General features: G+C 46.4%; 53 protein-coding genes and 1 pseudogene (2 of these 54 cut by a window edge). 29 read left to right on the plus strand and 25 right to left on the minus strand.

The genetic code is table 11. The features are described 5' to 3' along the window. Positions 1-1,354 carry the 5' portion of a choline-sulfatase gene (betC, locus tag WH96_RS14525; RefSeq protein ID WP_047764920.1) on the minus strand. The gene continues 170 nt to the left of window position 1, outside the view, so 1,354 of the gene's 1,524 nt are visible here — the first part of the coding sequence; its start codon is at positions 1,352-1,354; its stop codon lies off the left edge, out of view. A 128-nt stretch (positions 1,355-1,482) separates the two neighbouring features. On the opposite strand from betC, the gene WH96_RS14530 reads away from it, so the two are divergent. Together WH96_RS14530 and WH96_RS14535 are read left to right on the plus strand one after the other, a co-directional pair. Beyond that, the gene (locus WH96_RS14530) at positions 1,483-2,400 is read left to right on the plus strand and encodes a LysR family transcriptional regulator (protein WP_047764921.1); all 918 of its coding nucleotides are present in this window, start codon (positions 1,483-1,485) and stop codon (positions 2,398-2,400) included. Between the two features lie 140 nt (positions 2,401-2,540). Then, positions 2,541-3,707 (plus strand): multidrug effflux MFS transporter, encoded by a 1,167-nt coding sequence (locus WH96_RS14535; RefSeq protein ID WP_218045062.1) that lies wholly within the window; start codon positions 2,541-2,543, stop codon positions 3,705-3,707. A 62-nt stretch (positions 3,708-3,769) separates the two neighbouring features. Here WH96_RS14535 and WH96_RS14540 read toward each other — a convergent pair whose 3' ends face one another. The 5 genes from WH96_RS14540 to WH96_RS14560 form a co-directional block, all read right to left on the minus strand. Continuing rightward, complete coding sequence (locus WH96_RS14540) at positions 3,770-4,171, minus strand: DoxX family protein (protein ID WP_047764923.1); 402 nt, start codon at positions 4,169-4,171, stop codon at positions 3,770-3,772. 270 nt (positions 4,172-4,441) lie between these two features. Continuing rightward, positions 4,442-4,870, minus strand: coding sequence for a universal stress protein (locus tag WH96_RS14545; protein WP_047764924.1), 429 nt, complete (start codon positions 4,868-4,870; stop codon positions 4,442-4,444). A gap of 12 nt (positions 4,871-4,882) precedes the next feature. After that, the gene (locus WH96_RS14550; RefSeq protein WP_047764925.1) at positions 4,883-7,702 is read right to left on the minus strand and encodes a TRAP transporter permease; all 2,820 of its coding nucleotides are present in this window, start codon (positions 7,700-7,702) and stop codon (positions 4,883-4,885) included. A 191-nt stretch (positions 7,703-7,893) separates the two neighbouring features. Continuing rightward, positions 7,894-8,859, minus strand: a complete 966-nt coding sequence (locus tag WH96_RS14555; protein ID WP_047764926.1) for a TAXI family TRAP transporter solute-binding subunit — start codon at positions 8,857-8,859, stop codon at positions 7,894-7,896. Positions 8,860-9,398: 539 nt separating this feature from the next. Continuing rightward, positions 9,399-10,292, minus strand: a complete 894-nt coding sequence (locus WH96_RS14560; RefSeq protein ID WP_053005958.1) for a MurR/RpiR family transcriptional regulator — start codon at positions 10,290-10,292, stop codon at positions 9,399-9,401. Between the two features lie 147 nt (positions 10,293-10,439). Here WH96_RS14560 and WH96_RS14565 point away from each other — a divergent pair, with 147 nt between their 5' ends. Both WH96_RS14565 and WH96_RS14570 read left to right on the plus strand, forming a co-directional pair. Next, on the plus strand, positions 10,440-11,774 hold the full coding sequence (locus WH96_RS14565; RefSeq protein ID WP_047764927.1) for an aspartate aminotransferase family protein: 1,335 nt from the start codon (positions 10,440-10,442) through the stop codon (positions 11,772-11,774). 4 nt (positions 11,775-11,778) lie between these two features. Next, positions 11,779-12,606, plus strand: a complete 828-nt coding sequence (locus WH96_RS14570) for a BKACE family enzyme (protein ID WP_047764928.1) — start codon at positions 11,779-11,781, stop codon at positions 12,604-12,606. Positions 12,607-12,668: 62 nt separating this feature from the next. Here the strand turns inward: WH96_RS14570 and WH96_RS14575 are convergent, their stop codons facing one another. The 6 genes from WH96_RS14575 to WH96_RS14600 form a co-directional block, all read right to left on the minus strand. Further along, entirely contained in the window at positions 12,669-14,051 is a 1,383-nt protein-coding gene (locus tag WH96_RS14575; RefSeq protein WP_047764929.1) for an aspartate aminotransferase family protein, read from the minus strand. Positions 14,052-14,135: 84 nt separating this feature from the next. Continuing rightward, complete coding sequence (locus WH96_RS14580) at positions 14,136-15,647, minus strand: NAD-dependent succinate-semialdehyde dehydrogenase (protein ID WP_047765045.1); 1,512 nt, start codon at positions 15,645-15,647, stop codon at positions 14,136-14,138. A gap of 131 nt (positions 15,648-15,778) precedes the next feature. Next, positions 15,779-16,285 (minus strand): Lrp/AsnC family transcriptional regulator, encoded by a 507-nt coding sequence (locus tag WH96_RS14585; RefSeq protein ID WP_047764930.1) that lies wholly within the window; start codon positions 16,283-16,285, stop codon positions 15,779-15,781. A 39-nt stretch (positions 16,286-16,324) separates the two neighbouring features. Further along, the gene (gene argE / locus WH96_RS14590) at positions 16,325-17,488 is read right to left on the minus strand and encodes an acetylornithine deacetylase (RefSeq protein WP_047764931.1); all 1,164 of its coding nucleotides are present in this window, start codon (positions 17,486-17,488) and stop codon (positions 16,325-16,327) included. Next, complete coding sequence (gene doeA, locus WH96_RS14595; protein ID WP_047765046.1) at positions 17,485-18,678, minus strand: ectoine hydrolase DoeA; 1,194 nt, start codon at positions 18,676-18,678, stop codon at positions 17,485-17,487. Before doeA ends, argE begins: the two co-directional genes overlap by 4 nt. Positions 18,679-18,893: 215 nt before the next feature. After that, positions 18,894-19,859 (minus strand): NADPH:quinone oxidoreductase family protein, encoded by a 966-nt coding sequence (locus WH96_RS14600; protein WP_053005960.1) that lies wholly within the window; start codon positions 19,857-19,859, stop codon positions 18,894-18,896. 268 nt (positions 19,860-20,127) lie between these two features. Between WH96_RS14600 and WH96_RS21465 the strand changes: the two genes are divergently transcribed. Together WH96_RS21465 and WH96_RS14610 are read left to right on the plus strand one after the other, a co-directional pair. Beyond that, positions 20,128-22,086 (plus strand): sensor histidine kinase, encoded by a 1,959-nt coding sequence (locus WH96_RS21465; RefSeq protein WP_053005962.1) that lies wholly within the window; start codon positions 20,128-20,130, stop codon positions 22,084-22,086. Further along, on the plus strand, positions 22,079-23,341 hold the full coding sequence (locus tag WH96_RS14610) for an ATP-binding response regulator (protein ID WP_053005965.1): 1,263 nt from the start codon (positions 22,079-22,081) through the stop codon (positions 23,339-23,341). Before WH96_RS21465 ends, WH96_RS14610 begins: the two co-directional genes overlap by 8 nt. Before the next feature lie 22 nt (positions 23,342-23,363). On the opposite strand, the gene WH96_RS14615 is transcribed toward WH96_RS14610, so the two are convergent. Further along, positions 23,364-24,170, minus strand: coding sequence for an IclR family transcriptional regulator (locus tag WH96_RS14615; protein WP_047764932.1), 807 nt, complete (start codon positions 24,168-24,170; stop codon positions 23,364-23,366). A 144-nt stretch (positions 24,171-24,314) separates the two neighbouring features. Here WH96_RS14615 and WH96_RS14620 point away from each other — a divergent pair, with 144 nt between their 5' ends. The 5 genes from WH96_RS14620 to WH96_RS14640 all read left to right on the plus strand — a co-directional run bounded on the left by WH96_RS14620 (position 24,315) and on the right by WH96_RS14640 (position 27,990). Further along, on the plus strand, positions 24,315-24,923 hold the full coding sequence (locus WH96_RS14620) for a carboxymuconolactone decarboxylase family protein (protein ID WP_047764933.1): 609 nt from the start codon (positions 24,315-24,317) through the stop codon (positions 24,921-24,923). A gap of 146 nt (positions 24,924-25,069) precedes the next feature. After that, positions 25,070-25,846 (plus strand): IclR family transcriptional regulator, encoded by a 777-nt coding sequence (locus WH96_RS14625; RefSeq protein ID WP_047764934.1) that lies wholly within the window; start codon positions 25,070-25,072, stop codon positions 25,844-25,846. A 182-nt stretch (positions 25,847-26,028) separates the two neighbouring features. Beyond that, positions 26,029-26,373 (plus strand): RidA family protein, encoded by a 345-nt coding sequence (locus WH96_RS14630; protein WP_047764935.1) that lies wholly within the window; start codon positions 26,029-26,031, stop codon positions 26,371-26,373. 42 nt (positions 26,374-26,415) lie between these two features. Next, positions 26,416-27,594 carry a hypothetical protein gene (locus tag WH96_RS14635; protein ID WP_047764936.1) on the plus strand — a complete coding sequence of 393 codons (1,179 nt, stop codon included), beginning with the start codon at positions 26,416-26,418 and terminating at the stop codon, positions 27,592-27,594. Between the two features lie 105 nt (positions 27,595-27,699). Then, positions 27,700-27,990, plus strand: a complete 291-nt coding sequence (locus WH96_RS14640) for a DUF1330 domain-containing protein (RefSeq protein ID WP_047764937.1) — start codon at positions 27,700-27,702, stop codon at positions 27,988-27,990. 122 nt (positions 27,991-28,112) lie between these two features. On the opposite strand, the gene WH96_RS14645 is transcribed toward WH96_RS14640, so the two are convergent. Continuing rightward, complete coding sequence (locus WH96_RS14645) at positions 28,113-29,267, minus strand: saccharopine dehydrogenase family protein (protein ID WP_047764938.1); 1,155 nt, start codon at positions 29,265-29,267, stop codon at positions 28,113-28,115. Positions 29,268-29,554: 287 nt separating this feature from the next. Between WH96_RS14645 and rplU the strand changes: the two are divergent. The 13 genes and pseudogenes from rplU to WH96_RS14710 all read left to right on the plus strand — a co-directional run. After that, positions 29,555-29,863: pseudogene (gene rplU / locus WH96_RS22565) on the plus strand (50S ribosomal protein L21); the annotation flags it as partial. 186 nt (positions 29,864-30,049) lie between these two features. Beyond that, a complete protein-coding gene (rpmA, locus tag WH96_RS14655; RefSeq protein ID WP_047764940.1) occupies positions 30,050-30,307 on the plus strand; it encodes a 50S ribosomal protein L27 in 258 nt (85 codons plus the stop codon). A 215-nt stretch (positions 30,308-30,522) separates the two neighbouring features. After that, entirely contained in the window at positions 30,523-31,572 is a 1,050-nt protein-coding gene (obgE, locus tag WH96_RS14660) for a GTPase ObgE (protein ID WP_047764941.1), read from the plus strand. A gap of 15 nt (positions 31,573-31,587) precedes the next feature. Next, on the plus strand, positions 31,588-32,736 hold the full coding sequence (gene proB, locus WH96_RS14665) for a glutamate 5-kinase (protein ID WP_047764942.1): 1,149 nt from the start codon (positions 31,588-31,590) through the stop codon (positions 32,734-32,736). 81 nt (positions 32,737-32,817) lie between these two features. Then, positions 32,818-34,077 (plus strand): glutamate-5-semialdehyde dehydrogenase, encoded by a 1,260-nt coding sequence (locus tag WH96_RS14670; RefSeq protein ID WP_047764943.1) that lies wholly within the window; start codon positions 32,818-32,820, stop codon positions 34,075-34,077. A gap of 24 nt (positions 34,078-34,101) precedes the next feature. Continuing rightward, entirely contained in the window at positions 34,102-34,767 is a 666-nt protein-coding gene (locus WH96_RS14675; RefSeq protein ID WP_082130505.1) for a nicotinate-nucleotide adenylyltransferase, read from the plus strand. Between the two features lie 163 nt (positions 34,768-34,930). Beyond that, positions 34,931-35,389, plus strand: a complete 459-nt coding sequence (gene rsfS, locus WH96_RS14680; RefSeq protein ID WP_342667246.1) for a ribosome silencing factor — start codon at positions 34,931-34,933, stop codon at positions 35,387-35,389. 45 nt (positions 35,390-35,434) lie between these two features. Further along, complete coding sequence (gene rlmH, locus WH96_RS14685; RefSeq protein ID WP_047764944.1) at positions 35,435-35,908, plus strand: 23S rRNA (pseudouridine(1915)-N(3))-methyltransferase RlmH; 474 nt, start codon at positions 35,435-35,437, stop codon at positions 35,906-35,908. Positions 35,909-36,152: 244 nt separating this feature from the next. Then, positions 36,153-37,697: a 2,3-bisphosphoglycerate-independent phosphoglycerate mutase gene (gene gpmI, locus WH96_RS14690; protein ID WP_047764945.1), complete on the plus strand. Its 1,545-nt coding sequence runs from the start codon at positions 36,153-36,155 to the stop codon at positions 37,695-37,697. A gap of 96 nt (positions 37,698-37,793) precedes the next feature. Then, on the plus strand, positions 37,794-39,071 hold the full coding sequence (locus WH96_RS14695) for a murein hydrolase activator EnvC family protein (RefSeq protein WP_047764946.1): 1,278 nt from the start codon (positions 37,794-37,796) through the stop codon (positions 39,069-39,071). Continuing rightward, positions 39,071-40,366 (plus strand): S41 family peptidase, encoded by a 1,296-nt coding sequence (locus tag WH96_RS14700; RefSeq protein WP_047764947.1) that lies wholly within the window; start codon positions 39,071-39,073, stop codon positions 40,364-40,366. Before WH96_RS14695 ends, WH96_RS14700 begins: the two co-directional genes overlap by 1 nt. Before the next feature lie 35 nt (positions 40,367-40,401). Next, the gene (locus WH96_RS21470) at positions 40,402-41,832 is read left to right on the plus strand and encodes a divergent polysaccharide deacetylase family protein (RefSeq protein WP_053005967.1); all 1,431 of its coding nucleotides are present in this window, start codon (positions 40,402-40,404) and stop codon (positions 41,830-41,832) included. A gap of 18 nt (positions 41,833-41,850) precedes the next feature. After that, positions 41,851-42,342, plus strand: a complete 492-nt coding sequence (locus tag WH96_RS14710) for an RNA pyrophosphohydrolase (RefSeq protein ID WP_047764948.1) — start codon at positions 41,851-41,853, stop codon at positions 42,340-42,342. Here the strand turns inward: WH96_RS14710 and WH96_RS14715 are convergent, their stop codons facing one another. After that, on the minus strand, positions 42,343-42,672 hold the full coding sequence (locus tag WH96_RS14715) for a 5-carboxymethyl-2-hydroxymuconate Delta-isomerase (protein ID WP_047764949.1): 330 nt from the start codon (positions 42,670-42,672) through the stop codon (positions 42,343-42,345). Positions 42,673-42,765: 93 nt separating this feature from the next. Next, positions 42,766-43,266 carry a GNAT family N-acetyltransferase gene (locus WH96_RS14720; RefSeq protein ID WP_047764950.1) on the minus strand — a complete coding sequence of 167 codons (501 nt, stop codon included), beginning with the start codon at positions 43,264-43,266 and terminating at the stop codon, positions 42,766-42,768. A gap of 258 nt (positions 43,267-43,524) precedes the next feature. On the opposite strand from WH96_RS14720, the gene WH96_RS14725 reads away from it, so the two are divergent. Together WH96_RS14725 and WH96_RS14730 are read left to right on the plus strand one after the other, a co-directional pair. Then, a complete protein-coding gene (locus tag WH96_RS14725; RefSeq protein WP_047764951.1) occupies positions 43,525-44,106 on the plus strand; it encodes a PhnA domain-containing protein in 582 nt (193 codons plus the stop codon). Between the two features lie 237 nt (positions 44,107-44,343). Next, entirely contained in the window at positions 44,344-44,589 is a 246-nt protein-coding gene (locus tag WH96_RS14730; protein WP_047764952.1) for a hypothetical protein, read from the plus strand. Between the two features lie 44 nt (positions 44,590-44,633). On the opposite strand, the gene WH96_RS14735 is transcribed toward WH96_RS14730, so the two are convergent. The 7 genes from WH96_RS14735 to WH96_RS14765 all read right to left on the minus strand — a co-directional run bounded on the left by WH96_RS14735 (position 44,634) and on the right by WH96_RS14765 (position 53,150). Further along, positions 44,634-45,371 (minus strand): TerC family protein, encoded by a 738-nt coding sequence (locus WH96_RS14735; protein WP_047764953.1) that lies wholly within the window; start codon positions 45,369-45,371, stop codon positions 44,634-44,636. Positions 45,372-45,523: 152 nt separating this feature from the next. Then, a complete protein-coding gene (locus WH96_RS14740) occupies positions 45,524-45,928 on the minus strand; it encodes a F0F1 ATP synthase subunit epsilon (protein ID WP_047764954.1) in 405 nt (134 codons plus the stop codon). Positions 45,929-45,976: 48 nt separating this feature from the next. After that, positions 45,977-47,401, minus strand: a complete 1,425-nt coding sequence (gene atpD / locus WH96_RS14745) for a F0F1 ATP synthase subunit beta (RefSeq protein WP_047764955.1) — start codon at positions 47,399-47,401, stop codon at positions 45,977-45,979. A gap of 44 nt (positions 47,402-47,445) precedes the next feature. Next, positions 47,446-48,330 carry a F0F1 ATP synthase subunit gamma gene (locus WH96_RS14750; protein ID WP_047764956.1) on the minus strand — a complete coding sequence of 295 codons (885 nt, stop codon included), beginning with the start codon at positions 48,328-48,330 and terminating at the stop codon, positions 47,446-47,448. Positions 48,331-48,377: 47 nt separating this feature from the next. Beyond that, entirely contained in the window at positions 48,378-49,910 is a 1,533-nt protein-coding gene (atpA, locus tag WH96_RS14755) for a F0F1 ATP synthase subunit alpha (protein ID WP_047764957.1), read from the minus strand. Next, a complete protein-coding gene (locus WH96_RS14760; protein ID WP_047765053.1) occupies positions 49,910-50,470 on the minus strand; it encodes a F0F1 ATP synthase subunit delta in 561 nt (186 codons plus the stop codon). Before WH96_RS14760 ends, atpA begins: the two co-directional genes overlap by 1 nt. A gap of 448 nt (positions 50,471-50,918) precedes the next feature. Then, a complete protein-coding gene (locus WH96_RS14765) occupies positions 50,919-53,150 on the minus strand; it encodes a primosomal protein N' (protein WP_047765054.1) in 2,232 nt (743 codons plus the stop codon). Between the two features lie 318 nt (positions 53,151-53,468). On the opposite strand from WH96_RS14765, the gene fsa reads away from it, so the two are divergent. From fsa to WH96_RS14780, 3 genes are all read left to right on the plus strand, one after another. Then, positions 53,469-54,125, plus strand: coding sequence for a fructose-6-phosphate aldolase (gene fsa, locus WH96_RS14770; RefSeq protein WP_047764958.1), 657 nt, complete (start codon positions 53,469-53,471; stop codon positions 54,123-54,125). A 20-nt stretch (positions 54,126-54,145) separates the two neighbouring features. Further along, positions 54,146-54,871 carry a DUF484 family protein gene (locus tag WH96_RS14775; protein WP_047764959.1) on the plus strand — a complete coding sequence of 242 codons (726 nt, stop codon included), beginning with the start codon at positions 54,146-54,148 and terminating at the stop codon, positions 54,869-54,871. Between the two features lie 85 nt (positions 54,872-54,956). After that, entirely contained in the window at positions 54,957-55,874 is a 918-nt protein-coding gene (locus WH96_RS14780) for a tyrosine recombinase XerC (protein ID WP_245629497.1), read from the plus strand. Here WH96_RS14780 and WH96_RS14785 read toward each other — a convergent pair. Together WH96_RS14785 and lpdA are read right to left on the minus strand one after the other, a co-directional pair. Beyond that, entirely contained in the window at positions 55,871-57,118 is a 1,248-nt protein-coding gene (locus WH96_RS14785) for an MFS transporter (protein ID WP_047764961.1), read from the minus strand. The two genes, WH96_RS14780 and WH96_RS14785, sit on opposite strands and share 4 nt — an antisense overlap. A 171-nt stretch (positions 57,119-57,289) precedes the next feature. Next, positions 57,290-57,671, minus strand: partial view of a dihydrolipoyl dehydrogenase gene (gene lpdA / locus WH96_RS14790; RefSeq protein ID WP_047764962.1) — the 3' end only. 1,019 nt of this gene lie beyond the right edge of the window; only the last 382 of its 1,401 coding nucleotides appear in the window; the start codon falls outside the window, past its right edge; its stop codon occupies positions 57,290-57,292.

Consider the following 57,671-nt stretch of genomic DNA (forward strand, 5'->3'; position numbering starts at 1 on the left):
GTGCATCAAACAAAGTCATATTCCATCTTGTTCTGACCTTCGCCATAAACATCTGAACCAAATCAGCGTTACGATCATCTTCAGCTAAGTTATTTAATTCATGAGGATCTTCTGTCAGGTCAAATAGTTGCGGCGGATCCAGTTCACAATGTGTAAATTTATATTGTCCTTCGCGAATAGAAACCAACGGTGCATAAGACCCTTCTGCCGCATATTCCATATAAACCGGGTTTGTACGTTTCCCCCCCTTCATCAGAGGAAGCAAACTTTCGCCATCAGTCCAAGGTTCAACCTGGCTCAAATCAACACCAGCAAGATCCGCTAGGGTCGGGACTACATCTAGGTTTGAAACAGGCGTTTTCACCAAACCTGCTTCACCCTGAGGAGCAGAAATCATTAAAGGAACACGCGCCGAGCCTTCAAAGAAATTCATTTTGAACCACAGCCCACGCTCACCTAACATATCGCCATGATCAGAACAGAAAACAACGATAGTATCGTCACGCATACGACACCGATCAAGAATGCTCACAAATTCACCCACCTTCTGGTCCAAATACGAAATATTTGCGAAGTACGCTTGACGAGATCGCCTCACATTCTCTGGCTTGATATCAAAATTTTCATAGTCATTGGCAAGATATATACGCTGAGAATGCGGATCCTGATCATCATATGCAATTGGCTGAACCGTCGGTTCTAAATGCTCACAATCGTTATAGAGATCCCAAAATTCACGCCGGGCAACGTAGGGGTCATGCGGATGCGTGAAGCTAACGGTTAAGCACCAGGGACGCTTTTCTTCACCTTGTTCACGGGCTAGTTGATAAAGCTTTTGCTGGGCGTGAAACGCAACTTCATCATCATATTCCATCTGATTACTTATTTCAGCCACCCCGGCTTCGGTGACTGATCCAAGATTATGATACCACCAGTCAATGCGTTCGCCGGGTTTTCTGTAATCAGGTGTCCAGCCAAAATCTGCAGGATAGATATCGGTTGTCAAACGGTCTTCAAAACCATGTAGTTGATCCGGTCCGACAAAGTGCATCTTTCCACTCAGACAAGTGTAATATCCTGCCCGTCGAAGATGATGTGCATAAGTTGGGATATCAGAAGCATATTCAGCTGCATTATCATAAACTCGTGTTCTCGAAGGCAATTGTCCCGCCATAAATGAAGCGCGCCCGGGCGCACAAAGTGGGCTTGCCGTGTAGTTGTTTTGGAAACGAACAGATTTTTGCGCCAGAGCTTTGAGGTGCGGCGCATGAAGAAATTCTGCCGGTCCATCAGGAAATAATGTTCCATTTAACTGATCAACCATGATGATCAAAATATTTGGTTGCGCACTCATTGCCGGGATCCTCTATATAAAGAATGGTCAATCATGACATCAACAATTCGATTGACCACATGACATAACAGAAATTACCATCAGGATTATATTACAAATGAATTCCAGCGTGTAGATTGAGATTTCATATGGCTGTCATAAATAATTTAGACAACAAAGTTCATACTCATCTCGCGGAACTTCATGCTTTTGACGCCGCGAGCAGATTAGGCAGTTTGACCAAAGCTGCCGAACAACTCAACATCACACAACCGGCCCTTAGCCAAAAGATCAAACGTCTGGAATCCTTTGTCGGCGAGCCTCTGTTCTTAAGACAGAATCGCGGTGTAAAACTAACGCCTACAGGCAAAGCGCTCTTCGAAGCGACACATACAAACCTTCAATCTCTTCGTGATATTTTTGAAAACATCGAAGGCAGAAAATCAACAAAGCAAGTACGCATTAGCACTGATTTTGCTTTTGCAGGCCATTGGTTGGTACCACGCCTGGCAAACTTACGAAACGATTTACAAGGCCTTGACATTCAGGTTTTTACATCCCAAACACCCAACAATCCGCTGACGTTTCAAAGTGACTTAATCATTTCGCTTAAAAGGTCTCCGCCCCCTGACACTCGGAATCACATTCTCTTTGAAGAAGAAGTCTTTGCAATTTGCAGCCCCCGCTTTTTAATGGAGTATGGCCCCTTTGAAAACGCAGATGACATCAGCGACAAACCCTTACTTGATTTAACGGCATCCCCTGACGTCGGTTGGCATAACTGGGAAAGTTGGCTTGAGCAACAAGGGGTAACGAAATGCCCCCAAACAACTGCTGTCGGTTTAAGCAACTATAGCCTCGTTATACAAGCAGCCATAAGAGATCAAGGCCTTGCCCTCGGTTGGAAGGGGCTCATTGAAGAACAGCTAGAACAAAAAGAACTTGTGATTGCCTGTCCACAATCCGTGCAAAGCGACAGAGCTTATTGCCTTCAGTTAAGAGAAGGTGCTTCCCCCCACGTCAAAAAAGTTTACAACTGGATCAAAGCAAACTCTATACAGCGTTGATAAGCAGAGAAGAGCAGCTCTACTTGCTCCGACACACAAGAACTCTTATATGATAAAGCATATCTTTATGCCTTTTCGAGAATCTAATGCCATTTACGCGCCCTACCAGTCCCCTTAGTTCTGGGGAATTCATAGCACTGATGGCTTTTTTAATGTCATTGGTGGCGCTATCCATTGATGCCGTTATGCCCGCCCTCCCCTTGTTGGGACAAGAACTGGCCGTCGCAAATCCAAATGATGTGCAACTCGTGATCGGTATCATATTTTTTGGGTTGGCAACCGGACAAATTTTCTTTGGCCCCTGGTCTGACAGTATTGGCAGAAAGCCTGTAATCTATTGCGGCTTGGTGATTTTTATCATTGGGTCCATCATTTCGGCAACAGCCACTGACTTTGACATTATGTTGCTTGGACGTTTATTACAGGGCGTCGGCGCTTCTGGCCCAAGAACAATTTCAGTTGCCTTGGTCCGCGATCAATTCGAAGGCCGCGCTATGGCACGTATTATGTCATTTATTATGGCCGTGTTTATTATTGTTCCAACCATTGCCCCTGCTCTGGGTCTTTCAATTATGATCTTTTTTGACTGGCAGGCTATTTTCTATAGCTTCTTCCTCCTTGCAAGCATTGTTCTCTTCTGGTTTGTGTGTAGACAGCCGGAAACGCTTTCAAAAGAAAACCGGATATCCCTGACCTTTGGACACTTCTGGAATGGCATAAAAACAATCCTCACCAACAAGCAGGCCTTGGCCTATACCCTAGCTGCCGGTATTATTTTTGGTGCCTTTATAGGTTACCTCACCAGCGCACAACAGATCTTTCAAGATATTTACGGTATTACAGAGCTTTTCCCGCTCTACTTTGCGATCCTGTCTCTTTCTATCGGCGCGGCTTCTCTGACCAACGCCAATCTAGTCATGAGGTTTGGCATGAGAAAGCTATCAAAAATTGCTCTGATTGCGATGACCATTTTGGCCATTCTATTCCTGATCCCGGCAACTCTGGCTTCGGGACAACCACATCTCTGGTCGTTTATGATTTACATGATGCTTAGCTTCTTCTGCATTGGCATTCTATTCGGTAACTTCAATACGCTTGCCATGGAACCCCTCGGGAAGCTTGCAGGTCTTGGCTCCGCCGTTGTCGGATCCCTTACAACATATATCTGCATGGCAATCGGCATTACCATTGGTCAAAACTACAACAACACCGTTTTACCTCTGGTCTATGCTTTTGCCACCCTCGGGCTTATCTCACTTGGAATCATGCTCTGGGTCGAAAGACAACCTGAGACGCAACTCACATAAAAATATAAAGCAGCGCATAAAACCTTTATGCGCTGCTTTCAGCTTTAGCCACTTTCGGTATCTTAATCTGGCTTGATCGCGAAGCGACCACTGCCTGTGAAAAGAAGTGCCAGAGCCGAAATCAAGAAGAAGCCCTGAAGTTCCAGTTGCCATCCCCCTCGGCTATCCAAAAGCATGAGCTGATGACTGTGAACTAACACCAATGCAAAAACCATATTGATCGCGACGAGCAAAGAACCAAGCCGTGAGTAAAATCCCGCGACAATCATAAGCGGTGCGATGACCTCACCAACAAATACACCATAGGCCATAAATTCAGGCAGCCCGAGAGAAGCTAATTTCCCCCCAATGAACTGAATAGAGCCCGGATTACCCAGCTTGTGAATACCGTGCAAGATCATCATCCCACCAAGACCAAGGCGCAGAAGAAATAATCCCAGCGACGTGTTATGAAAAATGCCCATCTATCTATCCCCCTAGCGTTTTCACGCTGTCAGATCACTTTTTATTTAAGGCAGAAAAAAGTGATTTACTTAGCAATTATATCATATCGCCTTCTCTTTTGACTTGCTCCCATCAAAATGCAAAAGCTTTCGAATATGATGGCACAACAAAAAAAGAAGATCCATCTTTTCAATAACTTCCAGAAATCACACGCTCGTCAAATACAAGACAGGCCCGACCATTTCCATGATCGAGCCTGCTCATCTATTACTGATAAAGCTTATCTGTCCTTAATCACGAACAACCAGAACAGAGCACTTAGCGTGACGGACAACCCGCGCCGCGTTTGGCCCAAGAAGATAATCTTCCATCCGTGGACGATGTGCACCCATGATAATTACATCCGTACTTATCTTCTCAGAAATACGCAGAATTTCTTCATAAGCATTTCCGTGTCCAATAATGTGCTGAACCTTGATATCATCGGGAATATTATCTTCGACAAACTTGTGCAACGCCTTGTTTGCCCCTTCCATCATCTGCTCTTCATGATCCTTCGGAAAAAAAGAGCTCACAATGCTGCTACCAAAGTTGGGAACAACCGTCATGATATGAAGTGTTGACCCAAAAGCCTTGGCATATTCAACGCTAGTCGGCAGAGCCTTACCCCAGCTATCTTTCTGATCAAGGTCGACTGCCAATAGGATATGTTCAAACATTATTTTTCTCCACTAAGCAGTTGCAGTTTGTGCAAGACGATCACGACGGCGACGTTGAAGCATCACAATCAAACCCAGTAACAATAAGGCTGGAATAAAGAACAGCTGTTTTGCAGGACGATCAACAGGCGCACCAACTGACGTGATCACCTGATCGAAATCAAAGCCTGCTTTTTCAGCCTGACTATCAAAGGTTGTGCCATCTACGATATAGTTGCCATCCTGTTCAAGAATCTCAAGCCCATACCCTTCTAGGCGTTCTTGACCTGTTTCCTCATCACCAACAGTTAAAACCATTGTCAAGGTTACCGGTTCTCCAACATCATCAACACCATCAACAATAATACGCATCTTATCGCCAACAGCAGCTTCATCCAAGGCCTGTACTAGCCCTGCACCACCACGTTCTTCGTAAGGTGGATAAACATAATCCATCCAGAAACCAGGACGGAAAAGTGTGAAGGCAATCAGGATAAGAACCGCAGATTCCCAAAGTTTAGATTTCGCTAAGAAAAAACCTTGCGAGCCAGCAGTGAAAATTAACATTGCTGCCGTCGCCACAATGAAAATAAAAACTCCCTCCAAAGGAGAAACATCAATCAACAGAAGATCGGTATTAAAGATGAAAAGGAACGGTAATAGCGCCGTACGAAGAGAATAGAAAAATGCAACAAACCCTGTACGAATGGGATCACCGCCAGAAATTGCAGCTGCCGCAAACGAGGCCAGCCCTACCGGAGGCGTCACATCTGCCATAATCCCGAAGTAAAACACAAACATATGAACAGCAATAAGCGGAACAATGAGTCCGTTTTGCTGCCCCAAAGCGACGATTACCGGGGCCAAGAGAGAAGACACCACAATATAGTTAGCCGTAGTCGGCAAACCCATGCCCAAAATTAAACTAAGAATTGCAGTCCAAAACAATATCAACATGATATGGCCGAGCGACAAAAATTCTACTAACGCAGCCAATTTACCGCCGACACCTGTTTGATCAACAGCACCAACGATAATGCCCGCAGCAGCAGTAGCGATGCCAATACCAATCATGTTCCGGCCACCAGCAATCATGCCTTCAACCAGTTCGTTCAAACCACGTTTAATGGTTCCCGTTTTTGCTTCTTTTCTGAAGAATGCGAAAAGATAACGCTGAGTGAACAAGATGAAAAGCATCAAGACAGTAGCATAATAAGCCGACAATGATGGAGAAGCCCGCTCCACCATCAAGAACCAGATCAAAACAACGACAGGTAAAAGGAAATGCAAACCAGATTTCACAGTCGGTCCGACTTCTGGTAACTTTGAAACTGGCTGGTTGGGGTCATCGACCTCTAGATCGGGATAAGACGAGCTATAGCGAGCAAGGAAGACATATACCACGAGAATTCCTGCCGCGATTATCCACCAGGAAAGCTCTTTTCCAGCAACATCTTGAACAACGTCAACTAGATAGAACAAACCAAAGGAACCAATAACCATGTTCCCAAGAATAATTGCTCCTGTTGAGATCGTTTTGGCATAAACAGCATCACTTGAACTGCCCTTAAGGACTTTTACGATCACAAACTGTGCGATCACAATTGCCAAGACAGCGCCAAGACGTGCCGTTGTGGTCTCTAGCACCTGATAGGCATCTGAAACGTAAGCAAGCCCCCCAGCCATTACCACGATGGCTGAAAGTGTAATTGCCCATGAAAGCAGAACGTCTTTAGTAGATTTTCTATCACCAGATCGCGCCAAGCCCTGCATGTTCAATTTCTGAGCTTCGAGATGTACAATGTACACAAGGGCAATATAAGAAATTATTGCAGGTAAAAAGGCATGCTTAACAACATCAAAATATGGAATGTTCACATATTCCACCATCAAGAAAGCAGCAGCGCCCATAACAGGAGGCATAATCTGTCCATTTACAGAAGATGCAACTTCGACCGCCCCTGATTTTTCCGCATTAAAACCAACGCGCTTCATCATAGGAATGGTGAACGTACCCGTGGTCACAACATTCGCAATGGAAGATCCAGAAATAAGGCCTGTCATACCAGAAGCAACAACCGCAGCTTTTGCAGGTCCGCCACTGAAGTGCCCCATTAAAGAAAAGGCTACCTTGATGAAATAATTACCCGCACCAGCACGATCAAGCAAAGCCCCGAACAGCACGAAAAGGAAAACGAGATCCGTCGAGACACCCAAAGCAATACCAAAAACACCGTCGGTTGAAGTCCACTGTTTATCAACAATACCGCCAAAAGAAGATCCCTTCCAGGCGATCAAATCAGGCGCGAATGGCCCCAAAAATGTATAGCCGAGAAAAACCATTGCGACGACCATAAGAGGAGGCCCCAACGCTCGCCGTGTTGCTTCTAATAAAAGAATCATCCCGATCACAGATACAACAATATCTATCTCGTTAGGATTGCCTGCACGATTGGATAGTTGATTTCCAAATAGTAAGTCACCTAAGGCACTGTCCGCGATATAGGGATAGAGCGCACAAATAGCGCCAACGATTGCTAACCCCCAATCCAGAAGAGGAATACTGCGGCGTGGAGATTTTGCAAAAGCCGGGTAAGCTAAAAATGCCAAAAAAACTGCAAAACCAAGATGGATTGTTCGCGCTTCCTTACTCGGGAAGACACCCCAGCCAATATTATAAGATATAGGAGAGGCAATCCAAACCTGGAAAATAGACCAAACCAACGCTGTAACGGCCATTAATATAACAATATGACGACTTGACGGAACTCTTCCGCCTGTATCAGTAGAAGCGACGAGATCTTGTAATTCTTCGTCACTCATTTGTACATTTTCAGTATTTTCTGATGCCATTCCCCGTATCCCTGTTTTCTGCGCCAGAGGGCTGAATACACATTACCTAAGATGATTTATTTAAGTATTTTTCACTTAATGGTACTATCGGAATTAATTTAGTAGCTTTGTATTTTTAAAGGCATGTGTTTTAAAATTAGAAAAAGGGCAGGAAAGCGAATGCTTTCCCGCCCTAAATTTCATTCGACTGATTACATCCAGCCGCGCTCTTTATAATAGCGAATTGCGCCATCATGAAGAGGCGCAGACAGATTGTTCACAATCATGTCTTCTTCTTTGAGGTTAGCGAATGCAGGGTGCATTTTCTTGAAGCGTTTGAAGTTATCAAACACTGCTTTAACCATCTGATAAATGGTTTCTTCATCCGCAGCAGTAGAACTGATAAACGTTGCGCCAACACCGAATGTTGTTACGTCACGGTCAGTACCATTGTAAGTACCGCCTTTGATAGACGCCATTGCATAATAGTCGTTATCAGCTGCAAGTTTTTTCGCTTCTGCGTTATCAACATCAATCAAAACTGAATCGCAAGAAGTTGTCGCTTCTTTGATTGTTCCGCTTGGGTGACCAACAGTGAATACAATCGCATCAACTTTGCCATCACAAAGGGCAGCAGCCTGCTCGGAAGATTTCAATTCGGAAGCGAGAGAAAAATCGCTCATTTCCCAACCCATCTTGGCCATGAGAACTTCCATCGTACCGCGGGCGCCAGATCCTGGGTCTCCAACGTTTACTTTTTTACCTTTTAGATCATCAAAAGTTTTGATGCCTGAATCTGAGCGAGCAACCACTGTAAATGGCTCTGGATGAACAGAGAAAACAGCACGCATTTCTGGGTAAGCTCCATCAGGAAACTTTTCAGGAGCAGTGCCATTATAGCCATGATACTGCCAATCAGATTGAGCAACACCCATGTCAATATCGCCAGCGCGTAAGCTATTGATGTTAGTAACAGAGCCACCAGTTTTATGAGTACAGTTGATTTCGTGATCTTTGGTACCTTTGTTTACCAAACGGCAAATTGCACCGCCAACTTGGTAATATACGCCTGTCTGACCACCTGTACCGATCACAACGTGATTTGTGTCAGCATAAGCAGAAGATGCCATCAATGCCACACCAGCAACCGCTGTCATTGCCATTCTTTTTACAAACATGCCTACTCCTTGGTTTCATGCTTTTTAAATAACTCTATGTATTTTGCGAAATATCAACTTTTTCAGCTGTTTTATCCCACAGTCATATTCATGTGCCGAACCACAAACGAATACGATTAACCATCAAATTCATGATGATTAAATTTCTTAGCCATTGAATCTTCATTACAAAGCTCAACGACAATCACGATGCAAAAGCACCACAGAATTCTTTTGTCCTGACAGGTAGATTATTTGTTATTGGCAGCAACCTCTGAACAAAGCCTGCTCAGAACACTACGAAAAGTATCTTGGATCCGTTGTTACCTTTTCGAATCTACTTTCGTTTCATGTGCTTAGCTTACGTCAAAGCAAGCACTAAAGAAATAGCCAATTCATGTTTTTCCCTGTCTGATGAACTACTTTGCGAGTTCTTATCGCTTACATGGTTGCGTATGTAATATTTACAGTCAACAGATAACATTTGTTCTTTTTTTGAACTTCGTGCTCGCAAGCGCCAAAAAACCCAGCCCCACACTCACCTTTGAGAATGAAGCATCTCAAGACTTCCAGAAGACATTTGTCTCTTTACGATACTCATTAAAGTTCTGGATTCTTTGCTTTGTATCCGGTGCACCTTTTTCAACCAGAGTTGTCATAAGCCATTCTGCCAACGCAAAAAAACCGACAAAACTATCAAACCCGACAAAGTCTTTATAGTTCCGGGGCGTCGTAATCGGCGAGATCAAGGTCACATCGGGTTTAAGCGGCAAGGAATTAGCTGTACTATCAGACATCAAGATCAACTTCGCACCCCGAGATTTAGCGATTTTACAAGCCTCGATCGTTTCTCTGGAAAAGGGTGAAATCGAAACTGCCAGCACCACATCCTCTGCCTCAACGGTCAAAATTTCATCCACAGGCGAATTTGCATGTCCCGGCGTTACAATTAAATTGGGCAAAGCCATGCGACCAACGTAATAGAGGTAGTGTATCAGGGTATAAGGTGCGCGTGTCCCCATTAGATAGACACTTTGTGCGCTCAGGATCATTTCTGCAGCTTGTTCAATATCCTCGGCTTCATTATGCCGCAAAGCTTCAGTAACATTACCAATAACACTGGTAACAGTATCCGCCCGTACGCGCTCAATCCCCCCACGATCATAAAGCTCATTCACCCACTGGGTTGTATTGGAATTTGATGCGCTGGCTGTTAGCGCAGCTCGAAAAGGCTCTCTTAACTGATTATAACTCTCAAAACCAAGCTTTTGTGCCAATCTAACCAAGGTGTTGGTGCTCACACTAGTTGCCTCGGCACAATCCCGAATTGATTTCATGCCAAACTCGGCAGGATTATCAATGATAAACATCGCAATCCGACGTAAGCTGCGAGGATAGGTGTTTAATTCTTTCGTCAAACGTTCAACAATACGTGCTCTATCAACCAGACTCATTTCACCCTCTATCAACACACCCAAAACATAACAAATGTTATTATATTTCATTTATTGACACAAACGGTATTTTAGCGAACTCTATTTGTCACATTATGTATTTGGTAAAGCTTTGGCTTTGCTCTCGAGCTTCCCGGAGAAATGAACATGGGGCATGTATTTCCACGCCACACAAAAGCCAACCTGCCAACAGCTGTCGCAGGCGAAGGCTGTTACGTCATTGATCAAAACGGCAAACGTTACTTTGATGGGTCTGGTGGGGCAGCCGTATCCTGCCTTGGCCATTCTGATCAAGCAGTACAGAACGCGATTAAAAAGCAAACCGACCAATTGGCCTTTGCTCATTCCGGTTTTTTCACGACAGAACCAGCTGAAAAGCTAGCTGACCTTCTTATTGCGAACGCGCCAGAAGGATTGGATCGCGTCTATTATGTTTCCGGCGGTTCTGAAGCTATTGAAGCAGCCTTAAAACTGGCCCGTCAATACCATTTGGAACGCGGGGATAATGATAGATCTCATGTCATCGCCCGCTGGCAGAGTTATCATGGTAATACTATTGGCGCGCTTTCAGCTGGTGGAAACAAATGGCGACGCGAACCCTTTATGCCAATGCTTGTCCCGATGTCACACATTGATCCCTGTTACCCCTACCGCGATCAACAGGAAGGGGAAAGCGACGAAGCTTATGGGTTACGTGCCGCAAATCGATTAGAGGCAGAGATACTTAAAGTGGGACCAGAAAAAGTTTCTGCCTTTATCTGTGAGCCAGTTGTCGGGGCAACAATGGGCGCGGTTGCCGCAGCCCCCGGATACTTAAAACGCATTCGCGAAATTTGTGACCAATACGGCGTCTTGCTCATTCTCGATGAAGTTATGTGTGGCATGGGACGTACAGGCACGCTATTCGCATGCGAACACGACGGTATCACTCCGGACATCCTTTGTATCGCAAAGGGACTTGGCGCAGGCTATCAACCCATCGGCGCCATGTTGTGCACAGGGAATGTCTATAGCGCTATCGAGGACGGATCCGGTTTTTTCCAGCACGGCCATACCTATCAAGGACATCCAACCGCCTGTGCTGCAGGGCATGCTGTCATATCAACAATGTTAGAACGTAACCTTCTCGACAACGTCAATAAGCGCTCACAACAACTCATGCAGGCCCTAACCGATGCATTCGGACAACATCCCTTTATTGGTGACATCAGAGGACGCGGTCTTTTCATTGCGCTAGAGCTTGTAAAAAACAGAGAAACAAAAACACCTTTCGATCCCAACCTTGCCGTTCACGCAAAAATCAAAAAGGCAGCCTTTGAAAACGGCTTGATCTGTTACCCCATGCCCGGAACCATCGACGGCAAGAACGGTGATCATGTTCTTCTGGCGCCGCCTTTTATTATCGAAGACAACCATATAGAAGAAATTGTTGAAAAGCTGTCCGTTAGCTTTTTGTCTGTCTTTAATACATTGGAAAGCTAACCCCATGTCACCAACTATTCTCATGGCAGCCCCAAACGGTGCCAAAAAAACTAGATCAGATCATCCGAACATGCCTGTGACAGTTCCCCAAATTATAGAAGAAGCTATTGCCTGCCAAAAAGCGGGCGCAGCGATGGCCCATCTTCATGTCAGAGATAAGGATCAACAGCATGTTCTTGATGCTAGCCTCTACACAGAAGTTCTCGCCGGTATCAAAGAGACCATCGGCAGTGATCTCTTGGTTCAGATAACAACCGAGGCCGTTGGGCATTTTAGCCAACAAGAACAAGTTTCTTGTGTCAAGGGCGTGCAACCAGAGGCCGTCAGCGTTGCTTTGAGAGAAATGATGCCCGATGGCGGAGAAGCGTATGGATCTGAATTTTACCACTGGGCGCAAGAAGCCTCTGTTCACGTCCAACACATTCTATACGATGCGGAAGATTTCAAACGCTTCCTGCACTTTGTCCAAAAGGGATTGATACCGGAAAATCAACCATCGCTTCTTTTTGTTCTGGGCCGCTATGCATCTGACAATCTCGGCAAGATTGAAGAACTCGAACCTTTTCTGAAAATTAAACAAGATCCGGAAACAATTGATTTGGGACCTTGGTTTATCTGCGCCTTTGGTCACAACGAAGCCCGGTGTGCATCCAAAGCCATTAAACAAGGCGGACACGCCCGCATTGGCTTCGAAAACAATTCTCTCCTCAGGTCTGGAAAAGAAGCGGCTTCCACAGCAGAATTAATCACACAAGCCCGGGAAGAAGTCTGCGCTATGGGTAAAACAATCGCCACGGCACAAGATGCCCGAGAACTACTCGGCATTAGTTAAATAGAATACACCAACTATCCAGAACAAAATATGCCCGGATAGTTGGTGTGTATCTTCAAAATTTAGAGAATTTTTTCTGCAACATTAGCAATCGCATCTCTGGCTGCTTCAATAATAATATCAGCCTCGTCTTTAGTCATGCAAAGCGGCGGGGCAAAACCGAGAATATCACCTTGAGGCATCGCCCGACCAATTACCTTGCTGCGTTCCAGTAAAGCAGTCGCAATTTGTGGCCCAACCTTATCTGCCGGATCAAAGAAGGTACGATCATCTCGATCTTTGACAAATTCAATAGCCGAGAGAATACCTTCCCCCCTGACGTCGCCAACAATAGAGATATCAGACAGAGCACTCTTTAAACCTTCGTTGAAGTAAGCGCCCATTTCGCGTGCGTTACTCACCAGATTCATTTCATCAATCAGCTTTAAGTTTGCCACACCCGCTGCAGCTCCAATCGGGTGTGCTGAATAGGTCCAACCATGACCAATCGGTCCCAGTTTATCTGTACCTTCTTCGAGAATCTTCCAGACCTTTTTAGATACAATTGAGCCAGACAAAGGCGCATAGGCTGAGGTCAACCCCTTGGCAATTGTAATAATATCCGGCTCTATATCATAATGATCTGATCCAAACATTGACCCCAGACGGCCAAAGCCAGTTACAACCTCATCTGCAATCAACAGAATATCGTGTTTCTTCAAGACGGCCTGAATAGCCTTCCAATACCCCGTAGGCGGCGGCACAATGCCACCCGTCCCAAGAACAGGCTCACCGATAAAGGCCGCTATTGTATCAGCCCCTTCTCGGGCAATTAGCTCATCAAGACTATCAACACATTGCTGCACAAACTCAGCTTCTGTCTGATCTACATTTTCGCGACGAAAATAATAAGGCGCATCCGTGTGAACGACTTGCGACAAAGGCAGATCAAATTTGTTATGAAATAACTCAAGCCCGGTTAGAGACCCCGTCATCAGGCCTGAGCCATGATACCCACGCCACCTTGAAATGATTTTCTTTTTCTTCGGACGGTCCAACACGTTGTTATAGTACCAAACCAACTTGATATTTGTTTCGTTTGCATCAGATCCTGACAGACCAAAATATACTTTCGACATATTGGTCGGTGCCCGATCCAAAATCATCTTTGCCAGCGTAATTGACGCTTCAGTCCCATGCCCGACGTAGGAATGGTAATAGGCAAGCTCTTTGGCCTGTGCCGCAATTGCATCCGCAACTTCCTGTCGCCCATATCCAATGTTCACGCAGTAAAGTCCGGCAAAAGCATCCAGAGTTTTATTGCCATCACGGTCTTCAATATAAAGGCCTTCCCCACCAGAAATCACTCGATTTTGGAGATCCCCACGGGCGAATTGAGCCAAATGTGTTGAAGGATGAAAAAAATTATCCCGATCCCATTCGGCCAATTGATCATTTCTAAGCATATTACTTTCCTTAAATTTTCTAACCTCAAGCATTCAGGTCTTGAGCATTTAGCTTTTAATTACAGCTGCACATTTTTGTCGCCGTTAAGCGTAGTTACGACAGACGTATTTGATCTCTGTAAAGGCTTCCAAGCCTTGACGCGCGCCTTCGCGCCCCAAACCTGATTGTTTCATTCCACCAAAAGGAATGGGAGCCCCTGTTACCTTTGTTCGGTTAATGGCAACCATGCCGTATTGCAGGTCTCGGCTTGCTCGATAAATTTTCTTCGGGTCCTGACTATGAACATAGGCAACCAATCCGTAATCACTTTCATTGGCCCGTGCGATAATATCTTCATCAGCCTCAAAAGCAGTCAAACAGGCAACAGGTCCAAAAGTCTCTTCACGATTGATAAGCGCATCGACGGGAACATCCCCCAACACAGTTGGTTGATAAAATAGAGTACCTAGAGCATCTCTTTTTCCACCACATAAAAGCTTTGCACCCTTTGCCAATGCGTCCGAAACATGCGCTTCTTGTTTTAAGACAGCATTTTCGTTCATGAGTGGCCCAATATCCGGGTCATCCAGCCCTCGACCAAGGCTCAACCCCCGCACCTTCTCAACAAATTTTCGGGAAAATTCTTGATAGATACTCTGTTCAATGAAAATTCTGTTCGCAGCCAGACAGTCTTGTCCCGACGTCGCAAACTTAGCCGCTATGGCCGATGAAACCGCATGATCGAGATCTGCATCCCCGTAAACAACAAACGGAGCATGCCCACCGAGTTCCAATACTAGTTGCTTGATAGAAGGTGCCGACTGCTGATAAATCAAACGCCCAACTTCTGTGGACCCGGTAAAGGAAACTACCTGTACCCGCTCATCAGATGTCCATTGCGGGACAACTTCCCCAGGCTCCCCTGTCACCACATTAAAAACGCCAGCCGGAATACCTGCGCGCTCTGCAAGCTCAGCCAAGGCTGTCGCGGAAAAGGGTGTTTCTTTTGATGGATGAATAACGCAGGAGCAACCTGCCGCCAACGCAGCTGCAGCCTTACGTGTAATCATAGCACAAGGGAAATTCCACGGTGTGATCAGTGCAGCAACACCGGCAGGTTCCCGCCAGACTTCAACTTCACCCCCAACCATATGAGACGTTACATTCTCAATATTCGGACGCTTAGCTTCCTCGGCATAAAACTCTATAAAATCAGCCGCGTAGTCAATTTCCCCGCGAGCCTCAGAAATTGGCTTGCCCTGTTCAGCTGTCATGATCAGCGCAAGATCTTCCCGGTTTTCATGCAGCAACTCAAACCAACTCCGTAAAATAACTGATCGATCCTGTGGCAACAGAGCGGCCCACTTTCCAAAAGCTTTCTGCGCAGCATCAACTGCACCGTTACTCTCGCTTCCATTCATTCTCGGTACAGTACCAATCACCTCCTGATTAGCCGGATCGCGCACAAGAATGCTCTCGCCCGATAAGGTATCAGACCATTGACCATCAATATAACTGAACTGTTTGAATAACCGCGGATCATTTAAGGAGGTGAGAGACAGCGACTTCTTCTTGCCGCCTATCGCGTCTGTATCTTTCTGCGCTTGCTTGCTCATCAGGAGATCACCCATTTGGCTGTGTTAATATCACAGCCTCATCATGTCGGATCTCAAGGAAAAAGTGCGTCTAAAGAAAAGGTAAAAAGAAGAAGAGCTTTCGCCTATAACGCCAAAATTAGATGTTTCGTCTACGCGCTCGACGATTGTTCCTGAACCAGCAAATCAATCGGCAGGGCATTTGTCTGCTTTACAGGCTTTGTCACCACATAGGTAAAGTAGCGTTTCAAGCCAACTTTGGCCGCGAGCAAATGATCGACAAAACGCTGGTATCCATCAACGTCCCTGACCACGATTTTGAGAATATAATCAAGGCCACCACCAACAGCCCAGCATTCCTGTATTTCCGGGTAATCTTGCACGGCTTTTTCAAATCGGTCGAAGTCTTCTGTTTGGTGGCTATCAAGCTCTGCTTCCATAAACACAAATGACAACGGCGCAAAAACTTTGACCGACAGTCGTGCTTCGTAAGATTCAATAACGCCAGCCTTTTCCAACCGCTGCAGTCGTCCCCAGCAAGGCGTCGGGGACAAATTAACACGCTCAGCAAGAGCCGCCTTTGTGATACGCCCTTCGGTTTGCAGTATCTTCAGAATTGCAATATCGCGATCATCAAGACGAAGGCCAGCAGCGAACATTCGTATCCCTTACTTTCTCATTCTATAAATTGGCTTCTCTTATTGAGACTGGTATCTCGCCAGATCATGCAAGAAAGAGAGACAGCGCTCAAGCTCTGAAATTTCGATAAACTCATCAGGCTTGTGTGCTTGATCAATTGATCCCGGCCCAAAAACAACGGTGGATAGCCCTACACGCTCAAAATAACCAGCATCTGTTCCAAAGGAAACAACTCCGCGTGTATTACTACCCGTTAATTTCCGGATCAGTGTAACCGCCGGGGAATCATCACTCGCATCCAGGCTTGGCATATTCGCATCAAGAATTGTAACGATATTCGCTTCGGATGATACACGTCGCATTTCTGGCAACAACACATTATCTGAAAAATCGAGGATCTCCTGAAAAATAGCCTGCCCATTATCACCCGGAATTGGTCTTATTTCCCAAACCATCTCACAACTGCCTGCCGTAATATTGCTTGCAGCACCACCGTCAATTCGACCCACATTACATGTCGTATAAGGCGGATCATAAGGAGAGCCAATCTTTGGTTCTGCTGCCAAACATGCGCCAACCTCCAAAATTTTTCCGATAAAACGAGACGCAAATTCGATCGCATTCACCCCTTTGTCCGGTTGAGAAGAATGCACTTCAAACCCGGTAAAGCGCGTTGTGATTTCCATTCCGGCTTTGTGCCCTGTAACAAGCCCCATGTTTGTGGGTTCGCCAACAATCATCACATCAGGTTTGAAGTTTTTAGAAACGATATCGTCCGCGAGAACAGGTGCGCCAAAGCCACCTATCTCTTCATCATAACAGAAAGAAACATGAATAGGGCGTTGAAGCTCTGCGCGCTGAAACTCCGGAACCATCGCGAGCGCACAGGCAAGAAAACCTTTCATATCAACAGTACCGCGTCCATACAGTCGATTATTTCGCTCTGTAAGTACAAAGGGATCTGTTGTCCATGCCTGCCCTTTCACCGGCACAACGTCAGTATGGCCGTTCAGAGCAACGCCCCCTTCAACAGCCGGGCCGATTGTGGCATAGAGATTGGCTTTCTTTTTTGTCTCGTCATAAGACAGGGATGATGAGACCCCGTGCCTTTTCAGGTACTCTTCGATATAGGCAATCATATCAAGATTGGATTGTCCTGACAGACTTTGAAAGGAAACCAGTTTTTCCAATATCTCTTTGGTCGAAGCCAGCAAGTTCGTCATGAAATCACAACTAATTCGCGCGGAACAGAAGATAACAACTCCGGCCCATTCGCACCGATTGCAAGGCTTTCCGTTATCTCAAGCCCCCAATCATCCAACCAAAGTCCGGTCATAAAATGGAACGTCATTCCCTCTTTCATAACGGTTTTATCCCCTTTACGAAGGCTCATGGTATGCTCGCCCCAATCAGGGGGATAGGAAAGTCCGATGGAATAGCCTGTACGGCTGTCTTTGATAATCCCATGTTTTTCCAAAACATCGAAAAAAGCAATCGCAATATCTTCGCAGTAGTTACCAGCTTTGGCCTTTTCCAAGCCCGCTTCCATCCCTTCAAGAACGGCCTTTTCGCTATCCAGAAACTTTTGATCCGGCTTTCCTAGAAAGACCGTACGCGACAATGGACAATGATAACGCTTATAAACGCCCGCTATCTCAAAAAAAGTCCCCTCACCCGATTGCATCGGCTTATCATTCCACGTTAGATGAGATGCAGAGGCGTCGGCCCCGGAAGGCAAAAGCGGCACAATGGCCGGATAATCCCCACCGTATTCCGGAATGCCACGCAATCCCGCATCGTAAATTTCCGCAACCAACTCATGTTTCCGTAATCCTGGATGAATTGTTTCCCTGATACGCTGATGCATCACTTCAACAATCTTCCCGGCTTTACGCATATAAGACAGCTCTTGTTCAGATTTCACAGATCGTTGCCAATGAACAAGATTTTTACAGTCCTTAAAATTGGCATTCGGGAGATTCCGCACCAAAGACGCATAGGCCGCTGCCGTGAAATAGTAGTTATCCATTTCAACACCGATAGAATGACTGCTCAGCCCCTTGCTTTCCAATATTTCGCATAGAAAATCCATGGGATGGCGATCATCGGACTGAACATAATGATCCGGGTATTCAATGATATTCTCGTGGGATAGGTAGGTTGTACGCTTTGCCCCATTCGCATCAATTCCCCGACCAAACCAGATCGGTTCGCTCTCAAGCGTGACAATAACGCATTGATGAACATAAAAAGACCAACCGTCATAGCCAGTCAACCAAGCCATGTTCGCAGGATCGGTGATCAGCAAACTATCGAGATCGGCCTGTTGCATTGCCTTGCGGGTTTTAAACAAACGCGCTGCGTATTCTTCGCGGGTAAAGTTCAACTCAACTGTATCTGGGGAAATCACCATCTCAACACCTGTCATAAAAAGAGGATAGCAACGGAAACGAATTCCTCGAAGTTTTCATCAGAAGTTTTCACGAAAAGGTTTCGAGAGAATTTTCAAAAACATTTCTGCGCCATCGTCGCACATAACGCCCGGATATTTCATCTAAAGAGAAGTCCAAAAAGAGAAAAATCTTCGCCAGATCTGCTTGAAACAACCAAATTCTTACCCGCCCCGCTTTAGACAGTCAAAACCACCTTCCCCGTGGTTTCTCTGTTTTGTAGCGCCTGCATAGCATCAGGCAATTGCGCAAGAGAAAAACGCGTATCGACCACTGGATTCAGAAGACCCTTTTCCAGCATGACAAACATCTTATCCATCATATTCTTAATCAGTGCCGCATCATGATCATGATGCCAATAGACGCCTTTGGCTGATGCTCTTTTGAGCATCAAACGGTTAGCCGGAATTTCAGTTATGGTTCCTGAAGCAAATCCCACAATCAGAATAACGCCGTTGCGAGCAAGACATCGCAAGCTTTTTAAACCGATTTCGCCCCCGACAGGATCATAGATAACGTCAGCACCAACCCCATTTGTCGCATCCTTGACCAACTGAACCCAGCTTTCATCACTGTAATTGATACAAATATCCGCACCATGCTCTTTGGCAAGATCCAGCTTCTGTTCATTACTCGCCGTCGCAATAACCCGCGCACCAATAGCCTTGGCAATTTCCACAGCCGCTAGACCAACGCCTCCCGCCGCAGCATGCACCAAGACAGTCTGATCAGGACGTAAGTGAGTGCTGTCGAAAAAAGCAACCATAGAGGTCGTATAGGTAACTGGCAGCGCCGCCGCCAGTTCAAAGGAAATATTATCGGGAATAGCAAAAGCGGTCTCACAGGGAACTAGCGCCTGTTCCGCAAAGCCCCCCCAGGGAATTTTACTGGCAACACGATCACCGGGCTTCCACTGACTTTCCGGGGGTGCCGAAAGGACCGTTCCCGCAATTTCCTGCCCCGGCGTAAAAGGCCTTACAGGGCGGGCCTGATACTTATCTTCCGACATCAAAAGGTCTGAAAAATTGAGCGCAGCAGCTTTAACATCAACAACAAGGTGCTGACCGTCCCGAGATCCTAAATCCAGATCAACAAATTCAAGCCCATCCACACCAAGTTCTTTTGATGAACGCCAGCTATGCATTTTCAACATTCTCCAATGACAACATTTGGCTCCAATGACAACATTTGGCTCCAATAACAACATTTCGAACGAGAGATTGGCACAAAAAAAACAAACCGGATAGAGCGTAGATTATAAAGACAAAATAATACTCTTTTGCGCTCTTCTATGAATTAAATGGCGTAGAGGTTATCCAGTTCGCAATACACGCTCAATTTATTAACTTTCAATTATATTTATTGATCTATCCTCAATCATAGATAGGCGGAAAATTGAGGAAAACAATGTAATGGGGTTCTCAGAAGTATCTAACCATCAAGGTAGTTCAAATTACCTGCAAGCGCCTCTTTCTCCTCTGTGCAGGAAAATAACCGCCTGGGTTTTTGCCTCGATTGTCACTATCGAAATCATTATTCTATTTTTCTCGTACCAAAGTCAGGAAAAAAAGCTCTTAGCTGCCTTGGAACACACGGGACACATCGCAGTTACATCGGCGTTCTCAAGTGATCATCACCTGCATGGTGTGAAAGATACAACCGATCCTGTTGAAATTTTCGGGTTAAATGACATTATTGGGGTCACTGTCTTTGAAAATCACAAAGAAGTCCTTTCTGCGGGACAAAGGCCTGTCATTCCCTCGGAACACATAAAAGAAAACGATGTATTTCGCCATGAAACAGAAGAAACCTCTTCATATAACTTTGGATGGAAAGTAGGTAAAGGACATCATGGCTCCCAAATAGTTTACATCAGAATGAACACCCAAGCTGTAACAAAAGAATTAGACGCCTTTGTGTTAAGAATATTCGGGCTGGTTCTGATTATCTCTCTTTTTGTCACTTCGATGACAATGTTCGTTCTTTGGATCTTTGTTCTCCGCCCCATACTAAATCTTAGAAGTATGTGTCATGCCCCCTATAGCTCAAATTGTATAAATAACCTTCCTGTCCGACAACTGGAACGCAACGACGAAATGGGTGATCTTTTCCGCTCATTTAAAGCAATGACCCTGGATATACAGCAAGCTGCAAGAGCTTCACGTAATGTTCAAAACCTTCTAGAAGAACAAATTATTCAACGAACCGCAGAGCTGGAGCAACTTAATCAAAAATTAAGCCAACAAGTTAAAACAACACAACAATCAGAATCACGTTTTCGGATGTACGCCCAAAGTGCTGCAGACTGGTATTGGGAAATGGATGCCGACTTAAGGTTTTCATTTCTTTCAGAACGATTTCAGAACGTAACGGGTGTATCGCCCGAATTACTTTTAGGAAAAACCCGCCAAGAAACAGGTATCCCTGATGTCGACCCGGATCTCTGGGAAAAGCATCTTCAGTGCCTGAAAGAACACAAACCATTTCGAAATTTTATTTACCCCAGAGCCAAAGATACCGGACAAACAGCTTGGCTTTCTATAAACGGAGAGCCCGTTTTTGACGATAATGGCGTTTTCCATGGTTATCAGGGGACTGGTGTAAATATAACAGAGAGAAAAGAAGCAGAAGAACGCACTGAAAAAGCAAGTAAAGCCAAATCAGAATTTCTATCATCCATGAGCCATGAACTGAGAACCCCCCTGAATTCAATTCTTGGTTTTAGCCAACTGATTGATGACGACGAGACCCCATTAAACGATGAGCAAAAATTATGTATTTCAAACATAACAAAAGCCGGAAATCATCTTCTCGAACTGATAAATCAAATTCTTGATCTATCCAAAATAGAGGCTGGCTCGGTTACATTTAACCCTGAACATTTTTACCCAAGAGAGGTATTCAAAGAGTGCTTGGAGATGTTCAGAGGCAAAGCAGGGGAACGTTCCATAACCATGCGCGGGATACAGGAATCAGACAAAGGCATCCTCCTAGATCGTTTCAGATTCAAACAAATCGTAATCAACTTTCTCTCCAATGCGATCAAATATGCACCCGAAGGCAGCGATGTTGTCTTTGGTTGTCAGGATCTGCCTGAAGACAGAATTTATATTTATGTTACCGATAGTGGTCCCGGTGTACCGGAAAGTATGATCCCGGAGCTTTTTACACCTTTCGAAAGGCTCCATCACAAAGGCTCTGAAATTGAAGGAACCGGCATTGGCCTCGCAATTTCAAAAAAGCTGGCTGTAGAAATGGGCGGAATCATTGGATACCACAACAAAGAGAAGAACAATTCAACTTTCTGGCTGGAGTTCCCGACATCCTCGGTTCCTTCCAATTCTGAAGAAGTTTCCATACAACATGCCTGATAAACAATCCCCCGGAAATATCCCTCATGATTTTCAAAGCAGAGATGCAACGATGAAGTTAATGCCTGAAATAATAAACAAGAGCCGCTTTGCCGCAAAAATTCTGATCGTTGATGATAAACTGGCAAATATACAACTATTGGAAATGATTCTCAAAAAAGAGGGCTACCAAAACGTAACTAGTCTGACTGATTCCCGGTTAGTTGTTGATCATCACAACGCACATGACTTCGACCTGATATTACTTGATGTCAGAATGCCATACATGGATGGCTTTGAAGTCATCCAACACTTATCGTTACAAATACAGGATGATTATCTACCTGTTCTGGTTTTTACTGCTCAGCAGGACGAAGAAACCAGATTCAAAGCCTACCAACTTGGCGCAAGGGATTGCATTGTAAAACCATTTGATCGCAAAGAAGCATTACATCGAATACGCAACACACTGGAAGTGCGTATGCTTCACAAACAGATCAAAGAACAAAACGCGCAGCTTGAAGAACGGGTTCAAAAAAGAACGCAGGAGCTGATGCATTCCAGAGATGCTGCCGAAACTGCAAACAAAGCCAAAACAACTTTTCTGGCTAATATGAGCCATGAACTTAGAACCCCCCTGAACGGAATTATTGGCTTTTCAGAAATAATGGAAGCCCAATTGTTTGGCGATCTTGGAAACGACCGCTATCTGGAATACGCAAGTGATATCAAAAAAGCAGGACAACATCTACAGGATATCATTGGAAATGTTCTTGATATTTCACGTATCGAAAGTGGTAATTATGAGTACCATTTCTCTACCGTTAATATTCCGGATATCCTTTACACATGCATATCCATGCTCAAACATCGCGCGGAAAAGCAAAAAATTTCGATTGATGTTAATTTCTCTCAAACAGCAACAAACATCACTGCTGATAAAACCCTCTTGAGGCAAACCGTTCTCAACTTGCTATCGAACAGCGTAAAATACACACCGGCCAATGGACAAATAACTGTCACAACAGAACAGGATTTGGACTCCACGACAATCTGCATAACCGATACAGGCAAAGGTATATCCAAGGAAGATATGGGCAAAGTTCTCGAACCCTTTGGACAATCAAGAGAGAATGCTGAGATTGCTCATGAAGGTGTTGGGTTAGGACTTTTCCTCGCAAAATCCTATACCGAGTTGCAAGATGGAGAATTGATCCTGCAAAGTGAACTCGGAGAAGGAACAAGCGTAAGCCTAAAGTTTCCCACGCCACAATAGTTCATGATAAGAGTCAACTGGATCAAAATAATGCAGATATTTCATTGGCAAAGGCTCGCAATTGCCGCCCGAGAACATCACGTTCTTTCTGGCCTAGTCTGTTCATCGGAAAAGCAATTGCCAAACTCCCAACAGGTTGCCCACCGGAACTGGTAAAAGCAGCAGCAATCCCGGCTGCTCCTTCGTATGTTTCCTCGCTTGAAACTGCATAGCCCTGTGAACGAATTGTCTCTATATTTTCTTTAAGTAGCTTCTTTTCTACGAATGTTTGCGATGTAAAAGCTTTGAGTTTCCCCTTGAGATAACCATCCACCAATTCATCCGACAGACAGGCCAGTATTGCTCTTGGTGCCGCCCCTGCATGCAACGGAAAACTTGCGCCGACTTCCTCAAACACCCGAAGTCCGCCACCACGACTTTCAATCTGATTGATGCAGACAACACGATTTGAAGCCTTATCAAACACCGTTAAAATGATGGTCTCGGATGTTATCTTTGCCAGCTTGTCCAGTATAGGTTGACAGATAGCAGAGATATCAAATCCTACCATGGCCCTTTGTCCTAAATTAATCGCTGCCATGCCCAAACTATAGCGTCCCGTTTTGGGGATTTCGGCAAGATAACCTGTTTCAACCAAATAACGAACAAGCCTGCTCACAGTAGAACGACTCATCCCGGTTTTCCCGATTATCTCACTCTGGGACCAATTAACCTGATCTATCTGAAACAGATTCAAGAGCTCGAAAGCCTTGTGTAATAAGCCAACCCCGGTTTGAGCCGGGGTTAGGGATGGGGTTTGAATAGATTTAGATTGTTGCTTGACATCCACAGATAACAAATCCCAATATATAGTAATAAATCTTACAATTTGGGATTATATAATTAAATTCATGTCGATGGCAAAACTTTACGACAAGCAAGATCCCTAAGATAAGATAAGCCAAGCCATACAAATAAAAGGACACTTTATAAAATGCCCTGGATTGAAACGGTTCCTTACGAAGAATCAGATGGAAAACTTCGTCGCCTCTATGATCGGGTAAAAGGTCCTGACAATAACGTCGATAATATCATGATGATGCATTCGCTTCGCCCCCACAGCATGGAAGGACATATGGCGATTTATAAATATGTCCTGCACCATACCGGTAACACCATCCCAAAATGGTTCCTGGAAACGCTGGGCGTATGGGTTAGCTCACTAAATGATTGTGGCTATTGTGTTGATCATCACTTCGGCGGACTTTGCCGTCTATTGCAGGACGATGAAAAAGCTGCTGGTATTAGAAAAGCTATCGATAGTCGTAACATTGACATTGCCCCGTTAGATGACAAACAAAAGCTCGCCATGGCTTATGCCGAAGCACTAACCATGTCCCCCGCAAGCACGACCGAAGAAATGATCAAAGCCATGAGAAATGCGGGTTATAGCGACGGAGAGATTCTTGAAGTTAATCAAGTATCCTCTTACTTCAACTATGCGAACCGAACTGTACTGGGCCTTGGTTGCTCAACAAAAGGTGATATCATAGGTCTATCGCCAAACAATTCTGATGATCCCGACGATTGGTCTCACACCTGAGATCATAAGTGTTAGCCCGACACCATGAATACTGAAAATATAAATCCAGTAGTATACACAACAGATAATATAAAATTGGCTTCCCCCGTCCCGTTAAGTATATAACAGCAATCTAAAAAATTTCATTAGACCTATGGGATATACGGATGGGAACTGAGGGAAAGCCAACAAATCAACGTGCGCGGGGACTGGAACGTGCCTTTGATATCCTCGATCTCATCCGGCGTGAAAACCGCGCCATGCGGCCCAACGAAATTGCCAAGTTGATGGGCGCGCCGCGCTCCTCCGTTTATGAACTCGTACATCTGTTGCTAAATATGAACGTGCTGGAAAATAACGGCAGCGATGGTCAGGTTTTCCTTGGTAGTCGTCTTTATTTCTTAGGGCGCGCCTATAATGACAAGATTGATCTGTACCAGCGCATAGAAAACACACTCAGCAATATCGTCGAACAAACAAGCGAAACCGCGCAGTTCTGTAAACTGGAAGACAACAAATACATCGTCGCCTTGATGAAAGAAGGTAATCGTCCCTTCCGGATTTCAGCCAATCTCGGCGAATTAGTGCCTGTTCCCAGCACAGCTTCTGGCCGTCTGCTCGTCGGACATCTTTCTGATCAAGAGATTATCGACTTTCTGGATAAAGATGATTTCATTTTACCCAACGGCGAAACCATATCACCTGACAACTTCATCGCCGAAGTTCGACAGGCTACTCAGGACGGGCACTACACCTTTGACAGTATCGTTGATACCTTCACTCATTGCTTTGCTGTTCCTGTAAAAGATGCCCAATCCACCTGCATTGCCACACTCTGCCTCGTTACGCCCAGAGAAGATGGCCACCGCAACAAGGACGCCTATCTGGTCAACCTCAAAGCCGCCGCAACTGAACTGGAAGCACAGTTGAACACTGACTTTTAAAGCCCTCTTCACCCTATTCTTCTGAACACCACATTCCATAAAGCACGCAGCACATATTCAAGCTGACTTGCATGGCACTCTTGCGTGGCACTTGCGTCCGCAAAATAATGTCGTATTATCTAAATTCCAAAAAAACATATATATGTCTATTATTTTGGACATACCTTTAAAAGAGAGAAACAATGATTAAACGCTTTCAAGTTGGTAGCCGCATGAGCCAGGCCGTTTCCTACAACGGATTTGTTTATATCGCGGGTCAGGTGGCCGAAGACAGATCGGCTGATCTGGAAACACAGACACGTTCTGTATTACAAAAAATCGAAGACCTCCTTGCCGAGGCCGGAACGGACAAATCAAAGATATTGGCAATTGACGTCTTCCTGCCAGCTATTGCTGATTTTGACAAAATGAACTCCGTTTATGACGCTTGGATTGATCCTAAAAATCCACCCGCACGTGCCTGTGTCGAAGCACGTTTAGCTGATCCGATGATCCTTGTTGAAATGACAGCTGTCGCCGCCGTATAAGGCTGTAATAATAAAGCTTCAACAAAGAGCGGGGAGACAGAAATGCGTCATTCGATGTGGGCTTATCCTTGGGATCTTCAGGATCTTGGACTGGACACGACCTATCATGACTACCAACAACTGGCGGGTGTCAATGGCATCAGTCTGGCTGTCTCCTACCACGCCGGGCGTTTTCTCCAGCCCCGCAGCCCCAAGAGAAAAAGCTACTACCCCGAAGACGGAACGATCTATTTCAATCCTGACGAAAAGCTCTGGGGGGATAAAGAAATCCAACCTCTTGTTGCAAAAAATCTGCACGAATCAGGCGATATGCTCTCGCCTATCATTAACGACAGAAAGTATCACGGGTTAAGCGTTTCCTGCTGGACAGTTTGCCTGCACAACAGTCGTTTGGGCTTTAAATATCCCGAACACGTTGCTCGTAACGCCTTTGGCGACCCCAGTTACTATAGCCTCTGTCCAAATAGCGATGCCGTGCGAGACTATGCGACAACCCTTGTTGCAAACCTGACCCACAGCTACAGACCAGATATGGTCGAGCTGGAGACTATCGGCTTTATGGGTTTTGATCACGGCTACCACCATGAAAAAGACGGCCTTGGCCTCACCGCCGAAGATGACTTCCTTCTTTCAATCTGCTTTTGTGATCACTGCGTCAAAGCCGCACAAAATGAAGACGTAGATGCACTTACAGCTAAAGAAGATGTCAAAGATTTGATCTCTCAGGCCTGTAACAGGGAAACACCTGAAGAACAGTTCCCGCAGTTCCCAGAACAAAAGCTCGAATCTTTCAAAAATCACATAGCGCTCTACGCGTTTTTGCAATGGCGGACCCAAGCACCGACAAAAATTGTCCAAAGCATAAAAGAAGCCGCCCACCCCGATAGTAAGATCGTGGTTATCGAAGGTGAAAATTCTTGGCGAGACGGCGTTGATATTCAAGCGATTGGCCAAGCCTGTGATGGCGTTATCATCTGTGCCTACACAGCAACAGAAAACCAGACCCTGGACATTCTCACCACAACACGAACTCACCTGGGGCCTGACAAATACCTTGGATTGGGGGCAAGCCTGTTCCACGATCAAACACCAAGCCGACAAAATCTATCAGAACGCATAGGAGCCGCCGTCAAGGCTGGTGCCGATGGCATAAATTATTACAATTATGGCCTCGTGCCAGAAGCACGTCTTGGCTGGATAAAATCAAGTATCGGAATTTGAGTAAAACAATGCCATTATTTTAATTAAGATATTGAACAAACCATCACAGCACTTAAATACTTCAATAGCTTAACCTAGATTTCATCCAAAAGGACCAGTATTCAAATGGCAGCTTATCTCATCGTCGATACTAAAATCAGCAACCCGGACGAGTACGAAACCTATAAAGCCCAGGCGAGGCCGATTGTCGAGAAGTTCGGCGGCATCTATCGCGCCAGAGGCGGTGAGATGGATACTTTTGAATCAGATCTCTGGACACCCACACGCATTGTGATCGTCGAGTTCCCTGACATGCAGACTGCCCGAAACTTCGTCAACAGCGAAGAATACGCCCCGGTGAAAAAAATCCGCCGCAGAAATGCCGAATGTACCTTCCTACTCGTAGATGGCATCTAACAAAAACATCGTTCCACAACGATTAAGGGCTGCTGAATAACTTCATTCAGCAGCCCTTAATTATTTAATCTCTATCGTCGCGATCAAATCGGCGTCACAACCAATCAGGCCAAAGAATTTAGTTACGCAAGGCGATCAACAATCGCCATTTTTTCGCCAGCAACCTGAAGATCTTCCAGCCATTTCTTGGCAACCGTCACATCACTCGGTGCAGCAGACACACCAGGGGCAATTTCACCTTTCAAAACGGCCTCGACAGCATAGCTGACGGGCGTTGATACCAGACGGGCCATCGCTGTGTGATTATCATCGCCATAGGCATCCATGACATATGACTTGTTGTACACCTGCTCTCCATTGCGTTCTGCCCACAAATCAACAGAAAGAACAACACGGTCATGTTCGCCTTCTACCAGCGCATACTTATCCCAAAGGTCAGCAGAGATCTCAGCAAGGCGCTTGTCCCCGGCCTCGCCTTCCAGTGTTTCAATTTCCCTGAATAGATCTGACCACGCAGTGGACCAGCCGCCATAGCGTAAGGTACCGCGCACAAACTGCTGCACATTCCAGTCCTTGCCAAAACCGTATTCATCCATGAACGGATAGGAATCGCGGTTTGGATAGACTTCAAAAGTTTCAGACCCTTTTTCCAGATCAATTTCATAGGATTCAACCGCATCCCATGGTCGGTTGACGTCATAGACGTTGCCATCACGCAAACTTTTCGACGGCGAGCGCAGGGCTTTGAGAACGCCCAGCGGTGCCCAACTGAATTTATAACAAAAATCGTTTGGTTTTTCGGACAGGCCCCCGCAATAAGATCTGAAATAATGCGCATTGCCTTTGGCAAAGGCTGGTGAGTTTTTGTAATCATCCATCAACACATGCGCCATCAGATGATCAATCCCCGGGTCAAGACCGACTTCATTAACCAGCGTCAGCCCCTTTTCTTTCGCAACAGCATCCAAGGCGCGCATTTCAGGCGCAATGTAAGAACTGGATACAAAGTTCGCCCCGGCATTCAGGCACATCTGCGCAACAGCAACGTGGAAATCCCCTGGTAGCATTGAAACCGCCAGATCACCTTTCTTCAAATCGCTTTCCAATGCCTCTAGACTGAAAGCCTTGATATCAAAATCACCGCTCAGCCCCTTTGTCGCATCCTGCGCCTTTTCAACTGTACGATTCCATACCGTTACACTCTGGCCCCGTTCGATCAGACGTCGAATACCCGGTACCGTTGAAAGGCCAGCCCCCAGCCAATGAATACGCGCCATTTTTTATTCCCTTATTTATCCAGCGATGTTTTTATTTGTTGTGACCTCTCTACACCAAGAAGGCAATCATTTGAAGATATAAGGTCTCAGTCTTTTAAATTAGCCGCTTTCGTCTTAATTTCAGTGCTGCAATCAATAAAGATCTCGCTCAGATCACATAAACTTCACAAAGCGTTTGACTCTCGCGCAAGCAGAGCTATATTCCAGCATCACTGGCTGCCCGGATTCCGTGCGGCCATGTATGCATGAATAGAATGCCTAATTTAACAGCTAAGTGACCGATAAACATGTTCGCAGTAATCAAAACCGGCGGTAAACAGTACAAAGTCCGTAAGGACGACGTTCTGGTCGTCGAAAAAATCAATCTGGAAGCTGGTGCTTCTGTTGATTTCGATTCAGTTCTAATGATCGGTGACGATGAGAAGGCAACCATCGGCGCGCCTGTAGTGGACGGCGCCATGGTCAAGGCTGATGTGGTTGAACAGACACGTGGCGACAAAGTCGTCATCTTCAAAAAGAAGCGTCGTAAGAACCATCGCCGTAAAAACGGCCATCGCCAGGATCTCACTGTCATCAAGATCACTGACATTCTCGCCGATGGCGCTAAGAAGCCTGCTGAAAAAGCAGCCGCTCCTAAAGCCAAAGCAGCAGACGCAGACACTGCGGAGAAAAAAGAAGCTCCAAAGAAGAAAGCGGCTCCTAAAGCTAAGGCTGAACCAAAGGCTAAAGCTGCTCCTAAAAAAGCAGCTCCTAAGAAAAAAGCAGCAGAGGAATAAGACCTCATGGCACATAAGAAAGCAGGCGGCTCATCCCGCAACGGTCGCGACTCAGCTGGTCGCCGCCTAGGTGTTAAAAAATTTGGTGGTGAGCACGTCGTATCAGGAAACATTCTGGTTCGTCAGCGCGGAACCAAGTTCCACCCCGGCACTAACGTCGGCATGGGCAAAGATCACACGATCTTTGCTACAGTTGAAGGTGAAGTTGTCTTTCGTCAAAGAGCTGGTGGACGCACATACATTTCTGTACAGCCGGCGGCCTAACGGCCCCGCCAACCAGTCCTTGTGTCTGGGTTGAAATGGTTTAGGGGGGGAATGGCAATCCATTCCCCCCTTTTCGTATTTAAATTTTCCACTTATATTCCAACTATATCGCAGTTTCATCTGCGACCATAGCTAACTCTGAATACCTATAGCGTTGCTATACCCGTCTATGTATGAATGACGCGGTTTTACGACGATAGAGAACAGGCACCACGATGAAGTTCCTTGATGAAGCCAAAGTTTTTGTAAAAAGCGGCGATGGCGGCGGCGGCTGCACCAGTTTCCGACGCGAAAAATACATCGAGTTCGGCGGCCCCAATGGCGGGGACGGTGGTCGTGGTGGCGATGTTATTATTCAGGGTGCTCACGGCCTGAATACGCTGATCGATTTCCGCTATGCACAACACTTCAAAGCAAAACGCGGCGAACATGGTCGTGGCAGTGACATGTTTGGTGCTGCAGCAAAACCCCTGATCATCAAAGTACCCGTTGGTACCGTTGTGCTTGGCGAAGATAAAGAACAGGTTATTTGTGACATCACCGAAGAAGGTCAGGAATTTGTGATCTGCAAAGGTGGCGATGGCGGCTTTGGAAATGCGCGCTTTAAAACATCAACAAACCGTGCCCCTCGTCGGTCTGACCCCGGTTGGCCTGGTGAAGAGATGTGGATCTGGCTCCGCCTGAAACTAATTGCGGATGTCGGGCTTGCTGGATTACCAAATGCAGGGAAATCAACCTTCTTGTCCGTTGTATCCCGCGCCAAACCAAAAATTGCTGACTATCCCTTTACTACGCTGCACCCCAACCTTGGTGTTGTCTATAGCCGTGGGGAAGAATTTGTCATTGCCGATATTCCCGGCTTAATCGAAGGTGCAAGCGAAGGCCACGGCCTTGGCACACGCTTTCTTGGCCACGTTGAGCGCTGTGGCGCCCTATTACATCTGGTTGACGGAACTTCTGACAGCTATCTCGAAGATTACAAAATCATTCGCGCCGAGTTGGAAGCCTATGGGGAAGGTCTGGATACAAAACCTTCCATTCTGGCACTCAACAAAATTGATGCCTTGGTCGAAGAAGAAGCCGCTGAAAGGCAAGCTGAATTGGAAGCTCTATCCGGGCAAAAAGTTTACCTTCTTTCCGGGATCAGCCAGGACGGTGTAAAAGAAGTTCTTGCTGACTTACTCGATCATATTATTGATGGTCGCGAAGAGGAACAGGAAGAGCTGGAAGCTGAACAAGGTCCGCAAGGCTATTCCCCTATCTAGTCGTGGTACAGATCTATGAGCAACATATCATCCAGGACAGGTTTATCTGCCGCTGAACATCTAAGATCCGCAAAACGCATTGTCATCAAAATCGGCTCGGCACTGCTGGTTGATGACAAGACAGGCAAACCGCGCCTGAACTGGCTCAATGCTTTGACAGATGATGTCGCAAACCTTCGCGCGCGCGGTGCAGAGGTCATGTTGGTTTCCTCCGGCGCGATTGCTGTCGGCAGAAATCATCTGGGATTGACCAAACAAAACCTGCGCCTTGAAGAGAAACAGGCCTCGGCAGCAACAGGACAAATTCTGTTAGCTCACGCCTACCAAGAAGCATTGGCCCGACACGATGTTACCGTTTCTCAGGTTCTCTTAACTCTTGGGGACACCGAAGAACGCCGCCGCCACCTGAACGCCAGAAACACACTAACAACCCTGTTGAGATTGGGCACTGTTCCGATCATCAACGAAAATGACACTGTGGCCACCAGTGAAATTCGTTTTGGCGATAATGACCGTCTGGCAGCACGGGTTGGTGCCATGGTTAATGCTGATCTGTTGGTGCTTCTTTCCGATATCGATGGTCTTTACACAGCCGATCCCAAACGTGACGAACATGCTGAATTTCTGCCTGTCGTCAGCGAGATCACGCCAGAAATTGACGCGATGGCTGGTGAAGCCCTTCCCGGCTATAGTTCAGGCGGCATGATCACCAAGATATCAGCGGCAAAAATTTCTGTCGGTGCTGGCTGCAACATGATTATTGCTAACGGTCATAAGCTTAATCCACTACAGAACATTATAGAGGGCAACAGAGCCACTGTTTTTGAAGCTTCTGTTGAACCCAAAACAGCCCGCAAACGTTATATCGCTGGTAGCCTGAAACCTTTGGGGTCATTGACCCTGGATGCTGGTGCTCTCAAAGCTTTGCAAAATGGCAAATCTCTGCTTCCAGCAGGCGTTACAGCTGTTGATGGAGAGTTTCAGCGCGGCGATGCGGTGTTGGTAAAATCACCGGATGGACGCGAAGTAGCCCGTGGGCTTGTCGCTTATTCAAACGGTGATGCCAGGAAAATTATTGGCCTGCAGTCGTCAGAAATTGAAGCACGATTAGGCTATCTAGGACGGGAAGAACTGATTCACAGGGATGATCTTGTCCTCAACTAAAAAAGCACAATATAATCAAATCTCTATTGAGACAAAACCAAAGTAGCAAAGAGAGCTGCAGCAAAACAGGAATGTAAGGATATGAGCGAACTGAAAGCGCAAATGGATCAGCTTGGACAAGCTGCAAAAACTGCCGCACAGGATCTGGCTCTGGCCCCGGCAGATGCAAAAAACAATGCATTGATTGCTGCCGCCAAAGCCATTCGCGCTCAACTGCCGACAATCCTTGAAGCCAATAATAAGGACATGATTGCAGCAGAAGCCAAAGGTATCAGCAGCGCAATGCTCGACCGCCTTGCTTTGGACAACGACCGTGTCGAAGCCATGGCCGCCGGCCTTGAAGCGATCGCCGCTTTCCCCGACCCCATCGGGAAGTCGCTCAAAAGCTGGGATCAACCCAACGGTCTTAAGTTTGAGCAAGTTTCTGTACCTTTGGGTGTGATCGGTATCATCTACGAAAGTCGCCCCAATGTAACCGCAGACGCAGGTGCTCTGTGCCTGAAAGCCGGAAATGCCTCTATCCTGCGTGGTGGCTCAGAAAGCTTTCATTCTTCCGGGGCCATTCTTGATTGCTTGCAAACAGGCCTGCAAGAAGCTGGCCTACCCGTTGCAGCAATACAGCGCGTCCCCACAACAGATCGCGCCGCAGTTGGTCACTTGCTAACCATGAACGACTATGTTGATTTAATCATTCCACGGGGTGGGCGTGGCCTTATTGAGCGCATTCAAACAGAGAGCCGTGTGCCTGTTCTCGCTCACCTTGATGGTCTTTGTCATACTTATCTGCATGAAGCGGCTGACCCAAAAATGGCTCTTGAAGTTGTTCTAAACGCAAAAATGCGCCGTACAGGTATTTGTGGCGCAACAGAGACTCTTCTGGTGGACGCCAACTATTCAGACGAAAATCTGAAACCAATTCTCAACGCCCTTATAGACAAGGGATGCGAAATCAGAGGCGATGCCAAAATCCAACAACTGGATAGTCGGGTAAAAGAAGCCTCGGCAGTAGATTGGGATACAGAATATCTGGACGCCATTCTTTCCGTCAAAAGAGTAGCAGATCAGAAAGAAGCAATTGCGCATATCAATCGCCATGGCTCTAACCATACCGAGGCTATTATCACCGCCAGCGATCAAGCTGCGGCCGCATTCCAACAGGAAGTTGATGCAGGTATCGTAATTCACAATGCCTCGACCCAGTTTGCCGATGGCGGACAGTTTGGCATGGGGGCCGAGATCGGTATTTCCACAGGGAAACTGCACGCCCGTGGACCCGTCGGGGCCTACCAATTGACAAGTTACAAATATCTTGTCCGTGGTACAGGCCATGCCAGACCTTAGTCGCAAAGCAGCACACAAAACGTAATGCTAAGCCAAAAACCACCCAGCCTGACCTTTACCAAGGTGCTTTGCCCGCAAAGTATCTCAAACAGTCTGGGTGGTCGCCTTCCCCCAAGGGGAAGTAAAATTGGTTTACTCGGAGGGTCGTTCAACCCTGCACACAAAGCACATTGCCAGATCTCCAAAGAAGCTCTTGTCCACTTGGGTCTCGATGAGATCTGGTGGTTAGTCTCGCCACAAAATCCCCTGAAAAACACTAACGGTATGGCCCCACTGGCCGATCGGGTCAACAGTGCCCTATCGATCTCCAAGCACCCAAAAGTGCGAGTTACGACAATCGAAAGCCAGATCAGATCGGTTTATACCGCTGATACCCTATCTCGTTTGAGACAGATATTTCCTTCGGTTGATTTCACATGGCTTATGGGCGCAGATAATCTAAGCCAAATTCCCCTTTGGCGCGATTGGCAAGATATATTCAACACCGTGAAAGTCGCCGTATTTGCACGCCCGGGATATTCTTTACAAGCAACCAATTCAAAAGCAGCACAACGCTTTAAGAGTGTCAGAGTTTCGGAGAAACTGGCAAGAAATCTGTCTTCACGCTCTGCCCCGGCCTGGACGGTCATTCATGGTCAACAGCTGGACATATCATCGACTGCGATCAGGAACGGGAAATACAAGGCATAACCTGCGCAGAGGATAAAATAACAAAGAAACAACGATTTTATCCCTTTAATGTAACGATGTTCATTAACATATAGAGTCGCGCACCTTTACTGTGCTAAGCTGACACTGTAAGACCCTTGTTCTGTATAGCGATAAGTACGGAACGTGTTAGTAACAATCTGTAGTGGGAAGTCGTGACCTCACGAGCAGATTCTTTTTACGGAGACCGATCATACCACGAGAATCTACGGCCCCAGAGGCCAATACACAGGATACCACGGGAAATAACCGTGACCTGCTTGAACTAGTTCGTAACTCTCTTGAGGATGACAAAGCAGAAGACATTGTCGTCATCGAACTTGCCGGAAAATCTAGCATTGCTGACTACATGGTCATTGCCAGCGGTAATTCAAACCGCATGGTTTCTGCCATGTCTGATCACCTTCTTCGCGGCCTTAAAGCTGCCGGCATGAAAAGTATCATCGCCGAAGGAAAAGATCGTGGTGATTGGGTGTTGGTGGATGCCGGGGATGTTGTTGTTCATCTTTTCAGACCTGAAGTCCGAGCTTTTTATAACTTGGAAAAGATGTGGGGTTTGGAACTACCTGAATCAGCTCAGCCCTTTGCATCAAAAGAAGCCTAATACAGGCCCTAACATAGGCTGAAAGCCGTAAACTAGAAGCGGGCAATGCGGATAACATTAATCGCTGTCGGAAAGGCCAAGGCCAGTCCGGCAAAGGATCTTTTTGAACTCTACTGCAATCGCCTGCGAGGCAACAGATTCAACTGGAGTCTTGATCTCAAGGAAGTGGAAGAAAAAAAGAACTTGCCTGCTGCACAATTAAAAGAACGTGAAGGCGACCTGCTCCTCGCCGCCGCGCCCAAGGGCGCAAGAATTGTCATTCTGGACGAAAAAGGAAAAGACCTTTCCAGTCCCCAATTCTCAAAGCTTCTCGAGAAATGGCAAGATAGTGGCGATCAGGATATTGCCTTCCTTATTGGCGGGGCAGACGGTCTTTCGGATACTGTAAAAGCCCGATCACAACAAAGTCTTTGTTTTGGGCGCCTGACTTGGCCGCACATGCTCGTACGGGGCCTTTTTGCGGAACAGGTATATCGTGCCTCCTGTATTCTAAGCGGGCACCCCTATCACCGGGAATAAAATCCGCCCGCATTCCCTTTGATAAGAGCCACCTTAATTTCCACGGTCCGATACTTTTCTTGCCCAAACACAAACAAGCCCGTGAAATTGTCTTAAAAGAAGGCTACATTGCCTTTCAAAATTGACACATAAATAAAAAACGACATGAAAATATTTGTGACAGGCTCCCTCACTCATTCATCTTTCATTCCCGGATAATTCAAGAACCGGATAAATATAATAAGTTAGAAGGTGCTACTTCCCGATGTCATCAGTTCAAAATAAGCCCAAGCCCGTTGTTCTTTGTATTCTCGACGGGTGGGGATTTCGTAAAGAAGATGATCACAACGCCATCAATCTGGCAAAAACGCCTCTTATTGATCGATTAAGCAAAGAAGTACCTTTGGGATATCTAGCCACCTGTGGCCTTGATGTTGGTTTGCCCACGGGACAAATGGGCAATTCGGAAGTTGGGCATATGAACATCGGGGCCGGGCGTGTTGTCATGCAATCACTGCCCCGTATTGACACCGCAATTCAGGACGGAAGCTTTGCCCAAAATCCTGCTTTGCTTGAAACAATGGCAAAGTTAAAAACAAGCGGCGGAACCGCGCATCTTCTGGGTGTTATTTCGAATGGTGGCGTCCACGGACACCAGGACCAAACGTCCTATCTTGCCAATATACTCAAGGCCGCCGGTATCCCCGTTATTGTTCATGCGATGTTGGACGGACGGGACACAGCCCCACAATCCGCAGCCGAGTTCCTAACAGCTTTCAGAGCAACAACACCCGGCGTTCAAATCGGAACTGTCCTCGGACGTTATTATGCAATGGATCGCGATAATCGGTGGGAGCGCGTTCAGAAAGCCTATGATGCCATCACGCAGTGTAAGGGAGAAACGGCCTCTTCCCCGGATCAAGCTGTCGCCAACAGCTACGCCAAGAAGATTTGGGACGAATTTGTCCTGCCCTGTGTGATTGATGGTTATGAGGGCATGAAAGATGGCGATGCACTCTTGATGACCAACTTCAGGGCAGATCGTGCCCGCCAGATACTCCACGCCTTTATTGATGATGATTTTTCAGGGTTCGAACGCCAGGTTCATCCCAAATGTTGTTCATACCTTGGCATGGTATCCTATTCTGATGCGCTCGCGAAAAAAATGGGGGTTATGTTCGCCCCAAGAGATTTAACAAAACCGCTTGGAGAAATCGTTTCCAAGGCCGGATTACGGCAACTTCGCATCGCTGAAACGGAAAAATATCCCCACGTAACCTACTTTTTCAACGGCGGTGTCGAAGATCCTTTGCCCGGCGAAGATCGTATTCTTGTACCGTCACCCAAAGTGGCAACCTACGACCTGCAACCCTCCATGTCGGCGCCAGAAGTAAATGAAAGACTTTGTGCAGCAATAAAAAGCGGCAACTATGAAATGTTGATCTGTAACTTTGCAAACTGCGATATGGTCGGGCACACGGGTGATCTACAGGCCGCGATAGAAGCCGCCGAAATTGTGGATAGCTGCCTACAGGATGTCTATCAGGCGACTCTCTCAATGGGTGGGCAACTACTGATTACAGCGGACCACGGCAATGCCGAAGAAATGATGGATCCAATCACAGGTTTGCCTCATACAGCACATACTTTGAATCCTGTTCCCATTTTATTAGTAAATGGTCCCGATAATGTTACCAAGATAGCAAATGGCCGCCTTGCGGACATTGCACCAACAATTCTAGACTTGCTAAATCTGGATCAACCTACTGATATGGATGGACAGTCGCTTATTAGACGTGATGACGATTAAACGTTAAAATATATTTATTTGAGGTTACAGTTGCCCAACGCTTTGCGCCCGCACACATTATCCCCCCATCACAGCTTCCTGCGAAGCTGTCTGGTGATGGTAACTGTAGCGGGCCTAAGCTTTGGCATGCCGTTTTCCGGTGTGGTACAAGCACAAGATGCAACGCAAAAACTCCTCACCCTTGAAGAGAAGACTGCAAAGAGTAAACAAGAAGCGAAAAGGCTTTCGGTAGAAGCGAAAAAACTCAACGCAGAGGTAAATGGTCTCAGACAGCAGCTGATTGCTTCTGCTAAAAAAGTACAGAATTACGAAAGCGATCTGACAGATATTGAAGAGACATTGATTTCACTGGAAGAAGACGCCGAGCATAAAAAAATCCGCCTTACAGAGAACCGCGCGAAACTCGGACATACACTATCTGCATTACAACGCATCGCCTTATTGCCCCCTGAAGCTTTGATCGCAGCTCCGGGGTCGCCCGTGGATACCGTCCGCAGCGCAATGCTCCTGAAAGTAGCTGTTCCAGAAATAGAGATTCGGGTGGAAAGCCTTCGGGATGATCTAGACGAACTTGCTGAATTAAAAAGCCGAATCGAAGATGAGCGCGCTGCCCTCCTCGCATCACAAAAATATATAAAGCGCGAACGCAAAGACCTGAACACCCTTTTAGATAAGAAGCAATCCCTACAATCGAAAGCACAGGCATCACAAAAATCTGTCAGCGCTAGGGTAAAGAAGCTCGCTCAACAAGCTCGCAGCATGAAAGATTTGGTAAAGAAACTCGAAGCAGAGCGTAAACGTTTAGCTTTAGTCGCTCAAAAACCAAAGCCAAAGCCTCAAAAAGTTCCGAACCAAACACAACAAACCTCTGTGCCGGAAAGCACACCACCAGTACAACAGACTGCAAAACTGACTATTGTACCTGATCCAGCTCAAATCCGGGAGTTTCCTTCTCGCCGAAAACGTGTCCTTTTGTACCCGGCTCGCGGAAGAGTGATTAGCAAATACGGTCAAAAAAGAGGAACAAATGAGTCCTATGACAAAGGTTTGGTCATTGCAACACGGCCTTCAGCACAAGTTATTGCCCCATTTGATGGTCGAATTGCCTATGCAGGAGAATTCCGTGGCTATGGACGCATCTTAATCATTGAACATTCTGGACGATATCATACACTATTGGCAGGCGTTGAAAGAATTGATGTAATTGAAGGACAATGGGTTTTAGCAGGAGAGCCTGTCGCACGTATGGGTGACAAGAAGCTGGAACATGCTGAAATTTACTTTGAATTACGTCAAGGCGGACAGCCCATCAATCCATCCCCGTGGATACTAACAAATAAAACGATTTCAAATCTCGATAAGGTGAACGGTTAATGCTCAGTTTCAAAAAAGTGCTCTTAACAACAGCTTTTGCTATTGCACTGCCTTCTGGCCTCGTGGCGGACTCAGCGGTTGATCCCCGGCGTGACACCTATCGACAGCTTGAATTGTTTGGCGATGTATTCGAACGAATCAAGGCAAATTACGTTGAAGAAGTATCCGACGAAGAACTGATCGAATCAGCTATTCACGGCATGTTAACCCGTCTGGACCCGCATTCCAGCTATCTAACACCAGACTCCTTCAAAGATATGCGAGTACAGACACGGGGTGAATTTGGTGGACTTGGTATCGAAGTCACAATGGAAAACGGCTTTGTAAAAGTTGTCTCACCAATTGATGATACTCCCGCTGCTCGTGCAGGCATTGAGGCAGGAGACTACATCACTCACCTTGATGACGAAGCTGTTCTGGGCTTAACCCTTCAAGAAGCCGTTGAAAAAATGCGCGGAAAAGTCGGCAGTGAACTGAAAATCACCATTAGTCGCGAAGGCGTTGATTCTTTCGACGTAACACTAGAACGCGATGTCATCAAAGTTCGATCCGTCCGTCACCGCATAGAAGATAACATCGGATATGTCAGGGTCTCTTCCTTTAACGAGCAAACAACTCCTGGTCTGGAAAAATCCATCAAGGCAATCCAAGACGAGCTTGGGGACAAAATGGTCGGCCTTGTATTGGATTTAAGGTTGAACCCCGGCGGTTTGTTGACCGAAGCGATTTCTGTATCTGATGCCTTCCTTGAACAGGGTGAGATTGTATCTACCCGTGGACGTGACAACAGCAATGCACAGCGTTTCAATGCCAGATCCGGCGACCTGATCAATGGTAAGCCTTTGGTTGTTCTGATTAATGGTGGTTCTGCCTCTGCTTCTGAAATTGTTGCTGGGGCTCTACAAGATCACCGACGTGCAATCATAATGGGGACACAATCATTCGGTAAGGGCTCGGTGCAAACAATTATGCCGTTGCTCGGAAATGGTGCGATGCGTTTGACAACCAGCCGTTACTATACGCCGTCTGGCAGGTCCATTCAGGCAGAAGGTATTGCGCCGGATATTATCGTTGAACAGGCCAAGATCGAAACGCTAGATACCAAAGGACAACGACGCGAGGCCGATCTACGAGGTGCGCTGGATAACAAAGGCGGCACAAACGGTACTAGTGATAAAAATGATGATGACAAGACAGACGAGGCTGCTAAGCCGCAAGATTACCAACTTGATCGCGCGTTGGATCTAATTCAGGGAATTGCTCTCTACAGCTCAAGCAACGGAGCAAGTAACTAAAACCCTTCGGGCAGATAACATCAGTTGGATCAACTGTGAACTGGAAAAAAATCTTACTTATAACCTGCTGGGCTGCATTGATTTCCTTAATTGGTGCAGCCGTCAGCTATACAATTCTTGGACCTCATGTTCCTTTGCCATACCAGTATGTTGAGGTGCAAAATCCTCAGGAAGGAGACAAAGAACATTCTGAGGATGAAGCATCTTCTGTTGATGACAATATCGCTCATGAAGAAAGTATAGATCCCAATTTAACACAGCTTGAAACGTCCTCTGATGCAGAAGAGACATCTGATGCAATAGAATCTCCCGCGACCACAACACAAGAAGAACCCGCCTCCTTGCATGAGGCGGAGAGTACAGCTGAACATGACAATAACGAAGCTGTGGGTGAGCCCCTCCAAGAAGAAGTTGCCTCACCAGAAAAGGCAGAAGATCACAGTTCCAGTACTGAAACGGTTCAAAACGGTGCCGGTTCTGAAGAATCATCCTCTATAAAGCCCTCTGAGGAAGACGAGCAAAATCATAGTCAGGAAACTGAGACGATAGCCACGGAAGAGAAAAAAGAGAGCACCGAAGAAGAAACAACACTTCCAACACAGAACACAGCTTCATCTGAATCACCCGAAGTAGCAGCTATAACCCCGTCTCCCTTCCCAAAGAACCCTCCGGTTTTCAGTACCGAACCAAGTTGGAAGCTCTATGGACAAAAAGTTCCTGCCGCTGATGGACGTCCCAGAATTGCAATCGTGTTAACCGGATTAGGTTTATCTCGTGCAGCAACAGAGGCCGCGATCAGGCAACTGCCAAGCACGATTACACTTTCCTTTACGCCTTATGCTAAAAATCTGGAAAGCTGGATTGCGCTGGCCCGCTCTATAAATCACGAAGTCATGCTCGATTTACCAATGGAACCTCTGACCTATCCATCAGATGACCCCGGGCCCCAAGCCCTGCTGACAGGCCGTCAACCAGAGGGCAATCTTAATAATCTGGCCTGGATCGCCAACAGAGGATCCGGGTATGTGGGAATGAGTGCGTATATGGGCAGTCGCTTTGTTACCTCAGAGCGACAAATGCGCCCCGTCATGGAGTACTTTAAAGATCACGGCCTTCTCTTCCTTGATAGCGGCGACAATGACTCAAGCTTGGTACCATCACTCGGAGAAAGTCTTGGTACCCCCGTTGCGGTGAATCAACGGGCAATTGACGAAGCACAACTGAGCAGACAGGCAATCGACGCTCGTTTAGCGCAAATTGAACGCATAGCAACTAAAAATGGCTACGCGATTGCAACGGGTCGCCCCTTTCCTGTCACATTGGAACGAATAGCAAAATGGGTAAGCACTATTGAAGAAAAAGGCTATCAATTAGTACCAATTACCGCTGTAATAGACGAAAGCTCGCTGACACCAGCACAAGAACCGCCGAGCTCAACCAATAGCACTGCTGTTCAATCAAACTAGAAAAAGAATAACCAAACCATGTCTGACGCTAGCTTAACAGATCGCGAGATAGAAGCTCTTCCCTACCGCCCATGCGTTGGCATTATGCTCCTTAATCAGGATAACCATGTCTTTGTGGCTCAGCGTATCGATAACCCCGGCGAAGCATGGCAAATGCCGCAAGGTGGTATAGATGAGGGCGAAGATCCTATGACTGCGGCCCTAAGGGAACTTGAGGAAGAAACAGGCACAGCTAAAGCGAGTTTAATTGCCGAAAGCCGAGACTGGTACGCTTACGATTTACCGCGAGACCTTGTGCCAAGAATATGGAAAGGCCAGTATCGGGGACAAAAGCAAAAGTGGTTTGTCTTTAAATTTGAAGGACAAGACGTCGATATTAACATCGACACCGAAATACCGGAATTTTCGGACTGGAAATGGGTAGAGATGAAATCTCTACCTGATCTCATCGTGCCCTTTAAGAAAAAATTGTATCAACAACTTGTAGATGAATTTATCCAATACGGATAGTCATTTGAAATAGGCATCACTCAGATCGACAACTTCAACGGATAGCATCGCTGCACCCGCGAGAGCTTGCGCCTTTATATCCATCAAAGCCTGCCCTAGCGTCTCTTTTTGTTGAGAACTACGCCCAGGCAGCAACTTCACTGTTGTATGTATATAAAGCTGTTTATCAGATCCCGTCTTAAAGTGATCGGAAGGAACAGCCCTAACCTTAATCGTTGTCGGATCAAATAAACCTGTATCAACCATTCCGCTAAACAGGTCGTCAACCAGACTGGATACATTAATTTGGTTCTGCAAAGGCGCAGCATATTCAACAATACAGTGAGGCATTGGATTTAATTCCATAAAACATTAATTTTTTCCCAAAATGTAACAAGGAATTAAGAAAATAAACAAGCGATAACAGAATCAGCATATTATTCGTTAGCTCTCCTTTGCGGGCTCTTCATTTTTCCATTTCATCGGACAGTACGTCACACCTTCTTTCTCCGCCCAATCATCAAGGGCGACAAAGCCATGTGAGCAATAAAAATCATACCCTTGAGAAGACGCATTTACGAACAACTCGCTGGGGGACAAAGTCATAATGACACGCCGTAAGAGCTGTGTCGCCAGATGGCGCTTTTGTGCATAATCAACGATGAACAGAAGAAGAATTTGATGACCATTAATTTCTAAATAACCCGAAACCTGATCATCTTTTTCCTGCACCAAAAGTGCTTTTGACCCTGTCACCAACCTCTTCAGAATTTGATCAAATGACATATAATCCAGAAAATCTTCCCAGCCCTTTTCATCAAAGTCCGAAGCAATACTCCTTTTTGCTTCCGTGATCACCATTTCGGATACGTCTTCGATATCATCGATCCCGCAAGGCCTTATTATTCTGCCATCATCTAGCAAAACGATTTCCATAAAAGACATAAAGCTCCCCTACTGATCAACAAGCCTTGGTAATGGTTCTCAAGCTAATACTTCGCAGTATTAATTATCAGTATTCTTCAAAAGAATGAAAAAACAGTATCTTCGGCATACTAAAAATAATTATGACCAGGATTCCACCAAATATTAGTGACTGACATTGTTGTCGTGACACAGGACTGATATTGTCCCGCAAAATCAGAGAGTATTTAGGGAACTTAGAATCTCTGGGATCTAACCTATTAAACGAAAGATCAAAATATGGCCTTCGATAGTGATCTTCTTGATCGTGCTGAATCCAAGTGTGAGCTATGTAGTGCATCTGATGACTTAGCTGCCTATGATGTTCCACCGCATACTGACGGTACCCTGGAACAGCGTATTCTGCTTTGTGGAACTTGCCATAAACAAGTTAGCCAAGAAAGCGATCTTGATGTCAATCACTGGCGCTGTCTGAATGACAGCATGTGGAGCCAAACACCAGCGGTGCAGGTTGTCGCATGGCGCATGCTGACACGTTTAAATAACGAAGGTTGGGCGCAAGATCTCCTCGACATGCTCTATCTGGATGAGGAAACATTATCTTGGGCTCAATCAGGTATTTTGGCCCCTGCCGAGAACGAAAATACGGTAAAGCACCTTGATTCGAATGGCACTGTTCTTGAAGCCGGCGACACAGTCATCCTGATCAAAGATCTGAACGTCAAAGGCGGTGGCTTTACTGCCAAAAGAGGGACTGCAGTTCGGGGAATATCCCTGGTTCCCGATACCCCTGAACATATCGAAGGTCGTGTTAATGGGCAGCAAATCGTTATTTTGACTAAATACGTCAAAAAATCATAGTATGAATTCAACATCTATGATGAATTGTTAATAATAATCAGCATTGTATCCTATTGCGACACCTTCAATCGAATAGGATACATACAATGTGCTGTTACGTAAGGCTAGAAGAGCGACCTGCTTCGAATTCTCTTTCAGGGGATGAGATTTTCGAAATTATACAGGATGGTATAAGGAAGAAATCTACTCTGCACCAAGCAGTTTCCATTGAGTATGATACCCAGGAACAACCCACAAATGCCCACAACTCGTCAAGAAGTTCACGTACCTCATGGCATTGATAGTATTTCAAAAATAATTAAATTTGAAGCCTATCTCACAGACAACATAACAACTCTACAATCGACACATACTGCCATTGGCAACAATGAAGAAGATTACGCAATTGCCAGTTGGGTCAATACAACACATGTTGTTATCTCACCGGGGCGAGACCAATCTCATCTAACCAGTGGACATGCAATCATAGAATACACCAAGTAAATTCTTTTCCCCGCGATGCCAAGCCAGCTTCGCGGGGCAATTCATTATGACACTTTCTTCTTACGCCGATTACGTGACAACATATTAAGCAGTTCCACAAAAGCAGAAAAAGCCATCGCCGCATAGATATACCCCTTGGGTACATGTACTCCGAAACCATCTGCGATCAAGGTCATACCAATCATCAAAAGAAAGCCTAGCGCTAACATTACAATCGTCGGGTTCGCCTCAATAAAACGTGATAGAGGGCCCGCAGCAAACAACATAGCAATGACAGCAATGACAACTGCAATAACCATAATTGGCACATGATCTGTCATCCCGACGGCCGTGATGATGCTGTCGATTGAGAAAACAAGATCAAGAACAAGAATTTGTCCAATCACTGCTGCAAAGCTGCTTACAACAGCACCTTTGACATCAGTGTCACCATCTTCAGGATCAACACTATGATGAATCTCCTTGGTTGCTTTCCAGACTAGGAATAAACCACCCGAGATCAGAATGATATCCCGCCATGAAAAACTATGGTCAAACAAAGTTATAACCGGTTCCACAAGCTGGACAATAATCGCAACAGTACCAAGTAGAGCAAGCCGAAAAATAAGTGCAAGACTTAGACCGATAACACGCGCCTTAGGTCTTTGTGCTTCTGGAAGCTTATTTGTCAGGATTGATACAAAGATAAGATTATCAATTCCGAGAACAACTTCCATTATAATTAAGGTAAAAAGAGCCATCCAGGCAGACGGTTCACTTAGCAGGGTGACAAGGTTTTCCATAAACTCGCTTTTAGAAGTTGAGGACGAAATAAATTTGGACAATCATCAGCTATATTGTTTAAAGGATCAACGATAAGATCAAAAAACACTTTAGACATAAAAAAAAGCCCGGGCTGGAAAGCACCGGGCTTTTTAATTCATAAACTGTCTAATCAGCCAATAGCTGTAAGCATGGCCTCAGACAATTCGATCTGTTTTCTTGCGGCGTCACGAGCAGCGTCATCTTTTGCATCGGAAAGATCTTCCTTTGCATCCTGAAGTTGCTGCTGGACTGCTGCTTTGTCAATCTCACCTATAGGCTGAGCGACTTCAGCGAGAACGGTACAGCGTTCCGTGGTTACCTCGGCAAAGCCACCGGCGACAAAAATACGCTCACTAATCTCTTTACCAGAGTAGATTGCGATCACGCCGGGACGAACCGTGGAAATCATCGGTGCGTGACGCGGCAGCACACCAAAGTCACCATCTTCACCTGGGACGACAACCATGTCGACACTTTGGGAAAGAAGTAGTTTCTCTGGAGAAACGAGTTCGAATTCGACCTGTTCTTTGGCCATTATTCTCTTCCTGCTACCTGTCTTAACGACAATTAAAGATCAGAAACCTTAAGCGGCTTCAGCGGCCATTTTCTCAGCTTTGGCAACAACTTCGCTAATGGTACCAACCATATAGAAAGCTGCTTCTGGAAGGTGATCGTATTCACCAGCAAGAATGCCTTTAAAACCGTTAATGGTATCTTCCAAAGCAACCTGAACACCAGGAGAGCCAGTGAAGACTTCAGCCACGTCAAACGGCTGTGACAAGAAACGCTGGATCTTACGAGCACGCGCAACAGTCATTTTATCTTCTTCGGATAGCTCATCCATACCCAAAATCGCAATAATGTCCTGCAAGTCTTTGTAAGACTGAAGTACACGTTGAATTTCGCGGGCAATTGTATAGTGCTCTTCACCAATAACTGATGGCTCAAGAATCCGGCTTGTTGAATCCAATGGATCCACAGCTGGGTAAATTCCAAGCTCAGCAATCTGACGAGACAAAACAGTTGTCGCATCCAAGTGAGAGAAGGTTGTCGCAGGCGCAGGGTCAGTCAAGTCATCCGCAGGAACATAAACGGCCTGAACAGATGTGATTGAACCCTTCTTCGTAGATGTAATACGCTCCTGCATGGCACCCATATCAGTACCAAGAGTTGGCTGATAACCAACCGCAGAAGGAATACGACCGAGAAGCGCTGAAATTTCAGAACCAGCCTGTGTGAAACGGAAAATGTTATCCACAAAGAACAGAACGTCCTGACCTTCTTCATCACGGAAGTATTCCGCCTGAGTAAGACCAGTCAAAGCAACACGAGCACGTGCCCCTGGAGGTTCGTTCATCTGACCGTAAACAAGCGCACATTTACTGTCGCCGTCCAGGTTGATAACGCCACCTTCAATCATTTCGTGATAGAGATCGTTACCCTCACGAGTACGCTCACCAACACCGGCAAACACAGAGTAACCACCGTGTGTTTTCGCAATGTTGTTGATCAATTCCATGATTGTCACGGTTTTACCAACACCAGCCCCACCGAAGAGACCAATTTTACCACCCTTTGAGTATGGGCAAAGCAAATCGATAACCTTAATACCGGTTACCAGAATCTCGGCATCAGTCGCCTGTTCATCGAAGTTAGGTGCAGCACGGTGAATTGGGAAAGAAGCCTTGTTTCCAATATCGCCACGTTCATCAATTGGCTCGCCAACAACGTTCATGATACGCCCCAGGGTTTCAGGGCCAACAGGAACTTTAATAGCATCACCAGTGTCAGAAACTTCCTGACCGCGCATAAGGCCGTCAGTTGCATCCATCGCAATGGTACGAACTGTGTTTTCACCCAGGTGCTGGGCAACTTCAAGAACAAGGCGTTTGCCATCATTCTGTAATTCTAGAGCGCCCAAAATTTCAGGGAGATTTCCACCTGAAAATTGAACGTCAACCACCGGTCCTAGGACCTGTGTGATCTTACCGATATTTTTATCAGCCATTTAGTGTCACTCCTTAGCCAGTGCGCTTGCCAGGGCTCTCTATATTAGAGAGCCTCTTTGGCGGAGATAATTTCAATCAACTCGTTTGTGATGTTTGCTTGACGCGTTCTGTTATACTGAATCGACAGTCGATCAATCATCTCGCCAGCATTACGTGTCGCACTGTCCATAGCAGACATACGAGCACCGTGCTCACTAGCGGCATTTTCAAGCATCGCTTTGAAAATCTGGATTGAAATATTGCGGGGCAATAAGTCACTCAGGATTTTCTCATCCGATGGCTCATAATCGTAGATACCACCATCAGCAAGGCCAGACGCATCTGCATCGCCCTCTGCTTCAAACGGGATCAACTGTTGAGCAGTAGGAATTTGAACGATTACAGATTTGAACTTCGCATAGAAGATCGTGCAAACATCAAATTCGCCGGCATCAAACATTCTCAACACGTAATCAGATACGGTCGCAGCTTTATCAAAACCCAAACTAGGCTTTGCAATATCTTCAATCGTATCAACGATATTAGGTCCAAATTCACGTCGTAGCTGATCACGAGATTTACGACCAATACAGTAAAACTTTACAGTTTTACCAGCTTTGATCAGCTCATGAGCTTTCTTGCGAGCTTCTTTCACAATATTAGAATTGAAGCCACCACAAAGACCGCGGTCTGCCGCGGCTACGATGAGTAAGTGAACGTCATCTTTACCTGTTCCAGCAAGAAGAGGAGATGCTCCAGGCTGTTTTCCTGCAGAGGCAGCAAGAGAACCTAACATCCGTTCCATACGCTCTGCGTATGGTCGGGATGCTTCAGCTTGTTCTTGTGCACGGCGCAGTTTAGCCGCAGCAACCATTTTCATGGCTGAAGTGATCTTTTGCGTTGATTTAACGCTAGAGATCCTAAGTTTCAGATCGTTTAAGTTTGCCATGTCGTTATTCGTTTCCCACAGCCATTAAACTCTGGATTGCCAATCCGTTAAACAAAAGTCTTGGCAAAATTATCCATAAAGGATTTTAGCTTGCCTTCTGTATCAGCAGAAAGAGCTTTATCTTTACGAATAGCTTCCAGAATGTCTTGGCCATTGCCACGAATTTCAGAAAGAAGTTTTTCTTCGAAGTGACCGATCGTTTTCACGTCAATCGCATCAAGGTAACCCTTCACACCTGAGTAGATAACAACAACCTGCTCTTCAACCGTCAGCGGTTTGTACTGAGGCTGTTTGAGAAGCTCGACCAAACGAGATCCACGAGCCAACAGACGCTGAGTAGCTGCATCGAGATCAGAAGCGAACTGAGAGAAAGCTTCCATTTCACGATATTGAGCGAGCTCAAGTTTAATACTACCGGCAACTTGTTTCATAGCCTTGATCTGCGCTGAAGAACCAACACGGGAAACCGATAGACCAACGTTAACAGCTGGGCGGATACCTTTGTTGAAGAGGTTCGTTTCAAGGAAGATCTGACCATCAGTAATCGAAATCACGTTGGTCGGAATAAAGGCAGATACATCACCGCCCTGAGTTTCGATCACGGGAAGAGCAGTCAAGGAACCTGCACCGTGTTCGTCGTTCAATTTACATGAACGCTCAAGTAGACGGGAGTGAAGGTAGAAAACGTCACCAGGATAAGCTTCACGTCCAGGAGGGCGACGAAGAAGAAGGGACATCTGACGATAAGCAACAGCCTGCTTGGACAGATCATCATAAACGATCACAGCATGCATTGCGTTGTCGCGGAAGTACTCGCCCATTGCTGCACCAGTGTATGGAGCAAGGAACTGAAGCGGTGCAGGGTCAGACGCCGTCGCAGCAATAACGATGGAATATTCCATAGCGCCATTATCTTCGAGTGTCTTAACCAACCGGGCAACAGTAGAACGTTTCTGACCAACAGCAACATAGATACAGAAAAGCTTTTCGCTTTCGCTAGAAGCAGCATCGTTAGTAACTTTTTGGTTCAGGATCGTATCAAGAGCAATCGCAGTTTTACCAGTCTGACGGTCACCGATGATAAGCTCACGCTGGCCACGACCGATTGGAATAAGACTATCAATAGACTTAATACCAGTCTGCATTGGTTCATGAACAGACTTACGTGGAATAATGCCAGGGGCCTTTACTTCCACACGAGTACGTTCAACATCCTTAAGAGGACCTTTACCGTCAATCGGATTACCAAGACCATCGACAACGCGACCAAGCAGACCTTTACCTGCAGGTACGTCAACAATAGAGCCAGTACGTTTGACTGTATCGCCTTCTTTAACACCACGGTCATCACCGAAAAGAACGACACCAACGTTGTCGACCTCAAGGTTTAGGGCCATGCCCCGAATACCGTTAGCAAATTCCACCATCTCGCCAGCCTGAACATTGTCCAGACCATAAATGCGAGCCACACCATCACCCACAGAAAGAACTTGGCCTACTTCAGCCACATCAGCGTCAGCGCCGAAGTTTTCAATCTGGTTTTTGAGAATGGTAGAGATTTCAGCGGCGCGGATATCCATTACCCAACCCCTTTCATCATCAATTCAAGTCTCTGAAGTTTTGTACGCAAGGAGCTATCAACCATGCGGCTACCAACCTGCACAATCATGCCCCCGATTAATGTTTCATCGACAGTTACGTCAACTTCGACAGATCCACTAACAGAAGTTTTCAACGCATCTGCGATTGCCTTCTGCTGTGTTTTAGTTAATTCGTGTGCTGCTGTTACTTTAGCCCGAACTTCACCGCGGCGACGCGCCAGTTCCGCCAAATAGGCGTCTGCCATGTCTGCCAAAACCGCAAGTCGACGATTTTCAGCAACGACCAGTACAAAGTTACGTGTCACATCATTGACGCCCGCTTTGTCGAGTATTGCAGAAAATGCTTTTACTTGCTGATCGCGTGTATAGAGCGGAGAGCTGAGCAAATCCTGAAGCTCAGAGCTAGCAGAAACGAGTTGTTTCAAGCCAGCCAGATCTTCAGCCACTGCATCCAATGCAGATTTTTCCTCGGCAATTCCCAGCAGCGCTAACGCATAGCGCCCTGCCAAGCCATTCAAGCTAGTGTTTTCGCCTGCCAAGCCGATTGCCCCCAAGATAAACCAGAAATTGACCCTGCCCGAACAGGTCGCATTTCAGTGAAGCCGAAATTCTTTCGATAGGAAAAGTACAATTAGTACTAATCATCAGGCGCGGGTTTGGTATCACAGACATAACAGGGTTTCAAGCGAGTCAGACGAAAGATTCGACCTTTTATGAGACTCTTTTTCGCAACTGCGGTGAAATGTGCCCACTGCAATCCCAGTGAAGTCCCTGTTTATCCTTGGAAATACGTCAATTAAATACCCTATTTTTTAATCGTAATTTTACGAAAAAAACTTTTACTGCTAAATCTTCGCCACTTTATGAGATTAATTACGACATTCAGAGTGCGTAATTAAGGAGGGCCTTCAAGCCGAAAACAGTGAGATATCCGAGAAGGAACGTATGTGACGTGACCATACTGCTTTAGAAACTAAAGACCAGAAACTAGAGAAAAGAGTATGGGTCAATATCGACAATGACTTTGATTCGTGACGGTGCTTTAAGTTGGGCCAACCAGCTTCGCGCTATGCCCTGCGGGGCAATAGTTCTTTTGCTCATGATCAAGAATCGCCGCCTGAACTTTCCACGCAACAAAGCAAGTGGTGCAGGCGCAGGTCCCAAAATTTGCGCTCCGTCGATCTGGGGAATCGATCTGGCAAGGCTGGCACAGAAATTATCCAACTCGCTTTCATCAGGGCCAGATACGATAACAGCTGCCAAACGTCCAAAGGGGGGCAAATGACCACGCGCTCTCGTCTCTGCTTCAATTTCCAGAAACTTGTCGCGGTCTCCCTCTTTCAGAGTCTGCATCACAGGGTGCTTGGGATCAGAGGTTTGCAGTAGCACCCGCCCTTTGTGTTCGGCACGCCCGGCACGCCCGGCAACCTGATGCAACAACTGGAAGGTTCGCTCAGCAGCTCTTAAATCACCGCCAAACAAACCAAGATCGGCATCCACTACGCCGACGAGCGTTAGAAAAGGGAAGTGATAGCCTTTTGCCACAACCTGTGTACCGACCAGAAGATTAACTTCTCTATTCTGGATACGATCAACCATCGCTTTGGTTGCCGCAGGTGACGTCATAGTATCACTGGCCATCAAAGCAACATTTGCCTCGGGAAAAAGCAACTTAGCCTCTTCTACGATTCTCTCAACCCCCGGACCGCAGGGAACGAGAGAGTCTTCAGCTTCACAAGAAGGACAATTCTCAGGCAATGAAGCAGAAAAGCCACAATGATGGCACTGTAATCGCCGGAACCGTCGATGTTCAACTAACCAAGCCGTACAATGCGGGCACTGCAATCGATGACCACAGGTTCGACAAAGTGTAAGCGGGGCATACCCCCTACGGTTCAGGAAGAGCATCGCCTGCTCGCCAGCCTCGAGAGTTTGGCGAATAGCCCCACGAAGTGCCTGTGATAACCAACCGGGACCAGATTGTAGTCGCTCTGGCTTGTCAAAACGCAGATCAATCAGCTCAACATCCGGCATCCCAGCGCCACCGTGACGCCCAGGAAGAATCAAACGCTCGTAACGCCCGTTCTGCACATTAACCATCGTCTCAAGCGCCGGGGTTGCAGATGCCAAAACAATTGGACAGCTACATCCCTTTGCCCGAACAACTGCCATATCTCTTGCGTGATAATAAACGCCGTCTTCCTGCTTAAAGGATCCCTCATGCTCTTCATCAACAATAATAAGTCCGAGATCACGATAAGGAAGCATCAAAGCCGAGCGCGCACCAACCACAACTGGCGCCTTACCCGCAGCAACCGCGCGCCAGGTTTTCCGCCTCAAAGCAGGAGTCAGGTCTGAGTGCCACTCAGCAGGCGCAACCCCGAATCGTTTTTTGAACCTATCTAACCACTGACTAGAGAGCGCAATTTCAGGCAACAACACCAATGCCTGCCGCCCTTCTTTTATCGCCGCCTCTATAGCTTCAAAATAAACTTCCGTTTTACCCGATCCGGTAACACCGTCCAGAACAACAGTTGAGAAAGCTTGATCCTGAACCCTGCTGACCAAATCATCCGAGGCAGCCTTTTGATCAGGTGATAACACAGGCCCTACTGCATCAGGTTTTGGTACTGAGAAAGAAAAATCGGGTGCATCAAAATAGCTTTCAATCAAGCCAAGTTTTTCTAACCCCTTAACGACAGAACTGGAAACACCTGCTTCTCTTGCCAGATCAGCCAAAGTCCAACCGCCGCTATCAGTGATAACATCGATCACCTTCTGTCGGGCGCTTGTCAGACGAGGTTTCCCCGTATCAGCGTCACCTTCTTCTTTGGGATTATCAGTAACCAGACGATAAAGTTTTTGTCCTACCAGATTTTCCAGCGCCTGAGGAACAGACAAAGCCATTTTGAGAACAGAACCTTGCGGAGAAAGGGTATAGTTCGCAACCCATTCGACAAATTTCCGCAGCTCCTCTCGTAGTGTTGGGACTTCAGAGACTTCAGCAATTTCTTTTAATTTTTTTAGGGGAACATTCTCATCCGCGACACCATCCCAAACAACACCCGGCAAGATACGCCGCCCGACAGGAACCATTACAACTTGCCCCGGTTCTAATTCTACCTGAATTCCGTCAGATCCATAGGGTAAGAGGTAATCATAAGGCCTTTCGATAGGAAGGATAACCTGCACCCGGCAACGAAGAGGTTGTTTATTCATCTCCTCAAATAAAGCCTGTCCTTGACCACCATCCTGCACGAATCGTTATCCCTTGCGCTAAAAAATTATGTCCTAGCCTTTGCCTATAGAAGCTTCAATGACAAGGAAGAAAAATCAGAAAGCTGCTCATTAAGATATAAACGATACGCCAAGACTCTATCGTTCACTTTCCCTTCGCACATTCATGATTTATATATACAGGAACTCTGGACCTCAGGCAGTAACACGCTATCTTACGGACAGACAACATGCTCTGTTATCCTGGAAAGCATTTCCGGGTAAACACCAGAACGATACATATTATTACAGGATTGATTGATGGAATTCTTTATCGACACTGCGGATATCGACGAAATTCGCGAACTTGCTGCAACTGGCCTTGTTGACGGTGTAACGACAAACCCGTCCCTGATCGCGAAAAGTGGCCGTCAGTTTATTGAGGTTATCAAGGAAATTGCCGACGTTGTACCCGGTCCCGTAAGTGCAGAGGTTACATCGCTTGAATATGACGGCATGATTTCTGAAGGTCGCAAGCTGGCCGCAATCGCAGACAACATTGTGATAAAACTTCCACTTACACCGGATGGACTGAAAGCCTGTAAAACTTTCTCAGACGAAGGCATCGACACAAACGTAACGCTTTGTTTCTCTTCCGCTCAGGCTTTGTTGGCTGCAAAAGCTGGCGCAACATACATTTCGCCGTTCATCGGTCGCCTTGATGATTTGGCGCAAGATGGCCTGATGCTGATTTCTGACATCGTTGAAATCTACAGTGCCTATCCGGATATCAGTACGAAGGTTCTGGTTGCCTCTACACGCAGCCCACTTCATGTGGTTGAGGCTGCGAAAATGGGTGCCGATACAGCAACAATTCCACCTGCTGTGCTTCGTGCAATGTTCAAGCACCCATTAACTGACAAGGGTTTAGAATCCTTCATGGCTGACTGGAAAAAAACCGGCCAATCCATCCTCTAAAAGTGGTGTAGGACAAGATTATGAGCAGCCCTTCTCAGGATGTAGAGACAGATCAAGCCAAAGAACCTCTCATCACTGCGCGTCACGTCGAAAAATATCTTCGGCAACATGCGGATTTTCTGGTGCAACATCCCCAGGTCATAGACACCCTTGAGATACCCGGAAAAACAGAAGGGCGCGGTCTTGCAGATCTTCAACAGCACATGATCGAAAAGTTGCGCAATCAACTTGCTCAGGTAACCAGAGAGCGCGATGTCGTCATATCAAGAAGTCATCACAACAAGCTGACTCAAGACAGAACCCATCGGGCTGTAACAGCTTTGATTTCTGCAAAAAACTTCGAACATCTTATTGATATTATCAGCACAGAGCTTCCCATCATCATGGGGATGGACGCGATCGCCATTGGCGTCGAACAACCCGGTGACGCGGATGTTGCCGCCCCCGTAGAAGGTATATCCTGCCTCCTCCCAGACATGGTGGATGGATTGATTGGCAGTGGGCAGCCCGCAGTTCTGCGCAGTCACATACAAGGCGATGTCTGCCTTTACGGCACTATGGCGCCCCTTATCCAATCCGATGCTTTGATCAGGCTCCATATCTCATCGACAACCCCGCCTGCCATGCTGGCGTTCGGGTCACAACGAGACGATCAATTTGAACCTGGCCAGGGCACCGAACTAATTCGCTTCATAGGTTCGGTTGTTGAGAACACAATCAGAACCTGGCTTAAACTGCCTGAATAATTAGCACATAAAGGGAAGAACCATAAAAAAGGCATCAAAAAAAATATCCAAAATAGATCTTACTGTTCTCCCCTGGAATGACGATATCCAAACTGCTTTTGAAGATTGGCTCAGTTGGCATCGCAACGAAAAAAGATCTTCGGACAAAACAATCGAAGCCTATGCGCAAGATATTCGGGCCTTTCTAAAGTTTCTTGCCGAACACAGTGGTCATACCATTACCCTAAAATCCATGGATCAACTTCACATCCGTGACTTTAGATCATGGCTTGCTGCCCGAAGCGGACAAAATTTAAATAAAACCTCAACAGCCCGCGCACTGTCTGCTGTCAGAGGGCTGTTTAAATGGATGAACAAACAACAGCTGATCAATAACCATGCCCTTGATATTCTCCGCACACCGAAAAAAACACATGCCGTCCCCAAGGCCCTCACCAAAGAAGAAGCCCAACAGGTGATGGGTCAAAGCCCTGAACTACAGAGCGACACATGGGTTGGTCTGAGAGATCAGGCAGTTCTCCTTCTTCTCTATGGGTGTGGCCTACGCATTTCTGAAGCGCTGGATTTAAATCAGGAAGACGCACCACGGAGAGGGCAAGATTCTCTTCGTGTTATGGGAAAAAAAAACAAAGAACGTTTGGTGCCAATGCTACCTATTGTTGCTGATGCCATAGCAAGCTACCAAGCCTCTTGCCCCTACCCAAAAGGCCAAGGGTCTCCCCTTTTCTTTGGGGTAAAAGGAAAACGGCTTTCGCCAAGAATTATACAGCTCCAAACACAAAAGCTTCGTGGCTTACTTAATTTGCCAGAAACAGCAACGCCGCACGCCCTTCGTCATAGCTTTGCCACCCACCTGCTTTCCAACGGCGGCGATCTACGAGCCATACAGGAACTACTGGGTCATAATTCTCTCTCGACAACACAGCGCTATACCGATGTCGATGCCGACGAATTGCTAAAGGTGTACGACAAAGCTCACCCCAGCGCGAAAAATAACACTTAATGGGCTTGCCCTTGTGACAAGGGTTTTAGACGGCCAAACTTATGAATAATCAACGGCCCTAGAAGCACGCCGATGCCCATTGTAGAAAAGGCAGCTGCCCACGCCAAGGTACTTTCTGATCCACCAAACAAATCCAGTACTGCCCCGAAAACTATCGGCGACAACGATCCCGCCGCAAAGCCCGCGAGTGATTGCAAGGCCATCGTTGCCCCTTTCCTTTTGGGATCAGAATTGGCAACAACACCTGACGTTAGAGAAGACGAATCAGCTGTTGCGGATATGCCATAGATCGTGAAGACCGCGATAACAACGACAAAAGGCAAGCTGGCAGAAAATCCAATCCCAAAGCCAATCAGAGCTGATGCGCCCATTACCACTGTTAATAACTTGCGGCGCCCAAAACGTACCGAGAACTCATTGCCGATTACACTCGCCGGAAGACCTAACAAAAAGACCCACGAGGCAATTTGCGTTGGACTCCAATCAAAACTTCCCGCTGGCTGTAAAGAGAGAGAAAAGACAAGGAACGCAACTAACCAGGCTCGAAGGGCAAAAAGCTCCCACAAATGTGCTGCATAGGCGAGAATATAACCAAGGGCAGGTCGGTTGGTGATAACTGGTTTGAAATTAACAATCTCACGAAAGGGGATATGCTCTTCAGGTTTCAGGCCTTTGGAAACAAAAAGCAGAACGACTAACCAAGCAAAGAAGCTGCCAATACTCGCAACAATGAACGACCATTGCCATCCCAAGAGTTCCCAGACCTCCCCCGCCACAAAAACGGAGACACCGGTTCCAATGGCAAAGTGCGCCGTATAATAGGCCACAGCCCTACTCTGTTCTTTCTTCCCATGAATAAGGTCAGTTAATAACTTAAGGCCAACCATATAAGTACCGGCAAGACTGATTCCGGCAAAAAGCCGAAAGAACATCGCCCCCCAGAACCCACCGGCCAAGAAAGCAAAGCCGAGAGCGGCCAGACCTCCCAAAGCCATAGAGTAAAGATAAATTCTTCGGGCGTCTTCACGATCAGTAAAAGCAACAAGTAGAGGAACAGCCGCTGCATACCCCCCATAGTAAATACCGCTAATCCAACCGATTTCGGTATTATTGAGTTGCCATTTTTGTTGAAAAAGAGTGATCAAGGCCGAAAAGGTTGCATTATCCAACATCCCCAACACCTGAGAAAGGCACATCACTGCAATCAATAGTGTCGCTTTTTTAGCTGTGCTTCCGTCAAGCATTTATCCAACCCCAAATCCTATCGCCTGATGATAAGCCGCGTTGACCCTAAATTGTCCAGACTTAATTCCGCTCATAGCAAGGAAACACCATCAAATGATCTGGAATCAAAAAGGGCAGCACAAGGCTACCCTTTAACCGTATAAACGGAAGTTCTTAGGTTAATATAAAACCTAAATATGAATTGCGCGCCTATCAACTGCCAGAGCAGCTTCTTTAACGGCTTCACTCAAACCTGGGTGCGAGTGACAGGTTCTGGCAATATCTTCTGCAGAACCACCAAATTCCATCACAGCCACAGCTTCGGATAATAACTCACCCGCAGCAGGTCCAATAATATGAACACCAAGGACTTTATCACTTGTTGCATCAGACAGGATTTTTACCTGCCCGTCTGATTCACCCATGGCACGTGCACGGCTGTTGGCGCTGAAGGGAAACTTACCAACGTTGTATGCAACGCCAGCTTCTTTCAAGGCTTCTTCGCTTTTACCAACGGTGGCAATTTCAGGATGCGTATAGACAACACCAGGTACCAGTTCGTAATTTACATGA

It is taken from the genome of Kiloniella spongiae (assembly GCF_001026905.1).
Taxonomy (GTDB): Bacteria; Pseudomonadota; Alphaproteobacteria; order Kiloniellales; family Kiloniellaceae; genus Kiloniella; species Kiloniella spongiae.

Bases quoted from the DNA above. Each gene is read 5' to 3' on its own strand.
- WH96_RS14530 (WP_047764921.1), top strand. From the start codon at position 1,483: ATGGCTGTCATAAATAATTTAGACAACAAAGTTCATACTCATCTCGCG.
- WH96_RS14535 (WP_218045062.1), top strand. From the start codon at position 2,541: ATGGCTTTTTTAATGTCATTGGTGGCGCTATCCATTGATGCCGTTATG.
- WH96_RS14540 (WP_047764923.1), bottom strand. From the start codon at position 4,171: ATGGGCATTTTTCATAACACGTCGCTGGGATTATTTCTTCTGCGCCTT.
- WH96_RS14545 (WP_047764924.1), bottom strand. From the start codon at position 4,870: ATGTTTGAACATATCCTATTGGCAGTCGACCTTGATCAGAAAGATAGC.
- WH96_RS14550 (WP_047764925.1), bottom strand. From the start codon at position 7,702: ATGGCATCAGAAAATACTGAAAATGTACAAATGAGTGACGAAGAATTA.
- WH96_RS14555 (WP_047764926.1), bottom strand. From the start codon at position 8,859: ATGTTTGTAAAAAGAATGGCAATGACAGCGGTTGCTGGTGTGGCATTG.
- WH96_RS14560 (WP_053005958.1), bottom strand. From the start codon at position 10,292: ATGAGTCTGGTTGATAGAGCACGTATTGTTGAACGTTTGACGAAAGAA.
- WH96_RS14565 (WP_047764927.1), top strand. From the start codon at position 10,440: ATGGGGCATGTATTTCCACGCCACACAAAAGCCAACCTGCCAACAGCT.
- WH96_RS14570 (WP_047764928.1), top strand. From the start codon at position 11,779: ATGTCACCAACTATTCTCATGGCAGCCCCAAACGGTGCCAAAAAAACT.
- WH96_RS14575 (WP_047764929.1), bottom strand. From the start codon at position 14,051: ATGCTTAGAAATGATCAATTGGCCGAATGGGATCGGGATAATTTTTTT.
- WH96_RS14580 (WP_047765045.1), bottom strand. From the start codon at position 15,647: ATGAGCAAGCAAGCGCAGAAAGATACAGACGCGATAGGCGGCAAGAAG.
- WH96_RS14585 (WP_047764930.1), bottom strand. From the start codon at position 16,285: ATGTTCGCTGCTGGCCTTCGTCTTGATGATCGCGATATTGCAATTCTG.
- argE (WP_047764931.1), bottom strand. From the start codon at position 17,488: ATGACGAACTTGCTGGCTTCGACCAAAGAGATATTGGAAAAACTGGTT.
- doeA (WP_047765046.1), bottom strand. From the start codon at position 18,678: ATGGTGATTTCCCCAGATACAGTTGAGTTGAACTTTACCCGCGAAGAA.
- WH96_RS14600 (WP_053005960.1), bottom strand. From the start codon at position 19,859: ATGCATAGCTGGCGTTCATCAAAAGAACTTGGTGTGGATGGGCTTGAA.
- WH96_RS21465 (WP_053005962.1), top strand. From the start codon at position 20,128: ATGGGGTTCTCAGAAGTATCTAACCATCAAGGTAGTTCAAATTACCTG.
- WH96_RS14610 (WP_053005965.1), top strand. From the start codon at position 22,079: ATGCCTGATAAACAATCCCCCGGAAATATCCCTCATGATTTTCAAAGC.
- WH96_RS14620 (WP_047764933.1), top strand. From the start codon at position 24,315: ATGCCCTGGATTGAAACGGTTCCTTACGAAGAATCAGATGGAAAACTT.
- WH96_RS14625 (WP_047764934.1), top strand. From the start codon at position 25,070: ATGGGAACTGAGGGAAAGCCAACAAATCAACGTGCGCGGGGACTGGAA.
- WH96_RS14630 (WP_047764935.1), top strand. From the start codon at position 26,029: ATGATTAAACGCTTTCAAGTTGGTAGCCGCATGAGCCAGGCCGTTTCC.
- WH96_RS14635 (WP_047764936.1), top strand. From the start codon at position 26,416: ATGCGTCATTCGATGTGGGCTTATCCTTGGGATCTTCAGGATCTTGGA.
- WH96_RS14640 (WP_047764937.1), top strand. From the start codon at position 27,700: ATGGCAGCTTATCTCATCGTCGATACTAAAATCAGCAACCCGGACGAG.
- WH96_RS14645 (WP_047764938.1), bottom strand. From the start codon at position 29,267: ATGGCGCGTATTCATTGGCTGGGGGCTGGCCTTTCAACGGTACCGGGT.
- rpmA (WP_047764940.1), top strand. From the start codon at position 30,050: ATGGCACATAAGAAAGCAGGCGGCTCATCCCGCAACGGTCGCGACTCA.
- obgE (WP_047764941.1), top strand. From the start codon at position 30,523: ATGAAGTTCCTTGATGAAGCCAAAGTTTTTGTAAAAAGCGGCGATGGC.
- proB (WP_047764942.1), top strand. From the start codon at position 31,588: ATGAGCAACATATCATCCAGGACAGGTTTATCTGCCGCTGAACATCTA.
- WH96_RS14670 (WP_047764943.1), top strand. From the start codon at position 32,818: ATGAGCGAACTGAAAGCGCAAATGGATCAGCTTGGACAAGCTGCAAAA.
- WH96_RS14675 (WP_082130505.1), top strand. From the start codon at position 34,102: ATGCTAAGCCAAAAACCACCCAGCCTGACCTTTACCAAGGTGCTTTGC.
- rlmH (WP_047764944.1), top strand. From the start codon at position 35,435: ATGCGGATAACATTAATCGCTGTCGGAAAGGCCAAGGCCAGTCCGGCA.
- gpmI (WP_047764945.1), top strand. From the start codon at position 36,153: ATGTCATCAGTTCAAAATAAGCCCAAGCCCGTTGTTCTTTGTATTCTC.
- WH96_RS14695 (WP_047764946.1), top strand. From the start codon at position 37,794: ATGGTAACTGTAGCGGGCCTAAGCTTTGGCATGCCGTTTTCCGGTGTG.
- WH96_RS14700 (WP_047764947.1), top strand. From the start codon at position 39,071: ATGCTCAGTTTCAAAAAAGTGCTCTTAACAACAGCTTTTGCTATTGCA.
- WH96_RS14710 (WP_047764948.1), top strand. From the start codon at position 41,851: ATGTCTGACGCTAGCTTAACAGATCGCGAGATAGAAGCTCTTCCCTAC.
- WH96_RS14715 (WP_047764949.1), bottom strand. From the start codon at position 42,672: ATGCCTCACTGTATTGTTGAATATGCTGCGCCTTTGCAGAACCAAATT.
- WH96_RS14720 (WP_047764950.1), bottom strand. From the start codon at position 43,266: ATGTCTTTTATGGAAATCGTTTTGCTAGATGATGGCAGAATAATAAGG.
- WH96_RS14725 (WP_047764951.1), top strand. From the start codon at position 43,525: ATGGCCTTCGATAGTGATCTTCTTGATCGTGCTGAATCCAAGTGTGAG.
- WH96_RS14730 (WP_047764952.1), top strand. From the start codon at position 44,344: ATGCCCACAACTCGTCAAGAAGTTCACGTACCTCATGGCATTGATAGT.
- WH96_RS14735 (WP_047764953.1), bottom strand. From the start codon at position 45,371: ATGGAAAACCTTGTCACCCTGCTAAGTGAACCGTCTGCCTGGATGGCT.
- WH96_RS14740 (WP_047764954.1), bottom strand. From the start codon at position 45,928: ATGGCCAAAGAACAGGTCGAATTCGAACTCGTTTCTCCAGAGAAACTA.
- atpD (WP_047764955.1), bottom strand. From the start codon at position 47,401: ATGGCTGATAAAAATATCGGTAAGATCACACAGGTCCTAGGACCGGTG.
- WH96_RS14750 (WP_047764956.1), bottom strand. From the start codon at position 48,330: ATGGCAAACTTAAACGATCTGAAACTTAGGATCTCTAGCGTTAAATCA.
- atpA (WP_047764957.1), bottom strand. From the start codon at position 49,910: ATGGATATCCGCGCCGCTGAAATCTCTACCATTCTCAAAAACCAGATT.
- WH96_RS14765 (WP_047765054.1), bottom strand. From the start codon at position 53,150: ATGAATAAACAACCTCTTCGTTGCCGGGTGCAGGTTATCCTTCCTATC.
- fsa (WP_047764958.1), top strand. From the start codon at position 53,469: ATGGAATTCTTTATCGACACTGCGGATATCGACGAAATTCGCGAACTT.
- WH96_RS14775 (WP_047764959.1), top strand. From the start codon at position 54,146: ATGAGCAGCCCTTCTCAGGATGTAGAGACAGATCAAGCCAAAGAACCT.
- WH96_RS14785 (WP_047764961.1), bottom strand. From the start codon at position 57,118: ATGCTTGACGGAAGCACAGCTAAAAAAGCGACACTATTGATTGCAGTG.